The 57,275-nt window shown below is 57.4% G+C and carries 54 protein-coding genes and 1 pseudogene (2 of these 55 running past the window's edge); 20 read left to right on the top strand and 35 right to left on the bottom strand.

All coding sequences use genetic code 11. The features are described from left to right. The 6 genes from QE453_RS24190 to QE453_RS24165 all read right to left on the bottom strand — a co-directional run. Window positions 1–329, bottom strand: partial view of an anti-sigma factor gene (locus tag QE453_RS24190; protein ID WP_020808343.1) — the 5' portion only. 19 nt of this gene lie to the left of the window's left edge; only the first 329 of its 348 coding nucleotides appear in the window; the start codon lies at window positions 327–329; its stop codon lies beyond the left edge, outside the window. Window position 330: 1 nt separating this feature from the next. Continuing rightward, entirely contained in the window at window positions 331–807 is a 477-nt protein-coding gene (locus QE453_RS24185) for a hypothetical protein (RefSeq protein ID WP_020808344.1), read from the bottom strand. 118 nt (window positions 808–925) lie between these two features. Beyond that, window positions 926–1,645: a hypothetical protein gene (locus QE453_RS24180; protein ID WP_309778471.1), complete on the bottom strand. Its 720-nt coding sequence runs from the start codon at window positions 1,643–1,645 to the stop codon at window positions 926–928. 23 nt (window positions 1,646–1,668) lie between these two features. Continuing rightward, window positions 1,669–2,499 carry an alpha/beta fold hydrolase gene (locus tag QE453_RS24175; RefSeq protein WP_020808346.1) on the bottom strand — a complete coding sequence of 277 codons (831 nt, stop codon included), beginning with the start codon at window positions 2,497–2,499 and terminating at the stop codon, window positions 1,669–1,671. Window positions 2,500–2,627: 128 nt separating this feature from the next. Then, a complete protein-coding gene (locus tag QE453_RS24170; protein WP_142187374.1) occupies window positions 2,628–5,408 on the bottom strand; it encodes a winged helix-turn-helix domain-containing protein in 2,781 nt (926 codons plus the stop codon). A 236-nt stretch (window positions 5,409–5,644) separates the two neighbouring features. Further along, window positions 5,645–6,421 (bottom strand): SDR family NAD(P)-dependent oxidoreductase, encoded by a 777-nt coding sequence (locus tag QE453_RS24165; RefSeq protein WP_111797271.1) that lies wholly within the window; start codon window positions 6,419–6,421, stop codon window positions 5,645–5,647. A 209-nt stretch (window positions 6,422–6,630) separates the two neighbouring features. On the opposite strand from QE453_RS24165, the gene QE453_RS24160 reads away from it, so the two are divergent. The 6 genes from QE453_RS24160 (at window position 6,631) to QE453_RS24135 (ending at window position 10,316) form a co-directional block, all read left to right on the top strand. Then, window positions 6,631–7,185 (top strand): AraC family transcriptional regulator, encoded by a 555-nt coding sequence (locus QE453_RS24160; RefSeq protein WP_309778469.1) that lies wholly within the window; start codon window positions 6,631–6,633, stop codon window positions 7,183–7,185. A 207-nt stretch (window positions 7,186–7,392) separates the two neighbouring features. After that, complete coding sequence (locus tag QE453_RS24155) at window positions 7,393–7,770, top strand: cytochrome c family protein (protein WP_020808353.1); 378 nt, start codon at window positions 7,393–7,395, stop codon at window positions 7,768–7,770. Window positions 7,771–7,793: 23 nt separating this feature from the next. Beyond that, window positions 7,794–8,243, top strand: coding sequence for a (2Fe-2S)-binding protein (locus QE453_RS24150; protein WP_113207750.1), 450 nt, complete (start codon window positions 7,794–7,796; stop codon window positions 8,241–8,243). Between the two features lie 41 nt (window positions 8,244–8,284). Continuing rightward, window positions 8,285–8,593, top strand: coding sequence for an XdhC family protein (locus QE453_RS24145; RefSeq protein ID WP_113207749.1), 309 nt, complete (start codon window positions 8,285–8,287; stop codon window positions 8,591–8,593). After that, window positions 8,593–9,315 carry an XdhC family protein gene (locus QE453_RS24140; protein WP_142187377.1) on the top strand — a complete coding sequence of 241 codons (723 nt, stop codon included), beginning with the start codon at window positions 8,593–8,595 and terminating at the stop codon, window positions 9,313–9,315. The genes QE453_RS24145 and QE453_RS24140 overlap by 1 nt, the downstream gene beginning before the upstream one ends. After that, entirely contained in the window at window positions 9,288–10,316 is a 1,029-nt protein-coding gene (locus QE453_RS24135; RefSeq protein ID WP_309778463.1) for a molybdopterin-binding protein, read from the top strand. The genes QE453_RS24140 and QE453_RS24135 overlap by 28 nt, the downstream gene beginning before the upstream one ends. Before the next feature lie 77 nt (window positions 10,317–10,393). Here the strand turns inward: QE453_RS24135 and QE453_RS24130 are convergent, their stop codons facing one another. Further along, entirely contained in the window at window positions 10,394–11,230 is an 837-nt protein-coding gene (locus QE453_RS24130; protein ID WP_309778461.1) for an alpha/beta hydrolase, read from the bottom strand. 178 nt (window positions 11,231–11,408) lie between these two features. Between QE453_RS24130 and QE453_RS24125 the strand changes: the two genes are divergently transcribed. The 5 genes from QE453_RS24125 to QE453_RS24105 all read left to right on the top strand — a co-directional run bounded on the left by QE453_RS24125 (window position 11,409) and on the right by QE453_RS24105 (window position 14,705). Next, window positions 11,409–12,800, top strand: a complete 1,392-nt coding sequence (locus tag QE453_RS24125; protein ID WP_113207746.1) for an NAD(P)/FAD-dependent oxidoreductase — start codon at window positions 11,409–11,411, stop codon at window positions 12,798–12,800. An 18-nt stretch (window positions 12,801–12,818) separates the two neighbouring features. Further along, complete coding sequence (locus tag QE453_RS24120) at window positions 12,819–13,694, top strand: alpha/beta hydrolase (protein ID WP_309778459.1); 876 nt, start codon at window positions 12,819–12,821, stop codon at window positions 13,692–13,694. A gap of 127 nt (window positions 13,695–13,821) precedes the next feature. Continuing rightward, window positions 13,822–14,106 carry a hypothetical protein gene (locus QE453_RS24115; RefSeq protein ID WP_309778725.1) on the top strand — a complete coding sequence of 95 codons (285 nt, stop codon included), beginning with the start codon at window positions 13,822–13,824 and terminating at the stop codon, window positions 14,104–14,106. Continuing rightward, on the top strand, window positions 14,072–14,263 hold the full coding sequence (locus QE453_RS24110) for a hypothetical protein (protein ID WP_309778457.1): 192 nt from the start codon (window positions 14,072–14,074) through the stop codon (window positions 14,261–14,263). Before QE453_RS24115 ends, QE453_RS24110 begins: the two co-directional genes overlap by 35 nt. Before the next feature lie 169 nt (window positions 14,264–14,432). After that, a complete protein-coding gene (locus QE453_RS24105; protein WP_309778455.1) occupies window positions 14,433–14,705 on the top strand; it encodes a hypothetical protein in 273 nt (90 codons plus the stop codon). Window positions 14,706–14,998: 293 nt separating this feature from the next. Here QE453_RS24105 and QE453_RS24100 read toward each other — a convergent pair whose 3' ends face one another. Together QE453_RS24100 and QE453_RS24095 are read right to left on the bottom strand one after the other, a co-directional pair. Then, window positions 14,999–17,722 carry a winged helix-turn-helix domain-containing protein gene (locus QE453_RS24100; RefSeq protein ID WP_309778453.1) on the bottom strand — a complete coding sequence of 908 codons (2,724 nt, stop codon included), beginning with the start codon at window positions 17,720–17,722 and terminating at the stop codon, window positions 14,999–15,001. A gap of 72 nt (window positions 17,723–17,794) precedes the next feature. Then, a pseudogene (locus QE453_RS24095) lies at window positions 17,795–18,186 on the bottom strand (DUF983 domain-containing protein). 262 nt (window positions 18,187–18,448) lie between these two features. On the opposite strand from QE453_RS24095, the gene QE453_RS24090 reads away from it, so the two are divergent. From QE453_RS24090 to QE453_RS24080, 3 genes are read left to right on the top strand one after another with little or no spacing between them, the layout of a single operon-like run. Then, complete coding sequence (locus QE453_RS24090) at window positions 18,449–19,066, top strand: NAD(P)H-dependent oxidoreductase (RefSeq protein ID WP_111797275.1); 618 nt, start codon at window positions 18,449–18,451, stop codon at window positions 19,064–19,066. Next, window positions 19,066–20,982: a cation:proton antiporter gene (locus QE453_RS24085; RefSeq protein ID WP_309778450.1), complete on the top strand. Its 1,917-nt coding sequence runs from the start codon at window positions 19,066–19,068 to the stop codon at window positions 20,980–20,982. The genes QE453_RS24090 and QE453_RS24085 overlap by 1 nt, the downstream gene beginning before the upstream one ends. An 8-nt stretch (window positions 20,983–20,990) precedes the next feature. Next, the gene (locus QE453_RS24080; RefSeq protein WP_309778448.1) at window positions 20,991–22,256 is read left to right on the top strand and encodes a cytochrome c; all 1,266 of its coding nucleotides are present in this window, start codon (window positions 20,991–20,993) and stop codon (window positions 22,254–22,256) included. A 423-nt stretch (window positions 22,257–22,679) separates the two neighbouring features. On the opposite strand, the gene QE453_RS24075 is transcribed toward QE453_RS24080, so the two are convergent. The 6 genes from QE453_RS24075 to QE453_RS24050 form a co-directional block, all read right to left on the bottom strand. Beyond that, entirely contained in the window at window positions 22,680–24,266 is a 1,587-nt protein-coding gene (locus tag QE453_RS24075; protein WP_309778446.1) for an MFS transporter, read from the bottom strand. 5 nt (window positions 24,267–24,271) lie between these two features. Beyond that, the gene (locus tag QE453_RS24070; RefSeq protein WP_309778444.1) at window positions 24,272–25,378 is read right to left on the bottom strand and encodes an HlyD family secretion protein; all 1,107 of its coding nucleotides are present in this window, start codon (window positions 25,376–25,378) and stop codon (window positions 24,272–24,274) included. A 158-nt stretch (window positions 25,379–25,536) separates the two neighbouring features. Continuing rightward, entirely contained in the window at window positions 25,537–26,397 is an 861-nt protein-coding gene (locus QE453_RS24065) for an aldo/keto reductase (RefSeq protein WP_031233291.1), read from the bottom strand. Window positions 26,398–26,627: 230 nt separating this feature from the next. Beyond that, window positions 26,628–26,810, bottom strand: a complete 183-nt coding sequence (locus QE453_RS24060; RefSeq protein ID WP_309778442.1) for a hypothetical protein — start codon at window positions 26,808–26,810, stop codon at window positions 26,628–26,630. Between the two features lie 140 nt (window positions 26,811–26,950). After that, window positions 26,951–27,793: an alpha/beta fold hydrolase gene (locus tag QE453_RS24055; RefSeq protein WP_404977912.1), complete on the bottom strand. Its 843-nt coding sequence runs from the start codon at window positions 27,791–27,793 to the stop codon at window positions 26,951–26,953. Between the two features lie 323 nt (window positions 27,794–28,116). After that, window positions 28,117–28,689 carry a TetR/AcrR family transcriptional regulator gene (locus tag QE453_RS24050; protein ID WP_113207739.1) on the bottom strand — a complete coding sequence of 191 codons (573 nt, stop codon included), beginning with the start codon at window positions 28,687–28,689 and terminating at the stop codon, window positions 28,117–28,119. Window positions 28,690–29,042: 353 nt separating this feature from the next. Here QE453_RS24050 and QE453_RS24045 point away from each other — a divergent pair, with 353 nt between their 5' ends. Beyond that, the gene (locus QE453_RS24045) at window positions 29,043–29,930 is read left to right on the top strand and encodes an MBL fold metallo-hydrolase (RefSeq protein WP_162144067.1); all 888 of its coding nucleotides are present in this window, start codon (window positions 29,043–29,045) and stop codon (window positions 29,928–29,930) included. Between the two features lie 37 nt (window positions 29,931–29,967). On the opposite strand, the gene QE453_RS24040 is transcribed toward QE453_RS24045, so the two are convergent. From QE453_RS24040 to QE453_RS24030, 3 genes are all read right to left on the bottom strand, one after another. Further along, window positions 29,968–32,700, bottom strand: a complete 2,733-nt coding sequence (locus QE453_RS24040) for a winged helix-turn-helix domain-containing protein (RefSeq protein ID WP_309778439.1) — start codon at window positions 32,698–32,700, stop codon at window positions 29,968–29,970. 1,343 nt (window positions 32,701–34,043) lie between these two features. Beyond that, window positions 34,044–34,721 (bottom strand): NTP transferase domain-containing protein, encoded by a 678-nt coding sequence (locus QE453_RS24035; protein ID WP_020808375.1) that lies wholly within the window; start codon window positions 34,719–34,721, stop codon window positions 34,044–34,046. Window positions 34,722–35,120: 399 nt separating this feature from the next. Then, window positions 35,121–36,650, bottom strand: a complete 1,530-nt coding sequence (locus tag QE453_RS24030) for an aldehyde dehydrogenase (NADP(+)) (RefSeq protein WP_142187389.1) — start codon at window positions 36,648–36,650, stop codon at window positions 35,121–35,123. A 251-nt stretch (window positions 36,651–36,901) separates the two neighbouring features. On the opposite strand from QE453_RS24030, the gene QE453_RS24025 reads away from it, so the two are divergent. Continuing rightward, complete coding sequence (locus tag QE453_RS24025; RefSeq protein WP_142187390.1) at window positions 36,902–37,420, top strand: Dps family protein; 519 nt, start codon at window positions 36,902–36,904, stop codon at window positions 37,418–37,420. A gap of 144 nt (window positions 37,421–37,564) precedes the next feature. Further along, window positions 37,565–38,290, top strand: coding sequence for a cysteine hydrolase (locus tag QE453_RS24020; RefSeq protein ID WP_020808377.1), 726 nt, complete (start codon window positions 37,565–37,567; stop codon window positions 38,288–38,290). 303 nt (window positions 38,291–38,593) lie between these two features. On the opposite strand, the gene QE453_RS24015 is transcribed toward QE453_RS24020, so the two are convergent. From QE453_RS24015 to QE453_RS23985, 7 genes are all read right to left on the bottom strand, one after another. Continuing rightward, entirely contained in the window at window positions 38,594–39,283 is a 690-nt protein-coding gene (locus QE453_RS24015) for a CbtA family protein (protein ID WP_309778436.1), read from the bottom strand. Between the two features lie 10 nt (window positions 39,284–39,293). After that, entirely contained in the window at window positions 39,294–39,473 is a 180-nt protein-coding gene (locus QE453_RS24010) for a CbtB domain-containing protein (RefSeq protein WP_020808383.1), read from the bottom strand. Window positions 39,474–39,490: 17 nt separating this feature from the next. Next, complete coding sequence (locus QE453_RS24005) at window positions 39,491–39,802, bottom strand: DUF302 domain-containing protein (protein ID WP_309778433.1); 312 nt, start codon at window positions 39,800–39,802, stop codon at window positions 39,491–39,493. Between the two features lie 79 nt (window positions 39,803–39,881). Then, window positions 39,882–40,649 carry an aquaporin gene (locus QE453_RS24000; protein ID WP_309778431.1) on the bottom strand — a complete coding sequence of 256 codons (768 nt, stop codon included), beginning with the start codon at window positions 40,647–40,649 and terminating at the stop codon, window positions 39,882–39,884. Next, window positions 40,642–40,986: a nitrile hydratase gene (locus QE453_RS23995; protein ID WP_404977906.1), complete on the bottom strand. Its 345-nt coding sequence runs from the start codon at window positions 40,984–40,986 to the stop codon at window positions 40,642–40,644. Before QE453_RS23995 ends, QE453_RS24000 begins: the two co-directional genes overlap by 8 nt. Then, window positions 40,983–41,657, bottom strand: a complete 675-nt coding sequence (locus QE453_RS23990) for a nitrile hydratase subunit alpha (protein ID WP_142187393.1) — start codon at window positions 41,655–41,657, stop codon at window positions 40,983–40,985. Before QE453_RS23990 ends, QE453_RS23995 begins: the two co-directional genes overlap by 4 nt. Continuing rightward, the gene (locus QE453_RS23985) at window positions 41,654–41,986 is read right to left on the bottom strand and encodes an SH3-like domain-containing protein (protein ID WP_142187394.1); all 333 of its coding nucleotides are present in this window, start codon (window positions 41,984–41,986) and stop codon (window positions 41,654–41,656) included. Before QE453_RS23985 ends, QE453_RS23990 begins: the two co-directional genes overlap by 4 nt. Before the next feature lie 611 nt (window positions 41,987–42,597). On the opposite strand from QE453_RS23985, the gene QE453_RS23980 reads away from it, so the two are divergent. After that, window positions 42,598–43,821: an ATP-binding protein gene (locus tag QE453_RS23980; protein ID WP_149148634.1), complete on the top strand. Its 1,224-nt coding sequence runs from the start codon at window positions 42,598–42,600 to the stop codon at window positions 43,819–43,821. A gap of 356 nt (window positions 43,822–44,177) precedes the next feature. On the opposite strand, the gene QE453_RS23975 is transcribed toward QE453_RS23980, so the two are convergent. The 10 genes from QE453_RS23975 to QE453_RS23930 all read right to left on the bottom strand — a co-directional run bounded on the left by QE453_RS23975 (window position 44,178) and on the right by QE453_RS23930 (window position 55,030). Further along, a complete protein-coding gene (locus QE453_RS23975; protein WP_309778429.1) occupies window positions 44,178–45,344 on the bottom strand; it encodes an alpha-hydroxy acid oxidase in 1,167 nt (388 codons plus the stop codon). 1 nt (window position 45,345) lies between these two features. After that, complete coding sequence (locus QE453_RS23970; protein ID WP_309778427.1) at window positions 45,346–46,638, bottom strand: hypothetical protein; 1,293 nt, start codon at window positions 46,636–46,638, stop codon at window positions 45,346–45,348. Window positions 46,639–46,660: 22 nt separating this feature from the next. After that, a complete protein-coding gene (hutC, locus tag QE453_RS23965; RefSeq protein WP_107327326.1) occupies window positions 46,661–47,392 on the bottom strand; it encodes a histidine utilization repressor in 732 nt (243 codons plus the stop codon). Window positions 47,393–47,450: 58 nt separating this feature from the next. Then, on the bottom strand, window positions 47,451–48,464 hold the full coding sequence (locus QE453_RS23960) for an alcohol dehydrogenase catalytic domain-containing protein (RefSeq protein ID WP_309778426.1): 1,014 nt from the start codon (window positions 48,462–48,464) through the stop codon (window positions 47,451–47,453). Between the two features lie 3 nt (window positions 48,465–48,467). Continuing rightward, window positions 48,468–49,796 carry a histidinol dehydrogenase gene (hisD, locus tag QE453_RS23955; protein WP_280171567.1) on the bottom strand — a complete coding sequence of 443 codons (1,329 nt, stop codon included), beginning with the start codon at window positions 49,794–49,796 and terminating at the stop codon, window positions 48,468–48,470. A 37-nt stretch (window positions 49,797–49,833) separates the two neighbouring features. Further along, complete coding sequence (locus tag QE453_RS23950) at window positions 49,834–50,634, bottom strand: ABC transporter permease (protein ID WP_309778425.1); 801 nt, start codon at window positions 50,632–50,634, stop codon at window positions 49,834–49,836. Then, window positions 50,631–51,575 carry an ABC transporter permease gene (locus tag QE453_RS23945; RefSeq protein ID WP_309778423.1) on the bottom strand — a complete coding sequence of 315 codons (945 nt, stop codon included), beginning with the start codon at window positions 51,573–51,575 and terminating at the stop codon, window positions 50,631–50,633. Before QE453_RS23945 ends, QE453_RS23950 begins: the two co-directional genes overlap by 4 nt. Before the next feature lie 125 nt (window positions 51,576–51,700). Next, entirely contained in the window at window positions 51,701–52,816 is a 1,116-nt protein-coding gene (locus QE453_RS23940; protein WP_063947077.1) for a PotD/PotF family extracellular solute-binding protein, read from the bottom strand. 33 nt (window positions 52,817–52,849) lie between these two features. Then, window positions 52,850–53,980, bottom strand: a complete 1,131-nt coding sequence (locus QE453_RS23935) for an ABC transporter ATP-binding protein (protein WP_309778422.1) — start codon at window positions 53,978–53,980, stop codon at window positions 52,850–52,852. Window positions 53,981–54,262: 282 nt separating this feature from the next. Further along, complete coding sequence (locus QE453_RS23930) at window positions 54,263–55,030, bottom strand: glucose 1-dehydrogenase (protein ID WP_309778420.1); 768 nt, start codon at window positions 55,028–55,030, stop codon at window positions 54,263–54,265. A 125-nt stretch (window positions 55,031–55,155) separates the two neighbouring features. Between QE453_RS23930 and QE453_RS23925 the strand changes: the two genes are divergently transcribed. Together QE453_RS23925 and QE453_RS23920 are read left to right on the top strand one after the other, a co-directional pair. Further along, entirely contained in the window at window positions 55,156–56,265 is a 1,110-nt protein-coding gene (locus QE453_RS23925; protein WP_309778418.1) for a histidinol-phosphate transaminase, read from the top strand. Window positions 56,266–56,771: 506 nt separating this feature from the next. Beyond that, window positions 56,772–57,275 carry the 5' portion of an AbiEi antitoxin N-terminal domain-containing protein gene (locus QE453_RS23920; protein WP_309778417.1) on the top strand. The gene runs 117 nt beyond the window's last position, so only the first 504 of its 621 coding nucleotides appear in the window; it begins with the start codon at window positions 56,772–56,774; the stop codon falls past the right edge of the window.

Here is a 57,275-nt window from a genome sequence, read left to right as displayed (position 1 = left end):
GCTATCTGCTCTTCGAGCACTCGCCACCATCCCCATTCAACGTACGCGATGAGGGCGGCGAGGATTGCGCCGGCGATCGAGTTGACATGCCTCAAAGGCGACAGCGACAATTCCGTCTCAAGCGCGCCTGGCTCGAAGATCGAAGGAAGTGGCATTTCGGCGACAGGAAAGAGTGCTCTCCTGAGCGCATCGGCGTGACGCTCGTATGCCCCGACCCGTTGTGCGGCCGTCAGGTCATCATACAGATATTCTTTGACGGCGCGCTTGCGCTCCTCGGGAAGGCAGTGGTCGATGTAGAGCTGGATCTCGATTTCGGTGATGGCCGGCATATTACTTGATGCTCCTAAGATGCGCGCCTCTGCGCGCGCTCGTCCGCAGCGGAATCTCGACAACCTCCCTCAATCGCTCTCTCGCGAGAGGGAGTTCGTTGATTACGAAGCTGTCAGGTATGCCCAAGGCGCTCCCGACTTCCTGGAAAGTCAACTGTTCGACTGACGTGAGCAGGATCATGCTCCGGTCGAGTGTCGTCAATCTTCTCAGGGCGCATGCGATCCCGGTGTCATACTCCGGGATCGGTTCGCTGTCAGCGTCGTCGAAGATCGCGGCCTTGTCGTCTGCAAGACTATGGATCAGGCCGTAGCCTTCGATCTTGAGGCCAACGAAACCGAGGAACATCCAACGTGCTTTCAGCGTTTTCAAGGCGATCATCACAAGTGCATCGGCCGACCCAATGTCTGCTGCGTGCCCGCTTGCGAACCTTCGAAAGGCTGGAACGTACGGCAACACGTTTCTCGTAAACTCTTTCATGAGCGCAACCAGTCTACATTTCTATTCAGTAGGATTCCAGGCAATTTGGCTTGGAAAGCGGGGCAACGAGCCTTGCAAGCGGCATAGGGCGCGGGTGGTTGCCCGCGCGCCCGCTACCTCACGAAAGATGGATGTCGGAAAGATCGATCGATACGACGAGCGGTTCCGGCATTGAACTGCCGTCCGGCTGTCTGGGGAAAATGCGCCGCTCGGTCGGGAACATCAGTCCCTGAACTTCCTTGTAGCCGCCGATGTAGTGAGCACCGGGCGTGTTTCCAGCAATCTCGACGTCGTAGTCATGCCGCTTGAGAAGGCCGGCGTCGTCGACGTAGAGGGTCTGAACGGTGCTGTGTGTAGCAATGTTGGCGGGGAAAGTGACCTTCAAACGCTGCCACGTCTCCCCATTTTCAGTCCACTCGCCGATCTCCTCCGCTTGGACGCCCGGCGCGGTTAGAAGGAAGGGCATGTTAAGGTACGTCCACATGGCGATGCCCGCGAAATAGGCGAGCTGCGGGTCGGACCAGGGAGTTTCCAGCGTGTGGCCGGCGAACGACGAGCGAGGCTCCTTGAGTTCTTCGAGGACCCTACCACGTGCATCCTTGATCTGGACCAGACCCGGCTCAAACAGCGTCACTTTTCCTTCGGCGCTGAAGGGATCGTGGGAAGCCCACTCCTCGCCGAGGCCGACCGAGACGTTGGTTACATCAAGCTGGCCGGAATGCCCCTTCAACGGCCACAAGACGCCGCCTTGTTTGAGATGCGCCGTAAGGCGTGTGTATTTTCTCCAGTTTTCCAGGCCGCCATGGGCGGCAATGATTTTCTCGACGAGGGAAGGCATTTTCGTCTCCGTGGTTGCGTTGTTTAGCTGTTCAGGAAGTGCTGGACGTGGGCGACGAACGTATCGGGATATTGGAAAAGTGCGCCGTGACCAGAGTCCGGATATAAAACGAGTGTGGCGTTCGGCATGTTCTTGAACATCTCGTACGCGTTGATGGAGGGGAACATCGTGTCGTCGCTGCCGTGTACGATGAGTGTCGGCTGTGTGATCGCCTTCAACGACTTATGGGCGGGGTCTTTGTCCGCGCACCATCCGATGATGGAGGCTGCCTGCGGATTGCTGACAGAATCCGGGCTTTCCGGATCGCGCTGATATGTGCGAACAGCGGCGCGATTGACGAATGCCTGTCCAGCAGCCTGACTTGGTACCGATGGAGTGAAGAAAAGGGGAAGGCGGACGTCCTCGGCATTTCGCGCGAACGCTTCCTCGACGACCTGCATCAGGTGCTCTTCGCCACCCTTGGGCGCGGTGCCCGCGAGTACGATCTTGCGGACCTTGACGGCGGGGCGAGCAGCCATAAGCTGTGCGATGAATCCACCGAGGGAGAAGCCGAGAAGATCAACCTTGTCATAACCGAGGGCGGCTATAAAGCTCTCAGCATCCGTCGTCATCTGGTCAACGGTATCGGGCGTTTTGCCTCCGGATGTTCCGACCCCTGCGTTGTTGAAAACGACTACGGGTCGATCCCCCGCAAGGGCGTTCACTACAGCCGGATCCCATGAGTCCATCGTTCCGGTGAAATGCTGCAAGAGAACCAGCGGGGTTCCGGTCTCCCGGCCTAGCCGACGGTACGCATAGCGAACTCCGTGGGCCTCGACATATTTTGTTTCGGCTTCCTCGAGTTTGACGGACATCAGGCATCCTTTCCTTGTCATCACGCCCATGTTGGTGTGGAGGAAAGTGCTGATTAATGTCCTGTTACGCGAGTTAATCAGTGTTAAGTTGGGTTATGGATAGCGCCCCGGACGCAGTCGGGATCGAACTAGGAGGCGGAATCGCTCTCCAACGTCAGACCATTGCGGCAAGGAGCCAAACGTATCAGGTCCGTTGCCGCTTCGAGATCGATGGTCTTGCTTCCTGGTTCGAATTTGCCGATTACCGCCTCGATGTCATCGATGATACCGGGTTTATCGGAGCGCGACGAGAGCTCGTACGCGGCCATCAGGCAACGTAATTCCCAGAACGTCGCCACCATCTTGCGCGAGAGCGCTACCGCGTCCGCGGCAATCTTCCTCGCGAGCTCTGGATTTGTCGGAAACTCCGCGATTGCCAACAAGCGAAGCAGCTCCGGACGGCACCACCCCGCATCACCCTGGAGGGCGCGCTCGATGTGGGTTTTATGAGCACGCTCGCCGGCAATGACCACGAAGTATTCCAGCCTCAGTGCCGCCGCGCCTGAGAGCTCGTTTTCGAGGCCACTGTGATTGTCATCGCCGAACAGCCCATGCCGGTAGGACGAAATCCACTGTTGCCAACGGATCAGTCTTTGTTGTTTCGCCAGGCCTTCTGCTTTGTCGAGGTATTCACTTGCCTCGCTATGTCGTCCCACAAGCGAAGCCATCGGAAACGCGCTCAGCATCAGAAGAAGGCACGAAGCGATCGAGTAACCCAGATCCTCCGCTTCCCGTACCGACTCCTTGAGGAGATCCATGGCGGTGACCATGTTGCCTTCGAGGAATTCTACGAACACCAGGACCGCCAGACCCGAGATTCGCTGGTCGAAACCAAGTCCGGCATTCGAGGTCCTCCTGATTGACCCGCTGCCATCGTCCAGCGAACCCTCGATTTCCTTGCGCGCGCGAGAGAGTTCCCCGTTGAAGAAGTAATTGTGCCCAAGCATCGCGCTAAACACATGCGATGACACCTGTGGGTTCTTGTCCCGTAGCGCAAGCGCGGCATCGATTGCGTCCTGGTATCTGCCATGCGAGCACAGGATGGCCGTTCTTGCTGCATTTGCCTGGATGCACTTGCCTAGATTGCCGGTTGCTTCCGCTATTTCGATTCCGCGGTCAATTTCGTATAGGGCATCGCCGTCTTTCGAGTATCCCTGAACGTGGTACAGCGCGCTTCCTTTGGAAATCCGGAGGTCGAGCTCCGTTTCCGTTCCCTCGTGCGCAGATCCGGGGACGCGTTTCAAGGCTTCGTCGAGGACCTGTATTTGCTCGTTCATCAATCCAAGTTGAACCCAGACAATCTTGGAATTGGCAGCAAGGCGCATTCCCGACTCGGCCGTTTCAATTGACTCGAATGACCAATGGATCGCACTTCGGATATCGTGGATCAGATCTGAATACAGCCGCATCCAGTCAGCGGTCGCGAGCGTCGGCCAGTCACGAGCGGCGTTAGCAAGCGCCTTTTCGCAATAGTCCGCATGGGCCGCATGAAGCAGCCTTGCTTGATCTCCTCTCCTGACCTTGTCCAGAGCGTAGCTTCTTGTTGTTTGGAGAAGTCGATATTTCCCGTCGCCACCGCTCACCGAAAACAGCGACTTCAGGAACAGGCCATCAAAAGCCTCGTAGAAATCCTCCTCCGGCATTACGCCCGCACAGAGCGTCTGGGCGGCTTCGGTCGAAAACGCGCCGGCGAACATCGCGCAATATTCGAACAGAAGGCGTTCCTTGTCCGTCAGGCCATCAAAGCTCCAATCGAGCGTCGCTCTCAGCGTTTGCTGCCTTGGAGGCGCTGTTCGCCGTCCCCGTCGCAGAACCGCGAGCGGGTCGCTCAACGAGCTGACGAGATGGGCAAGTCCGAGGTTGGCGACGCCGGACGCGGCAAGTTCGATAGCCAGAGGGATGCCGTCGAGACGCCGGACGATAGATGCAGCCGCCGCAAGCGTTTCGGGATTGTTGAAGTCCTCCAGTTCGGAGGACAACATAACCCGGTCAACGAAAAGCTCGACTGCAGGATATTTCATTAGCGAGGATTGCGGGCTGTCTTCCGGGGGTACAGGAAGGGAAGGTAGCTGTCGTATCCTTTCCCCGGCAATGCGCAAGGGCTCGCGGCTTGTGGCAAGCACGGTCACCTGCTTCGCGGCCGCCAAAATGTCCTCGACGATGAAAGCCGCTTTGGAAATAATATGCTCGCAATTGTCGAGCAAAAGAAGGAGGTTTCGTTCGGCCAATGCTTCGAGGACGGCATGCTCCGCGTTGTCGATGACAACACTTAGTCCGAGCAGGCTCGCCACGGTCGGAGCGATTTGCTTTTCGTCACTTAACGAGGCGAGATCGACAAACAAGACCTTGCGACCAGCACTTATGATTTCGGCAGCGGCCAGCGCGACGGACGTCTTGCCAACACCGCCTGCGCCCGAAATCGTTATCAGACGATTGGTCGAGAGCATTTGCGCGGTCTCCGCCACGAAGTCGTCTCGACCAATGAGGCGTTCGGTCAGTCGCGGAAAGCTCTGCTGCAGAACCTGCGGTTTGGCCGGAGCCTGATTGACGGACCCGACACCGGAACCCTCCACGGGCATGACGAAAACGTAACCTCTACCCGGTACGTTTTCGATGTATCTTCCGCTAGTCCGATCACCCAGAAGCTTTCGAAGTGTGACCAGGTGCACGCGCAGCGCGCCCTCTTCAACGGTCGTATCCGGCCATACCGCTGCGAGCAAGGTTTCCTTGCTGACCACTTCCCCCGCCGATGTTGCAAGTACGGCTAATATGTCGAATGCCTTACCGCCAAGCTGAAGCACGTTGCCGGATTCGGTCAGCTTCCGTTGGGCGGTATCCAGCTCAAATCGTCCAAACCTCAGTACGGTCATTGACGATATCCGGCCAAGTTGGAGCTGTGCTGACGCGCAAACAATGAGGCTCGATTGCTAGGACAGCCGAACAAAGGCGCAGTCGCCCGTGTAGGCACGGCGCACACAGCTCCGGGAGAAAAAATTCGTAAGCGGTCTTGTCCCACGTTAGGCTCGCCTTTGGTCTTATTGCGGAGATAGACCAACCGGTCAGTTTATGCAACGAACCATTGAGCGAATGAACTGTCGGATTCTCTTTATGCGTTGTATCCACCATCAACGTTCAGAACGCTTCCGGTGATAAAAGAGGAATTTGGACCTGCGAGGAAAAGGATTGCTTGCGCGACCTCTTCAGGCGTTCCCAAGCGCTTGAGGACGTTAGACTGTTTCTCCGCCTCGAGCATTTCGCTCGATGCCTCGGAGAGCTCGGCCTGGATCGACCCGATCTGGACCACGTTGACATTGATCCCCCGCGGCCCAAGATCGTGGGCCGCGCCGCGACAGAAAGCGGTGATGGCTGCTCGGGTTGCCGCGTAGTCTGCCAAACCGGGAGCGCCTACCCTGTCGGCGAGGCTGGCACTGAGTGCGATTATTCGTCCCCCGTGTCCCATGAACCTGACTGAGGCTCGAACCAGAGCTGCGATAGCCATCACGGTTCCCGAATACTGCGCTTCAAGCGCGTCCTCATCCATGTCCACGTCATCGATCTGCCAGTGGGCGCGATGATGTGCGTTAGCAATCAGGACGTCTATCCGACCCATCGCAGAGATCACACCCCGCGCGAGTCGAGCGCACTCGACTCCCGATCCATCGTTGGGCCAATCGAAGGTGATGACGCGGTTGCCGAACCGCTGAAGTTCGGTGATGAAATCCGAGGAGAATTCGCTAGCATCGACCGTTAGGGCCAAGTCGGCTCCGGCTATAGCGAGCAGCCTCGCCGTAGCCCGGCCTACGCCCTTATCGGCGTTTGTTAGCAGCGCCACTCGACCTGCGAGCGGACGTAGGATGTCGTCGGGCAATTCTGGCACTGACATTTCCTTCAGAACAACGGCAACGAAGCGTACTGCGAACTTCGCCCGTCGAGCCCGGATACGCGAAGAGTCAATACCCGTATTGTAAGATTGGGCAGCACCCAAAAACATACAGTCCGTAACACTGCTAATCAGACTTAACATCGCTTAACTCGCTTAGCGCCGAATGCCCAGACTAGATTCAAGGGCATCCGAAGCAACGAGTTACGCCAATGCCAAACCAAGTTTCATCCGCTCAACTGCGTCCAGCAAATAACCAGATCGTGGTGTGGAGTTTGAACCCGCATGGCCTCACAGCGCATTTCCCGACACCAGCACTAGCTCCGACGAGGACGCCGACGTTTCCTCGCGGCAGGACGGTTGCAGGTCTGGCCGAATGGCAGAAAAACAAGATTATGCGCTACATCGACGACAATGTCGAAAGCTGCATAAGGGTGCAGGAGCTCGGGGCTCAGGTTCGGCTTAGCGCAAGCCGTTTTTCCAAGGGCTTCAAAGTTTCGTTCGGCAAGTCGCCCTACGACTACGTCCTCGCGCGGCGGATCGAAGCGGCCAAATACCTTATCACCTGTACTGACGAGCCGCTCAGTCAGATTGCACAGGCCTGCGGGCTTAGCGACCAGGCTCATCTTTCGAAGGTATTCAAACGACTGGTCGGGGTGACCCCCCTCAATTGGCGGCGCCGCCATGCCAGCGGATCGGCTGTCCCGGTTGCGTCGCAGTCATGGTCAAGGCTCGCACAGTCGTCTGAACGCGTGATGGCAATGTAAGGCCATGGCACCTGGTCGAAACATGATTTCGGGCGGCCTTTTCCTCGCGGTGACGAGGTTGATCGGGAAGAGGTGGCGTTCACCGGCGCGATCTCATGCAGCATTGAATCTCCAGGTTCATGCACGCAGCATGATGGCGCGTGTTCGTAAAAGCCCGGTGGACCAATCCAGCTCCGCCGGGTCACTGCATTTTCAACGGAGGATACTGTGAGGAAACATCTCTGTCTTTTGACCCTCGGCTGGGTAGCGATCGCGCTCCCAGATTCGACTGCTCGGGCCGATGGCGACCCGGAAAAAGGCCTGAAACTTTTCGCACGTTGCAGTGCCTGCCACACCGCGAGCGAACAGAACAGGGTGGGGCCGGGGCTCCTTGGTGTGGTCGGGCGGACCGCCGGAACAGCTGAAGGTTATAGCTATTCGGCAGCAATGAAGTCTTCGGGCGTGACATGGGACGAGCGAGCACTGGACGCATTCCTCAAGTCGCCTTCGGGCGTCGTTAAGGGCACCCGAATGACCATCTCGATCCCCAAGGACCAGGATCGCGCCGATGTTATCGCCTACCTGAAAACACTCACTGTCCAATAATCCGGCACTAGAGGAGCAGAAACATGAAAAGCCTCGTTATCAATGGCGTAACCCACCAGGTCGATGCCCCGGACGATATGCCACTTCTTTGGGTGCTTCGTGACATCCTCGGAATGACAGGCACCAAATACGGATGCGGCATTGCCCAGTGCGGCGCCTGTACTGTCCACGTTGACGGTATGGCTGTCCGAGCGTGTCAGACGACGATGGACATGATTGATGGCCAGAAAATCACGACGATCGAAGGCGTCGGCGAAACGGAAATCGGGGCGAAAGTCCAGGCCGCCTGGCTCGAGAAGGAAGTCGTTCAGTGCGGCTACTGTCAGTCTGGACAGATAATGTCGGCGACGTCCCTGCTTACTGTCAATCCGAAGCCGACCGACGCTGAGATAGATGAGGCCATGGCGGGCAACATCTGCAGATGCGGCACATACGTCAGGATCCGTGAAGCAATCCACTCAGCGTCCGCCTGAAGACCTTCCATGATCAAGATTCTGGAATGAGGAATAGTCAAATGGATCCACTGGAAACCGCCGAAATATGGCACCGTTCGGGGAAAGGGGTGGCTATCGCAACCGTTGTAAGCACATGGGGTTCATCGCCCCGACCGGCGGGCAGCAGATTGGTCGTCGACGACCAAGGTAATTTCGAAGGATCGGTTTCAGGTGGATGCGTCGAGGGCGCGGTGGTCACTGAAGCACTGGATGTTATCAACAGCGGCGAAGCCAGGCTCATCGAATTCGGCGTTGCGAACGAAACAGCTTGGCGTGTTGGCCTCTCGTGCGGCGGCATCATCTCCGTTTTCGTATCGAGGCTGAGCTAATGGACGTCAGTCTCGTTACCGCCCTCAACTCGGTGAAAGCCCGTCGAATCCCGGTGGTCGAGATCATCAATCTCGCCACTGGAAGCCAGGAACTCTTAACGACTATCGATGGCATCGACAGCGCGGTCGCCGATGCAGCACGCCAAGCCCTGGCTGGCGGCCTTTCATATCGTACGGAGATTGACGGTGTTCCATATTTCCTGAATGTGCATCTTCCCGCGATCCGGCTCATGATCATCGGTGCAGTCCATATCGCGCAGGCGCTGGCCCCTATGGCCAGCCAGGCCGGGATGGAGACCATCGTTGTCGATCCGAGGGAAGCTTTCGCAACCGAAGATCGCTTTCCCGGCGTCGCCGTGCTTCCGGCGTGGCCCGATGAGGCTTTCAAGGAGATATCTGTCGACGCGAACACCGCGATGGTCGCTCTTACCCACGACCCGAAAATCGACGATCCAGCGGTCAAGCAAGCTCTAAGGGCCGGAACCTTCTATATCGGGGCTCTCGGTAGCTCGAGAACTCATCTTGCAAGGTTGGAGCGCCTGCGAGCAGCTGGTTTCGAACAGTCTGTCCTAGAGCGCATTCGGGGCCCGATCGGTCTTGATATCGGCGCAAGGGAGCCGGGTGAAATCGCCGTCGCCATCCTGGCTGAGATTATCGCCCATCGACGGTCCAGGTATGAGGCGGGAAAGACGATATGTTCGGCAAGTTTGAGACAGAAATAGCTACCGGGATGATGCTCGGACATCGTCTTGCGGTCGGAGGCAGGGCCTTCTCCAAAGGACACACCTTGTCCCTCGAAGATGTGGCATTCTTCCTTTCGCACGGGATTTCGAGCGTACTTGCCCATCGGTTCGAAGAACACGAGATTGATGAGATCACAGCCGCCGATATCCTGGGCGTTCCTTTCGCCAAAGAGGGGGTTTTTTCGAAGTCAGCCGTGGGGGGAAGGGTAAATTTCTACGCCAAAGCCGATGGCCTGTTTATCGCCGAGCGAGACTTGATCAACTCGTTCAATAACATCAATCAAGCGGTCACCTTCGCCTGTCTGGCTGACCGCAGCCGGGTAGCCGAGGGGGAGCTCGTCGGCACCCTTAAGATCATTCCGCTTGCGGTCGGATATAGGACGGTCGAGACAGCGAGGTTGGTGGCTTCTGCGCGGCCACCAATATCCGTACGGCCGTTTGAATCCCGAACCGTTACGCTCATCTCAACCACTCTACCGGCACTTAGCGCGAAGACAGTGGAGAAGACCACGCGAATAACTGCAGCCAGGCTGATGGAGCGAGGCTCGGCGCTCGTGTCGGAGCTATATTCGGAACACGATGTAAACGCACTGGCCAACGTCCTGAGGGAGGAAGCCGATCGAAGGGCAGGATCCAATCATCTGGTCATCGTTTTCGGGGCGTCGGCCGTTGCGGACGCAGACGATGTCATTCCTGCTGCGATCCGTGAGGCAGGTGGAAAGGTGGAGCGAGTGGGGATGCCTGTAGATCCGGGTAACCTGATCGTCATCGGTGCGATTGCGGACATTCCCGTAATCGGAGCGCCGGGCTGCGCACGCAGCCCGTCCTTGAACGGTCTTGATTGGGTGCTGGACAGGATGCTCGCGGGCGACCGCATTGACAGCGGGACGATTGCCAAGATGGGAGTCGGGGGGCTGCTCAAGGAGATTTCGTCGAGGCCGCAGTTAAGGGAAGCCTCAGTCAGTCACGAAGCTCCGTGATACCGCATTATCGGCGCTATGGGCGCAGGCCGGCGAGTACACGTTCGCAAAGGCCTGCGCATGTTTCCACAACAGCATCAAGCTCTTTTGTAAGCGCCGGAAATCCACTCTGAAATCAAATCGGCGTATGTCTCTGCCGCGTCTTCCCAGACGAAGTGGCCGGCATAGACGACTTCGGCGCGGCAATGCGGAAGGCGGTCTGCAAGGAACTGTCCGTTGGCGGGAGGGACGATCGGATCATCTTTGCCGGAGATGACGAGCATAGGTGTTTTGAGCGACGGCAGCAGGCCGGCGAGGATCGGAAGGTCTTGCTTATAGGCTCGGACGAAGTCGGCCGCTTCGTTCCATCGTTGGCCGTCGGAAGAGTTTCTGTAGTCCTCCAGGATAGCTTCTGGAATAGAAACGCGCGCGGTGCTCTTCACCAGCTCATAGACACGTTTACCACCATCGAAATCAGCGAAGTCACTCTTTGACGACGCCACGATCTGACGCAGGGACTCTCCAAAAAGCAGTTCGCTTGTTCCGCCACTGCCGCCCACAATGCTCTCAAAGCGCTCCGCATGCCGACTGGCGGCGAAAAGCACGGCGAGCGTGCCGACGTCAGGCGCCACCACGTGCGCCCGTTCGATATCGAGGGCGTCCATGATGCGGATGAGGAAATCCCCCATGGCGTGGGGCGACATCAGGTCCGACCGTCCCTCAGACATGCCAAAGCCCGGGAGATCAACTGCTATCAATGGTCCGAGTTCGCTAATACGCGCCCACACGAGATTGAATGCGAAGATGCTTTCGGGCCAAGGGGCCGTAAGCAATACGGGAATGCCTTGAGCATCTTTAGTGCTGACAGTTCGCACCTTGATGCCGTCGATAGATATGAAGGAGGTTTTCTCAGGCATGTTTAAGCCGTTGGTCATCGAAATAGCCTCCTGTTCGGTTGCCGCTGCGGCAAAATCTATAGTCAGGGTAGGCTTGGAAGAGCCCGCAGATCTTTGACGATCCGGCTCCCCTGCAGGTTTTCGAGCGGCCGCATCTTACAATATCGAGATGCCCAGGCGTGGTTCCATGCTGCGAAATCGAAACCGAGAGGCAGCAATGAACGTAATTGAAAAATTCGACTTCCTTATCTTTGGTGGCGGTAAGGCGGGCAAGACGCTGGCGATGGAGCAGGCCAAGGCAGGGAAGAAAGTTGCCGTTGTAGAAGCTGGCATGATTGGCGGCTCTTGCATCAACGTCGCTTGCATCCCCAGCAAGACCCTCATTCGCAGCGCCGAGGTCGCACACACGATCAAGAATACGGCCGAGTTCGGAGTTACTGTCGACAGCGTTCGCCACAGCATCGATTTGGTGAGAGACCGCACGGCGAGGGTGGTCGCGGAGATGGTCGCGACGAACAAAGCGGGCTTCAATGCAAGCGGATTCGATCTGATTCTGGGCTGGGGTCGCTTTGTCGCGCCCAAGACCATCCAGGTTGAAACCGAAAACGGCGTGCGGATGCTCACAGGCGATCAGGTATTCATCAATCTCGGAACCGTTGCAGACATTCCGGATGTCCCAGGGCTTGCCGAGGCGGACCCGATTACGCACGTGGATGCTTTGAAACTGGGAGAGTTACCCACGCGCCTCATCGTGATTGGCGGTGGCTATATCGGAATGGAATTGGGGCAGGCATTTCGGCGTCTCGGCGCCGAGGTTACTATCGTTGAACGCGGGCCGCGGCTTGCTCCGCGCGAAGATGTCGATGTCAGCGAAGCAATCCTCAAAATCCTCAATTCTGAAGGCGTGGACGTGGCTCTCAGCGCTTACGACCTGACCGTTTCGGGTCGTTCAGGCGATCGCGTCACGGTGCATTGCGCCGACGGCCGATCATTCGAAGGTTCGCATATTCTGGTTGCGTCGGGTCGAAAGCCAAGAACGGCCAACATCGGGCTGGAGCTTGCCGGTGTTGAGGTCGATGAGCGCGGTTTCGTCAAGGTCGACGATCGACTGCGTACGACCGCTCCCGATGTCTGGGCGATGGGTGAAGTCGCCGGCACACCGATGTTTACCCATGCCTCGCTCGATGACTACCGGATCGTCAAAAGCGCGATGAGCGGCGGAGACCGTACCACCAAAGATCGTACTATTCCGTACTGCGTGTTTATCGATCCTGAGTTCGCAAGGATCGGCAAGAACGAAACCGATATGGCGAAGGACGGGGCTGATTACCGCGTTGCCAACCTCCCCGTGGATGTCATTCCGCGTGCGCGAACGCTGTCGCTACGCAAAGGATTCATGAAGGCCATCGTCGCACGCGACAGCGACATCATCCTTGGTTTCAGCATGCTCGGAGTGAACGCAGGTGAAGTGATGAGCGTCGTCCAGATGGCCATGCAAGGCGGACTGCCCTTCACCGCATTGCGCGACGGGATTTTCGCCCATCCTACGATTACCGAAGGCCTCAACATGCTCTTTGCAAACCTCGGCGCTCCGATCACGCGCAACTAAGAACAATTCGGAGATTTAATGATGACCCCAGCCAAGGCTTCGACAACCATAACGAAACACGCAGACCTTGAAGGTCGCACGCTTGCCTATCGGCAATTCGGAGAGGGGCCGCCCCTCGTCCTTGCCGTCCGGTTCAGGGGAACGATGGACTCCTGGGATCCGCTCTTCCTTGACGAGCTTGCGAAGAATTTCATGGTAGTGATTTTCGACTATACCGGACTCGGTGGATCGACCGGGACGCCGACATACGATCGCGCGTCGCTTGCGAAGGACGCAAGGGACCTGATCGATTTCCTCGGCTTTGACAAAGTTGTCATGGGGGGATGGTCGTTGGGTGGGGTTGTTGCGCAGGTTTTCGCGACAACCTATCCGGACAAGGTTTCGCAGGCGGTCCTAATCGGAACGGCTCCTCCGGGACATCCGAAAGTCAGCGGCGAGCCGATTTTCATCAAGACCGCCATGAATCCCGTGAATACCCTGGATGACGAGTTTATCCTGTTCTTCGAACCGGCATCCGAAAGCAGCAAGGCGGCCGCAAAGCGTTCTCATGATCGCATCGCCGAACGCAAGGCAGGCCGCTCCCCTGCGATCCCGGAGGCGACCTTCATGAAACTCCTCAGCGAGGCGAGGGACAGGTCGACCATCTACCCGGATCCTGAAGGCGCTCACATGAGAAAGCTGGCGGCCGGCGTGGTGCCGCTATTGGTGATTTCCGGAGACCACGACATCGCTTGCCCGGTCGAAAACTGGTTGGAACTGGTGCGCGACTGGAAGTCGCTTCACCTGGTGACGCTGCCGCAGGCCGGGCACGGACCGCACCACCAGGAACCGCACTTCTGCGCCGACGTGATTGCGTCGTTTGTCCGGAACCATCGGTCCGGCGAACATCCGTAGTCAACGCCTCACGCACTCGATTTCCGGAATTTTGAGACCAGGAATAATGCACGCTTCTCGCTTTTCCCATCGCGGCTTCTGCTTTTGCTGCGTGGCCCCCGAGACTTCCGGCGCCAGCGGCGGACCGATGCTGACACCCGCACAGGCCTACGCGAAAGCGCGCGGGATTGTGAATGCGATGAGGGATTATGCGGCCTCGTCTCCTGTTTCGCTTCACACCGTCCGCGGCGGGCTTACGGTTCTTGAGGGCTCAGGCGGCAATATGCTTGCCAGCTTCGGCGACGACGGAATGTTCCTCGTTGATGCGGGTATCGCCGTATCGGAAGCCAAGATCAAGGAAAGCTTGACTAACTTGGGAAGCCCCCGAGGTTGCTGCCGTGGTAAATACACATTGGCACTTCGACCACGCTGACGGCAACGATTGGCTAGGCCGAGAGGGTGCGAAGATCATCCCTCATGAAATGACGCTCAAGCATTTGAGTACGGCACAGCGTGCCGAGGACTGGAATTTCGACTTTCCTCCTTCCTCGATCCCGGCTCTGCCTTCGGTCGTCGTGGCAGACACATGAGTTGGATATCAACGGGGACCGGGTAAGTCTCAGGTTTTACGGAAATGCGCACACGGATGGTGATCTCTCGGTATTTTTCCAGAATTCGAATGTGCTTCACACGGGCGACACTTTCCGGAACGGGATCTATCCGTTCATCGACAGGTCTACCGGAGGCAGCATTGACGGCATGATCGAGGCTGCACGGTGGAACGTCGATATCTGCGATGCCGACACGCTCGTCGTATCGGGACATGCCAAGCCCGTCGGCAACCGCTATGAACCCAAGGTTTACATGAAAATGCTCGTCGCCATCAGGGCGTCGATCTCGGCGAGTAAAAGCAAGGGCATGAGTTTGGGTGAGGTGCAGGCTCAACGGCCGACCTCGGCGTTTGACGCCGTATGGGGAAGGTTTGAGGTCACGCCGGACTTTTTCACGAAACTTGTCTACGAAAGCTTGTAATTGCGGCTAAACTGACCGGGGCTGTCACGCAGAGCTGCGGTTGGAACACGGACCAAGTCTTTCTGTTGATATCAGTCGCATTGGACCCGACTTCGCGAACGATGCCGGCAACCGCTTGACGGAGCAGACTGGAAGCGGCGTTCCGTAGTTCGCTTCGAGGGGACTTTGCGACTGATCGGCGAGCCGATTTCCGCATTTGTTCCATGATGTTCAACTAGGCGCGACGTGCGTCGATCGCTGTTTCCCGTGATAAAGGTGCCGTGCAGAAATATGGCAGGTCCGGGTGGCAAAGCTTAGAGGAGCGCTCTTGCCTCCACTACGTCCACAGTGGCAAGCTCTCCATCGAATCCTGCCAGCGTTCGCGCAAGGCGGCTTTTTGCGGCGCTGAGACCCTCCATTGGGGTACACTTCACTATACTGGCTGCGCAGCGAAGCTCCCAGAACCTTGCGCCTTGTTGAGAGGAAATCAGATATCCTTCCATGAGAAGCTTCCGGGCGGCATCGACGTCTTCGTCGAGGAGCAGCAGGCCCTTGAGGCGGTAGAGTTCTGCTCGACACCATCCGGCATTTTTCGATAGCGCCCGGTCTAGGGCCGTACGGTCTGCGAGGTGGCCGCCTACGATCAGGCAGTTCTCAAACCGCGCCCCCCCGACGTTTGCTAGCGCCTTGTTGAAGCGCTCCTTGTCATCAGATGCGAGGGCCATGGAAACCTGCTCGAACGTGAAAGCCCATTCCTGCCAACGGAGTAGGGAATTATCGCCGGATTTTTCGATGAGGAGCCCGAGCAGGCTCCGACCAGGTCCGACCTCCCTCATACCAAAAGCGGTGGGGCAGGCCGAGACCGCAAGATAGAGGCAGGTCGAGATCGCGTGGTCCAGGTTAATTGCTTCGGCCAAAACGGTGTCGAGTTGCCGCATTGCCGCTCGTAGTTCACCCTGGACCCATAGGGTCTTCACAACAGTTGAAAGAGCGCTGATCCTTTGGTCGTAACTTGCTCCATTATTCAAAGTTCCCCGAACGCCGACTTTCGCCATGTCGAGGGCTATGTTGGCATGTCGCATAGCACCTTCGAAATCACCTATGTAATGAAGGTTGTGAGCGAGCATGCGGCTAACGGCGTTTGGCAGTCTTTCACCGCAAAGGTCATCGAACTGTCGCGCAACGTTGATCGCATCAATGTAGTCCCCATTCATTGTGTGGATCGCGGTTATGCCGCCGCTCGCGCGAAGTATGCCCATATGATCGTCGAGGTCTTTAGCGATCCGGATTGCTCTGTGGTATTCGGCAAGGGCTTGTGGATCTCGCTCGGAGCTTTTGATGTGATAGATGGTGCCTGCGTGCGATAGCCGCAGATACATCTCGTGACGTGGATCACGTACCTCCGTGGCAGACGCTCGGGCAAGCGCGGTCTCGATCACGACCAACTGTTCGATCATAAATCCCAGTTGCGTCCAGATAATGTTCGAGGTGGCGGTGAGCTCTATTCCGAGGGCATCGTCGCCATCGGCGGAAAATGCCCAGGCGAGGGCGATGCGCAAATCGTGGATGAGGGCACCATGCAGCCGCAACCACTCGTCTGTTTCGAGTTTAGTCCAATCCGCCTCTGCCTTTTTCAACCTCGCGGAGCAATGGCGGGCATGTGCATGTTGGGCCTCCCGTTTGAGGGGCGATGATGCGAGTTTCGCGGAGGCGTAGTGGCGTGTAGTTACGAGAAGCCTGTAGCTTCCGCCCTCAGAAGTGACGTTTAGGAGGGATTTGAGAAAGAGGTCGTCAAATGCTTCGTAGAATTCGTCATCGGAAAGATGGTCGCCCGCGACGGCGCGGGCGTCCTCGGCGCTGAAAAGTCCGGCAAAGGTTGATAAACGGAGCAGGAGCTCCTTTTCCACCGGAGATAACGTTTGGAAGCTCCAGTCGAGCGCCGACTGCAAGGTTTGTTGTCTTGCCGGGGCATTTCGCCTTCCGCGACGAAGAACTGCAAGCGGTCTTGCCACGGAGCGATGCAACTCCCTGATGTCTAGGTCGAGGGTTCTCGAAGCCGCAAGTTCAATGGCAAGCGGGATACCCTCCAATTTTCGTACAATGTCGGCAGACAATTCGATTATCTCGGGTTGTTTCAGGTCCCGCTCGTCTTTAAAGAGACCAGCCATTCTGTAAAACAAGTCCAAAGCCGCATAGCCTAGCGCGTCCTCCGCGATTGTGCCCTCTGGCGGGACGGCTAGGGGGGGCAAGCGACGGACGCGCTCGAGCTGTATCCTGAGTGGCTCTCTGCTTGTCGCGAGAATCGTGGACGTCGGAACTTCGAGAAGGATCGATTCTGCTGCTTCGGCTGCAGCATCAATGACGTGCTCACAGTTATCGAAAACAAGAAGTGTCGGAATTTTTCGCAGTTCTGTCGCCACAGCCTGGAGCAATTCCGAACCGTAGACGCTCAGGCCGAGTTGACTGGCAAGCGACGGCATCAGGCTGGCGTTTTCGGACAAGGAGGCGAGGTCGATGAACAACACTCTTCTTCGGCCTAAGAAGCGTTCTGCGATGGCGATGGCAGCGGACGTCTTCCCGATGCCTCCTGTGCCCGTGATGGTAATAATGCGCGATTGCTGTAAAAGGTCAGTTGTTGTTTCGACGAACTCATCACGGCCGATGACCTTGTTCGCGAGGCGCGGAAGGTCTGCTGAGGACATGCTGGACTTCGTCGTGACGGACGCAGCGCCGTCGATCCGAACCGGTGGCACGAAAACGTACCCCTTGCCGGGCACGTTATCTATGAAGCCACGAGCGCGCTCTCCCAAAGATTTGCGCAGCGAAACCAGCGAGACACGCAGCGTACCTTCTTCGACCCCGTTGGTCGGCCAAACCGCACTCAGGAGCTCATCCTTGCTGACCACCTGACCCGCACGTTGGGTAAGCACGGCAAGAAGATCGAATGCTCGGCCACCAAGTCTAAGTGGTTGGCCGCCCGCCGTCAGCTTACGATTTTGAACGTCCAGTTCGAAACCTTCGAAATGCAGAACGGTCATTGGATCCCCAATTGTTAAGTGCCCTTCCAGAAATTCCGATGCAGTCTTATCTCAAAAACACCGAGACCTGGATTAGTCCCATGCCTCCAGCTCATCGAGCCCGGCAAGCTTTCCTTCTTGAGCCTTATAGAAATACGGGCTGCAGATCAGCCATCTCTTCAACGGCCTCGATGGCGGCATGCATATCAATAGAATGAATGGCCCGTAACGGACACTTGGGTCCATACCGAAACTTCGCACGAAACCTGAGGCCACACCGCGAGAAGTGGACTTGGGACACACGCAAGACAAATGACAAAGAAGGCCGGGGCGCCCGCCGGTTCTGCAAACGAGTAATCAAGGCCACACACTTCGCACGAACTCCCCGTCAGGAAGCCTTGAAGAGGTGGCGCCTTGCCAACATCGCGGGCATCGTTGGCGTCGACCCGTGCTCACTGGCGGCAAAGTGGATAGTAGTTTGTAATCACGATTTCCCGTCGCAAGATGTCTCTAAAGGTCACAATTGCCAGAGTCTAAGGGACAGTCATTCACTCCTTCGCTGCGTCCCCGCGTAGCACGCACATCTCCGCGAAGATTGTCAAAATCGATCCTCCGATCACACCACTCCGCTTATCGAAACCGGATCATCCAATATTTGATGTTGCGAGCCACTATCATTGTGCCCGGATAATTCGCGCCTCCAAATCGTGAACCGCGCGAGCAGCTTCGAAAAAAGAGGAAAAACCTTTGGCGCGAGTTCTCGTCCTGTTTGCGCATCCAGCGCAACGGTCGACCAGTATCAATCTATCTATGGCGAGGCGCGCCCAGCAGGTTGCGGGGGTCACCTTTGTCGATATCTACGCCGAATACCCTCGGTTCGACATAGACGTCGAACGTGAGCAGAAGCGGTTAATCGATCACGACGTGATCGTGTTCCAGTTCCCGCTCTTTTGGTACTCGACGCCCGCTCTTCTGAAGCAATGGCAGGATCTGGTTCTCGAGTACGGCTTTGCTCACGGGCCACACGGGAAAAAACTTGCCGGAAAGCTGGCGATCGCTTGCATAACCACGGGAGGCAGCGTTCGAGACTATTCGTATGAGGGCGGAAACAAGCATCCGTTTTCTATGTTTATCCTGCCGCTACGACAGACGATTGAACTGTGCGGAATGACCTTTCTTCCGCCATTCGTGCTGCATGCGGCCAACCATGTCGATTCCCCCTCCGCGAAAATTCATGTCGAGTTCTATCCAATGCTCCTGGAGGGTCTGCGTGACTCGTCGTTGGACATCGGCGCGCTTGGGCGACGGGACGAGGTTACGGCCGGCGATCTTGCAGAGTTCGTTGACCGTCGGGAGATAAGCTGATGTCCGGCTTGCTTTTGCCTGCTTTTGCCTATCTGGCCTCCTCGGTCTTTGCCGTCATCGTCTCCCGCAGGCTCGGTCTCGGTTCCGTTGTTGGATACATTGTTGCCGGCGCTTTGATGAGTCCGGTTTTGCAGCTTTCGGAAGCCAACGCCGGCTATCTTGAAGAGCTCTCGGAATTGGGCATCGTGATGATGCTCTTCTTGATTGGCCTCGAAATCGATCCCAAGATGGTCTGGCGCTTGCGTGCAAAGCTCGTTGGATTGGGTGGTTTGCAGGTCGTCTTGACGGTCGCGGTGGTCACCGTCCTCGGCATCTCCCTTCATATCGAATGGCAGCAGGCGGTTCTGTTTGGCTTTGTAGCGGCTCTTTCATCGACGGCGATCGTATTGCAGACCCTTGAGGAAAGAGGGATGCTGGATTCGGACGGAGGCCAGGCGAGTTTTGCCGTTCTCCTATTCCAGGACCTGGCGGTCATCCCGATGCTCGCGTGCCTTCCACTGATGGCCTCCCGCGATCATGTGTCTGGGGCCGGTCACGGAGCTGGCTGGCTTTCCGCTCTTCCAGGGTGGGCGGCGGCACTTCTTACGCTGGGTGCGGTGGCGGCGGTAGTTGTCGGCGGTCACTATCTCTCACGTCCAATCATGCGCGCGATCGCTAGAGACCGACTTCGCGATATCTTCACGGCGTTCGCACTTTTGGTGGTCGTAGCGATTGCCCTGCTGATGTCATTAGTTGGATTGTCTCCGGCGCTCGGCGCTTTTCTCGGCGGGCTTGTTCTTGCGAATAGCGAATTCAAGCACGAACTTCAAAACGATATCGAGCCTTTCAAAGGTCTGCTTCTCGGCCTGTTTTTTATGACGATAGGCGCGAAGATCGACCTTTCCGTAATGGTGGCCAACTGGGACGCCGTGTTTGAAGCAACTGCGGTGCTCGTGATCATCAAATTCGCGATCCTTTTTCCGCTCGGTCGTCTCTTCAGATTGCGGGATGCTGCCGGATGGCTCTTCGCACTGGGGTTGGCACAGGCGGGCGAATTCGGGTTTGTACTACTCTCGCTCGGCGAAAGCACGGGGCTGATAACCGAAACCTCGGCATCCGTCGGGGTGCTTGTCATAGCATTGGGAATGATAATCACGCCTGGGCTTTTCATGCTCTTTGACCATATCGCCGAAAGGATTGAGAGAAGAAAAACACCGTCAAAAGAGCCCGAGAGGCCAGGCAGCGGAAAGGTCATCATCGCGGGCCTAGGCCGTTTTGGCCAGATCGTGAATCGCATGTTGCTGGCCAACGGTTTCGTGCCCGTTGTCCTGGATTACCGTGCGGACGTTGTCGATGACCTTCGCAAATTCGGAGTGAAATCATATTTTGGCGATGCGGGGCGTCCTGATCTACTTCATTCGGCTGGCGTCGCCAAGGCGGACCTGCTTGTGGTTGCGATCGACGACCCCGACCGCACGATACATATTATCGAGGCGGCCCGCCGAGCGAACCCTGGGATCACAATTATCGCTCGGGCGTATGATCGGTTACATCATTACCAGGTTGTTGACGCGGGCGCGGATCACGTTGTCCGCGAGCTTTTCGGAAGCTCGGTGGAGGCAGGGGGCCTCGCGCTCAGGACAATGGGCATGCATCCCCACGAGGTTGAGAAGAGAAAGAGCGTGTTCGTCCATCAGGATCTCGCGGGCCTTGCCCAAATGGGGACGCTGCTCGACGAAACGACGCGAGTGTCCGACAACGAGCTGTTTGTCGCGGGCTTCAATGATATCGGGCGCGTTATCCAGGAGGCGATGCTCGGACGGCGCGAAAAATACGATGAACTTGTCCAGCGTGGTTGGAGCCCGCCGGAATTGGAAAGCAGCTTCGCCGCGCAACAGACTGAAATAGACGAACGAGCCTTAGGAGCCGGACAATGAGATATTCCATGAAAATTCTGTTGGGTCTGGTCTCCCTGGCAGTGGTGGGGGCAGTTGGGGCCGGGCTGTTCTTTTTCTATCCCCATTCACTTCCCGAGGTGGCTGCGAGCGCAAAACAGCCATCTGGGCAGGAACTTATCGCACGCGGCGAATATCTAACGATCGCTGGCGACTGTGCCGCTTGTCACAGCACGAAAGGTGGCAAACCATTCGCTGGAGGGCTGCCGTTCACACTTCCATTCGGAACTATCTATTCGTCCAACATCACTCCGGACAAGGAACACGGTATCGGCGCGTGGAACGATGCGGAATTCGTCCGTGCGGTGAGATCGGGCGTTGGCAAGCATGGCGAGAACCTGTATCCGGCGTTTCCCTATGCATCCTACGCCCTGCTTTCGACCGACGATATCCTCGCCATTCGCGCCTATCTAAACACCGTCACGGCGGTCTCGGAGCCTGCGCCTGAGAACACGCTCGAATTTCCGTTCAACCAGCGCTGGCTGATGCGCGGTTGGAACCTCCTGTTCATGCCCTCGCATCCCTTCGAAAAGGATCCTACGAGGGATGAACGGTGGAACCGCGGCGCCTACCTCGTCGAGGGCCTGGCGCACTGCGGAGAGTGTCACACTCCTCGCGGTCTCATGTTCCAGAGAAAGCAAGGGCAAGCCCTGTCGGGTGGCGAGGTAGACGGATGGAAGGCGTGGAACATTACAAGCGATCCCGAGACCGGCGTCGGTAACTGGAGCGAGGAGGATCTGAAGACGTTCCTCGCAACTGGGCATGCGAAAGGCCACGGCCCTGCCGGCGGCGCGATGCGGGAAGCGATTGACCTTTCATTCAGCAAACTCCCGTCGTCGGATATCGACGCAATTGTTTCCTATCTCCGAACGGTTCCGGCCGTAAAAACCGATTCCGAAACGAGAGTAGTTCCATCCGGGCAAGATGCGTCTGCAGTGCCGCCCGGAGAACTCGGCGCTCGGATCTTCGCAGGCGCTTGTTCGAGCTGCCATGGAAAGGACGGCGGCGGGCTCGTAAACGACCGAGCATCAATTCAGGGTTCGCACGCTGTGAACGATCCCGAGGGCAGCAACTTGGTGAGGGTGATCCTTCAGGGCTCTTCAAATGAGGCGCGCCTACCAGGCCAGACGATGCCAGCCTTCCATGCGATCTATTCCGACGAGGAAGTCGCTGCCCTCGCCAACTACGTGATCGGGCGGCTAAGCGGAAAGAGCGGCAACGTAACGGCGAAGGATGTGGCAGCGGCGAGGGAGTGAAATCTTTCGCCGCACCAGGCCTGTGACATGGCGCGTAATGTTACGCCCGGGTTCGGCCGCTCAAAACCGGGAGCAAGAGCGGCCGTACAGTCGGCAGCAGCCGGTCTCATTTATCGAAGACGGCTTGCACGCGATCAGGCCGTACCTTTTACAATATTATTGTAAGTGGAAAAACCTTATCCACCGGCTTGCCCTTGGTGCCACAGTGCAGAGCAGTTTTCCAGCATCAGCCAATCCTTACGCTTTGGTAGGTGGCGGCCGGATTTGCGGAAGGGAGCTTTTCCGCACCTTTTCCGTGGCGGTTTGAACTCAGGTAGCAAAAGATTGCGGTTCAACAGAGCCGTTGTTCGATAGGCGACAGCAACTCAGTTGCTAAATCTGGCAATCAAGGACAGCCCACCGCCTGAACTCGTTTGGCGGAATTCAATTGGTAGGCATTGTCCGGAAGAGCCTTGGACTCAAGGGGCTTTTCGGTGCGGCTGTCATCAGGGCGACCACGACCAATCCGGCAACTGCAAACCAGAATGCTGCGAAGAAGCTGTCGCTGTACGCGAGGACGGTGGCTTGAGTTCGAGCCGAAGCCGAAACCGTTGAGAGCGCTTTGGCGGTTCCGTTGCCCGTGCGATCGAGCAGATGGCTCAGTCCCGACAACTGGTAACGCAGAAGAGGAGAGCCATCTGTCAGGTGTATTCCGAGGGCGTTGGAATGAAATTGCTCTCGGAATCGTAGAAGCGTCGCGATGAAGCTCGAGGCGAGTTCCGCGCTACCCAATCGACAGACCTGAATGTACGCGGACGTAGCCGTTGAAGTCTTCGGGTCCGAATTGCCGACGAGGAAGACGAACGAGGCAAAATACGTCATCGCTTGTCCTGCCGTGCTGAGCAACAAGATCGGTCTAAAGCTCTCCGGAAACCATTGCGACGTTACCTCCGTGCCCATCATTGCAGCGACTCCCGTGATGGACATACCGATGATGAGTACGATGCGAGCATCAATGAAGTAGAGAGCAACTCCAGCGATCGCAACAAGGAAAAACGACGGGATCACGGCGTACCAAATGAACAGATCTCCGATCTGGTATGGTCGGAGGGCGGTGACTGTTTGCATCATCCCAGGGATCAGACTGCTAGCCGTAGCGCTTGCAAATGTAAAAATGGTGACCGCGGCAAGCCCCAGTGACACGTTGCGTATGCGCTGGACACTGACGTGCGCCCAAGGTTGGGCGACAACAGCCTCGTTGACCAGGAAGACGAAGAACAGAAAGCCACCTGCGATCATAGCGCTGACAATTGTTCCGGATTCCAGCCAGTCCAACCTGTTTCCCTGGTCCAGCCCGACGTAGAGAAACGCCATGGAAGCACCAAGCAAGAGCATCCCACCCCAATCGGCTTTCCGGAGTCGTTTCCGATCGATTGGTTCCTTCGGCGCGCCCAATACAAGGAAAACGCCGATAAGTGGCGCGAGCAGGACATCTTGCCAGTAGAGCCACTGCCATCCGAAATCCTCGCCGTAGTAACCGACCAGAACGAATCCGAGGCCCTGAGAGAGCGGAATTCGCAGAGTATAGATCGCGAGGCCGATCAGCCAGTGCTTGGGCTGGAGGTTTCGAAAGACGATCATCAGTGTCGCTGGAATAAAAACACCGAGAAGAAGCGCCCTCACCATGTGCGCGATTATGAGCAGCGTATGATCGTGAATCACAGGAATGCCCAAAGAAAGAAGGGAATACACGACGCTGGAGGGGACCATGATCCTGCGCACGCCGTATACCGTGATCAGCCAGGCCACAGCCGGCGCGATCAATATCTGGGGTGCGTTTGCCGCCGTGTAAAACCAGGAACCTTCATCGAAGCCCATGCCGAAGGCTCCGCGTAGGTCGGGAAGCCCCACCGTAAAAACGCGGGTATCGAAACCCACAACGAAAGAAGCGAGTAGTAGTGCAGCGACTATGAAGACAGGACGTTTCGTCGCGGCCGGCTGCGGGACGGACTTGTCCACTAGTTCCGTCACTGGTGTTATCCCCGCGTGTCGACGGTCACAGTCGCCGACAGACCTGGGCTCAGTCTGTCGCGTAAGGGCTGCCCGTCGTTGATCGCGATCCTGACCGGGATACGCTGCACCACCTTAGTGTAGTTTCCGGTCGCGTTGTCCGGCGGGAGCAATGCAAAGGTCGATCCGCTGGCTGGTGACATTCTCTCGACCCTGCCCCGTAACAGGGTGCCTGGATATGTGTCGAGTTTCACCTCGGCAGCCTGTCCGATGCGCATATTCGCCAGCTGTGTTTCCTTGAAGTTTGCGGTTACGTACACTTCGTTCGGAACGATCGGGACTACGTTGCCGCCAACGCTCAAATAGTCGCCGACATGCACGGACTTTTTGCCTACGGTTCCGTCAAAGGGTGCATAGATACGCGTGAATTCGCGATGAAGCTCGGCTGTGGCAAGGGAGGCCGATTGTGCTGCGATCTGTGCGTCCAGAAGGCTTTCCTGCCCCCGCAGAACTTCCAGCTGAGCTCTCTGCTGCTCGATAGCAGCAGTCGTCGACTCCGCGGATGCATGCGCCTGAAGGTAGGCTGCGTGGGACTGTTGAAGCCGTTGTTCCGTACTCGCCTGACCAAGGTTCTGTTGCCGCTCGTATTCGAGCCTCGTCTGTTCGACGGACGCAAGTGCGGAATCATGTTGGGCCGTTGCAGCGATGATTGCCGCTCGCTGCAACGCTTCCTGGTTCGTGAGGTTCGCACGCGATGATTTGGCGGCGGAAACATTCGCCGAGGCGAGCGACGCAGTCGCGTCATACTCCCTTGGATCGATCTCGGCGATGAGATCGCCTTTTCGGACGCGTTGATAGTCGGCTACATGAGCCGAGACGAGGTTGCCGGATACCCTGGCACTGAGAAAGCTGACGTCTGCGCCGATCGCGGCGTCGTTTGTGGTCTGGTATGCGGCGCTGGAAGTCCACTCGTTCCAACTTCCCCCAGCGTAAAACACTCCGGCCAATGCAATCCCGACGGCGATGACGGGGAGCAGCACTCTCCCCATCACGCTCGGCCATTCTGGCCTTCCGCTTTCGATGGGCGATGCGCTGCGAACATCAGACGTTATCGTTGCGATTTGATCGGTCATGGAGGTTGCGTTCATCGGAGTGATCGGAGCTTCGTTTTATTGACGGCAACCTACCCGCCGCCTTGATGGCAATTACAGCCATCGCTGGACGGCTGCTGCACTTCGTGAAACCCTCTGCTGGCACTGCGCGCGCCCGGCCCGCGCGATAGTCCCATATTTTACGCAGCAGCTATGCCGTTCAGCGTTTCGTAGTCTGGATCCGAGAGCCTGATGTCACGCGAGGCGACGTTTTCCTCAAGGTGATGCACATTGGATGTTCCGGGGATGGGAAGAATGACAGGACTCCGCCTGAGCATCCAGGCAAGCGCAATTTGCGTGGGAGACGCGTTATACGCATGCGCGATTTCATCAAGGACGGACCCCCTGCGCGTCAACTCACCCGATCCGAGCGGATACCAAGGGATGAAGCCGATGCCGTTCTGCTCGCAGTATTCGAGCACATCCTCGCTTTCGCGATCGATAAGGTTGTAGCGGTTCTGCACCGTCGCAACCTTGAAATACTTCGAAGCTTGCTTGATCTGATCAACCGAGACTTCGCTCAGGCCCGCGTTCTCGATGGTGCCGGCGTCAATCAGCTTTTTGATGGTATCGAACTGTTCCGATGCGGGAACGCGCGCATCGATCCGATGCAATTGCCAGAGACCGATGCGCTCCACTCCGAGCCTCTTCAAGCTTCCGTGCGCTTGCGCTACCAGGTATTCCGGGCGTCCGTTTTGACCCCACTGGCCGGGGCCGCTGCGAGTAAGGCCCGCCTTCGTGGCGACCAACATTCCCGGATACGGATGCAACGCTTCCTTCACAAGTTCTTCGGAAACGTTGGGACCGTAGGAGTCGGCGGTATCCACGAAATTGACACCGAGCTCCGGAAGCCGCCGCAGCGTGTCCAGGACGCCGACGCGATCCATGGGAGGTCCCCACACGCCTGGGCCCGCGATCCGCATAGCACCGTAGCCAAGCCGGTTAATTTCGTAGTTCCCGATCTTGAATATCCCGTGATCGGCAGTTGGAATCGTGGACACGCTGGCCTCCTTGATGTTCGGCAATCTGTGGCCGCCATGACACGGCGACAACGAACTCTATGATCAGATTATTGCGCCTGCAGATTTGTGAATTGTACGATCGCGCTCATTCGTGACTGGCGGCGTGGACGCGTTTTTACGGCCGCATTCTGTCTGCTGTGGAAATGCCTCTGCCCGTGATTGCCTCAACGGGGCTGGGGCGTTTCTAATTCAGTCTCGAGCAAATGGCCCTATTGGCGGTGGCCGATCAGAGCATCGCTGGGTGTTGCTGCGCGAGCGGCATATGTGTCCGCCTTAACCTGATGACGGGCGATATCGATGGCGACGTACATGACGACCGACACGATGCTCAAGCCGTACAGACCGGCGACGATAAAGAATTCGAAGTTCTCTCGGGATTTTTTAAATCGCATGGAGCACCTTCGGGCGACTGGGCGCGATGCGAGACGCTGGGCACGGGAGCGGTCAAGTGAAAACGCCCATACATGGGCACACTTTGGTGTTTGGGCGGCGGACGCATCTCGTCCGCCGGGGATGACAGTAGGCTGAAACATCAACCCTTGATGAAGGCCAAGAGGTCGGGGTTGATAACGTTGGCATGCGTCGTCAGCATTCCGTGCGGATAACCGGGGTAGACCTTGAGGGTGCCATTCTTGAGGAGCTTAACCGAGAGCTTGGCGGAGTCGTCGATCGGAACGATCTGGTCGTCGTCGCCATGCATGACAAGCGTCGGCACGGTGATCTTTTTCAGGTCCTCGGTCTGATTCGTCTCGGAGAAGGCCTTGATGCCGTCATAGTGAGCCTTGGCTCCGCCCATCATTCCCTGACGCCACCAGTTCTGGATCGCTCCCTGCAATACGGTCGCGCCGTCACGGTTGAAGCCGTAGAACGGGCCGGTCGGCAGATCGAGGAAGAACTGGGCGCGGTTCGCTGCCAGCGCGTTGCGCAATCCATCGAAGACTTCGATCGGCAAACCACCGGGATTAGAAGCGGTCTTGAGCATTAATGGCGGGATGGCGCTCACCAGAACGGCTTTGGCGACACGGCCCTGAGGCTCGCCGTATTTCGCGACATATCGTGCCACCTCGCCACCGCCCGTCGAGTGGCCGATATGGACGGCGTTCTTGAGATCGAGGTGCTGGTATACCGCGTCGGCGTCAGCCGCGTAGTGGTCGATGTCATGGCCATCGGCGACCTGGCTCGAGCGACCGTGACCACGACGGTCGTGGGCAATCACACGATAGCCATGCGCCAGGAAGAACAGCATCTGGGCATCCCAGTCGTCGGACGAGAGCGGCCAGCCGTGGTGGAAAGCGATCGGTTGGGCGTCCTTGGGACCCCAGTCCTTATAGTAGATATTCACGCCGTCTTTGGTTTTTACGAAACCATCGGTCATCGAAACTTCTCCGTTGTGGGTGGTTTGGGATTGCTTCTGTGCTGCAAGGCCGGGTGCCGCCATTACAAGCGACGCGGCCACGCCCGCCATGAGGGTCTGTCTACGGGAAAGGGCCAGGTTAAAATCGTTTGTCACCGGAGACTCCATCTCGGTCAGAGTTGATGGAGTGAAAATAGGGGCACCGGACACGGCGATATTGTCATATCCCGTCGCATAGAGCTTTCATTGCGCATGGCTGATTTCAGAGAAACCGTTGCGAACGAGAAGTTCGAACTCCCAACGAAGAAACACGTACTAAAGAGCAACGCGAACGGTACGTCCCCTTAGCTCGCCGCCAGCAAGGACATCGCAATCGAGTAAAAGTTTTCAAGCGGGTTATTGGCGTTGCTAACCTTCATCCTCAATACCGCTCCCTCGTAGGCATCTATCAAGAATCGGGCGAATTTAGCCGGTTCAAGGTCGCTCTTAATTTCTCCGCCGGTTTGGCCTTCCCGAATGGTTTCGGAAAGCAAATCAATCCAATCCGTCAGCGATGCGTTCAGGGTTTCGCGAAGCAATGGAATGCTATCGGACGTTTCCGCGGTAAGATTGACGATCAGGCAACCCCGATTGTACTGCGCCTTTTCGTGGCTTTCCAACAGGTGACGGAAGTGGTGCGCGATCCGGTTCAAGGGAGTGGTGCCAGAATCCTTCAGAATGTCACGACGTGTCGAGGCGACGTAGTTCGCGACAACCTCGACTGCAAAAGCTTCCTTTGTCTTAAAGTGATTGTAGAAACTGCCTTTGGGGACACCCGCCTGATCAACGATTTCCTGTACGCTGCAAGCTGAGTAGCCCAGTTCACGGAAACGATCTGCCCCAGCGTTGACGAGCCTCTCCTTCGTCGTTGGACGCATTTGTGTCTCCTTTCCCTGATCAATAGGGATCATTGGCATAAACTGCAGCGTTTGGGGGGGTGAAATGTCGGCGCTGATGGCTGGTACGATCCGCTGCCTTCTTAAGATTCAAAAATCTTACGACCTCAATGACTGCATTCAAGCTGCCGGCCTCTCGTCAATGTCGCCAGCACATTGGAGGCCGCCTGCCAATTTGACGAAGCCCTCGAGCCAGCAGGAACAGACGCTACACAGGCGGCATCGGATACGCAAACACAGAAAATACGCGCGGATTGTTTAAAAGTGCTCGATTGTACAATATCACCTAGCGGTGGCCTGTTCGCTTGATGTCTGGTTCACGACGAGGCCTCGAAATGAAAATTGGTTCAGTTAAAATCACACGGATAGAGGAATATCGCGGGCCGGCTTTCATGCCACGGGACTTGCTCCCGGATTGGTCTGCAGAAGCGGTGGCTCCGCACCTCGATTGGCTCGAGCCGCGTTATCTTGACCGGGGAACCGGAAGGTTGGTGATGTCATGCCACAGCTGGCTCGTAGAGACGGAGCATCACAAAATTCTCATCGACACCTGCACGGGCAACCATAAGCAGCGGCCAGGTGGAGCTCCCTTGTTCGACATGCTGGACACCCCTTACATGGAACGGTTTGCGTCGACCGGGGTCCGCCCGGAAGAAATCGACTACGTCCTCTGTACTCACCTACATGCCGACCACGTCGGATGGAACACCCGCCTTTCAAGCGGGCGCTGGGTCCCGACGTTCCCGAACGCAAAATACGTGATGTCGAAGACCGACTACGCTGCCCTCTCAACGGAGGGCAGCGGTTCGTTCGCAGCCTGGGGTTCTCTACTGTATGAAGACAGCATCCTTCCGATCGTAGAAAGTCGCCAGGAGCTGCTTGTCGACGGCGGTTTTCAGATCGGGGACAACCTTTTTGCCGAAGATTCGCCCGGTCATTCCCCTGGCCATCTTCTTTTCGCCCTCCGCGATGATGATCAGGAAGGGCTCTTCAGCGGTGACATTTTTCATCATCCGATTCAGGTCTATTACCCTGAATGGAGCAGCGCGTTCTGCTTCGATGCCGACCAGGCCACGAATACACGTAAATGTGTCCTTGAGCGTGCCTCTGACAGGGGGAGTGTTTTGTTGCCCGCGCACTTTGCAGGACGCGGCGCATGTTGCGTTTCCCGCGGCGCCAAGGATTTTGTATGCATCGGTCTTGACGAGGGTACCTATGCATAACTCGCTCGCTTAGATCCTCATTCGGAAATGCCAGCTGTTATAAGGCGAGCAAGCGCTCTGCGGTTTGAAGCTCTATTCTGGGCGGTGCCTCCGGGAACGCTTTCAGCGCTGCCTCTATCATCCGCTTCGAAGTCGACCGTTCGTCATCCTGCAACCATTCAGCGTTGCTGTTGGCGGCTCTAAGTTGCCAGAGCGGTGACTTCTGTATGATCGCGCCAGCGAACGCTTGGGAATATAGGTCGCGTGCCATTGCGGGATCGCTGTGACGGACGATATCGCCCTTTATCCTGAGGAGTTCCGGACGGCACCAGCCGGCCTCCCCGGCGAGCGCCCAATCCACCAGATACGCTCCGCAGCGCTCTCCTGCAAGCGTTATCACCGTCTCGAGCCGGGACCCGTTGGTGTCTCCAACGAATGCGGTTTCGAACTGCCTTGTCGTGGCGTTTGATTCCGGGAGCAGCAGCTCGAAGGCATCTGCCCAAAGCTGCGACCTGAACATCGAGTGTTTCGTCGACAGTTCTCGAAGAAGTGCGAGATGGTGTCGCGCAACCTGAAATTCACCCAGACCGAAATACACAGGAAACGCAGAAACATATATCGCAAGGCAGATTGATATGGCATCGTCCAGGTTCAGAGCCTCGGCGATGGCTTCGTCCGCGAGAGCAATCGCGCGCTGCGAGAATCCCTGGATCCAGGAAGTTTTGGCCATCAACATCAGTGCGACCGTTTTTTGATCGAATCCCGCACCGCTCGTAAGCGTGCGGCCGATCGGCCCGCGGGTGGCTTCGACGGCAAGAGTGCAAAGCTGGTGGGTCTTCTCATGCTGCCCGAGGAAGTGGGTGTTCATGGCAAGAATTCTGCTGCTGGCGCCATGCGCGAGCTTGCCGAACTTGGACTCCAGCTGAAGCGCGATCTCAGCCGCCTCCGCATATCTTCCCTGGGTTGTTATGATTGCGCATCTCCCACTGTGAGCCCTGACGATCTCGACGTGGTCGCCGATCGTCTCCGCGATCTCAGCCGCCTTTTCGAATTCTCGCAGCGCTTGTTGGTCTGCACGTAACCCTCTCACATGGAAGAGCACGAGGCCCAGCGTCGAACGAAGCTGAGTCTCGATCAGAGGGTCAACGTTGGCGGTCGTTTCCATCAGTGCCATAGCCCGCTCGACGACCTTCAGTTGCTCGTTCATCAAGCCCAGTTGTGTCCAGAGGATATGAGACGCGGCCGTGATCTCGAAGCACAACTTCCGCTGACCTGTGTCGAAACACCAGTCAAGCGCGGCGCGAATATCGTTAATGAGGTCGCCGTGCGCTTGGAGCCACTCGAACTTATCGAGATTTCGCCATCCAGCTTTCGCGTGTTCCAATTCCGCGCCGACCCAACGAGCATGTGACAGGCCGCACGCTTCCGCGAATTCGCCGCTGTTAAGCTGCCTACGAGCGAAGGCGCGGGTCATTTCCAATAGACGAAGGCGCCCGTCGCCGCGGGATGTCGATACGAGCGACTTCGACCGTAGGGCGGAAAGCGCGTCCGAGAACGTCTCTCTATCGAGAAAATCCCTGGCTATCGACCAAGCCGCATCGCCTGTAAACGGTCCTGCGAAGACCGAAAGGCAGTTGAGTAGAAGTCGCTCCTCAGTTGTGAGTAGATTGTAGCTCCACTCAATTGTCGCCCTCAGAGTCTGCTGTCGGGGAGGGGCCGTCCTGCGGCCGCGCCAGAGGGTGTTGATCGGATCACTGAGGGAAGAGGCTGTGTTTTGAAGGCCAAGCCCTGCCACACGTGATGCCGCTAGTTCAATCGCCAGCGGGATTCCGTCTAGTCTGCGGACAATATCGGCGGCAATCGAAATGTCTTTCATTTCGGTAAGCCCGTTCTGGCCTGTGGCGAAAATCAAACGTTCGTTGAAGAGTTCCAGTGCGGAAAAGTCGTGACAGGCCGAGGGCAGATCGTCTTTCTTCGGAACCTCCAGGCTAGGCAGGAGCCGGACCTTCTCCGAAGCGATCCTCAAGGGCTCCCGGCTTGTAGCGATTACAGAGGTGGAGGGTGTCAGTTGAAGAAGCCTGTCGATGACGTCGGCGCAGCTGTCGATCAGGTGTTCGCAATTGTCAAACACCAGGACCGTACGCGAATTCCCCAACGCTTGAACGATGCCAGGCATGGGGTCCGACGAAAAGACGCTTAGGCCAAGCGACGACGCCAGGTGCGAGACTATCAATTCCCCGTTGGAGAGGGCCGCGAGGTCGAGAAAGACGACGCTCTTGTTCTCAGTGGCGAGGGAGCGGGCAATTTCGATTGCTGCCGAGGTCTTTCCGATGCCTCCTGGCCCCGTGATCGTCATCAGCCGCATCGAGCGCATCAATTCCACACTGTGTGCGATGAACTCATCCCGTCCGATCAAACGCACGACCGTTGCCGGCAGGCCATAGCGTGTCGTAGGCGCTGTGCTGGCAGAGGAATCATCGGTGATCGTGGAAACTGGCTTGGCAAACTTGTATCCAAGTCCCGGTATGCTTTCGATACAGAGCGTTTGCTCACCATCGTAGATGGCCTTGCGAAGTGCCACCATATGGACGCGCAACGAAGCCTCGTCGACATAGGTGCTCGGCCATACGGTCCTGATGATCTCTTCTTTCGTGACGACTGTTCCGGCCTTCTCGAGCAGACACGTCAGCACATCGAAAGCTCTCGCGCCGATGCGTATAGCTGCCTCGCCCTTGCTCAACCGGCGCTGGCCAGGATCCAGTTCGAATTCGCCAAACCGATAGATAGTCACATTCACCTCGGGATGGAACGTCGGGGCAGGTACCAACGTTCGCACGATATCAATTAGTAAAGTACCTCAGCAAGACTGCTGGAACCTAAACAGTTCCGACAGCACCGAAAATAAGGCTGCATCATTCGCCTACGCAACTATCCATGGGTATAGTTCAACGCACTTTGACTCGTGGTGTTGTCAGTGTGGAAGTCGGACGCATCGGGTTTGTCGAAGGATTCAAATATGACCGGTCACGTTTTGAGGTGCAAGGCAAGTGCTTGGCCGCATATGTTGAGCAACTGAATCTGGACCGGGCTGCGCACTTCACCTCACGGCTGTTGCTTATCCCATATGGCGTAAATTGAGATCCCTCAATTTCGCAAACCTGATTTCCACTCCAATCCGCGCTTGGCTTGGGACGCTACGGACATAGCCACAACCGGCGGTGACCATATGTCGTCATTTTGCGGAGGCCCGATCATCCAATTTTCGAACGCTCGAGCCAGTCAATTGTCTGACATTCGATAATCGAGGTCGAGATGACTGCCCCACGTGAATTCGGCATGCCGGTCCAGCAACAGGTTTGTAGTCTCATTGAGGCTATCGGCTATCTGTCGACAGCCACGACGCCGGAAGAGGTTTTGACCAAGATGCACTCCGCGGCAAATAAATTGATGTCTGCAGAGGGTGTCGTCATAATACGAAGAAGCGGATGACTATCATTGCGTTGCGGAAGACGCGTCTGTACTGCATTGGGTTGGCAATAAAATCGATATCTCTGAACACGGATACGTGACCCTGCACGGGGGCATAGGAGGAAGGTCGATTTCAGGGGAGGCGCTCCGAATATCGGGTACAGAAATGCGTTACAAGCTGACAATGCGTCTGGCTCCATCGGAAACGGGTTTCGCAATAGCGGCATATTCGCATCCGCGTCGCACGCCGACCGAGTTCGAGTTGAAGGTCGCATCTGCGCTCGATATGGCTGGGCGCGCAGTGAGGATCGGCTCGGCGGGCGCATCGAACGGGAGTTCAATGACAATGGCATTGCGATCCGGGTTGAATTCCCAGCGATAGGGTAGGGCCGAGAAGGCCTACCTTCGCCGTTATTGGCTTCATAATGCCGAGGCGCTCTAAAAAACCGCTGGTTCCGGTGCTTGCCTCTGAACTTAATCAACGGTCCAACCCACGAGGGTCGGAAATCCGGGTATATTCCGAGTGGTCAGATTGCGAAGGGGAACACCTTGGAGCGCTCCGTGACCCTCAACGTTATATCACATCAGTTTCCAGAGATTCTTTACGAATTCCTGAAGCGCTTTATTCTTTGTTCTGGTTCAACGAGGTGAGCGGGCCGCGTTCCTCTAAAGTCTGAAGGTCTCGGAGAACAAGGGCATATTCGGTCTCGATTGAAACGGTAAGACGGTCCCGCCTGCCGCGATGACCGCCTCAGTCGTGTCAACATCGTGCAGGGCGGCCGCTCCGATTTCAACTTCGACAATCGGAATGCCTGAATGTCGAATGATATTTCGCGCCCCCACGTCGCCCTCGAGGAACATCAGGTCGCCAAACAACGACTTTGGAATGATCACCGGGTTCCCGCGAACGCCTCCGTGTGCCGCGACGACAATCGATCGTCCGTCGTCAGCGGCAAATGCGTCAATAACCGAATTCAGATTCAATGTTGAAATCGTAGGCATGTCGGCCAGCATGACCAACACGCCGTCCGCGGAGCGAGCTTCCGGCATCGTCAATCCAGCCATCAACGAACTGGAAATCCCAAGTGGGAAATCGCGGTTAGTGGCAATGTTGATTGGAAGGCCGGCAAGAACCGAAATGATGTCTGCGGCCTGAAAGCCAACGACTACGATAACGGAATTGGCATTGCTTTTGCTTGCGCGCAAGGCAGTCCGTCTCACGAGTGGAACGCCCTCGAACTCTGCGAGGAGTTTATTATCCTCGTCGCTTCCATAGCGACTGGCCTTTCCTGCTGCCAGCAAGATGATAGTGACTTTTGGGTGCTGCTCGAGAATATCCGTCAACTCCTTCTAAGCGAGGATTTTCGTCCGCGCATAACGCCGAGGCTGGCGACCTGATTGAACGTTCCAGTCGCGTGTCGACTAAAAATGGTGATCAACAGTACATGTTTCTGCAGAAGGAGAGTTCTAACGTAGCTGAAGTTCCCGAAGTACCATATTCACGATTGACTGCGGGGCGGTAGCCAGAGGTCGAATCCCGTCCCGTAGCGGCCTTTTCCCTCGCCAGGACCTGCCTTTCGCGTCGCCACCCGGCAGCCGCTCAACGCCTACAATATGTGCCTCAATCATGGACTTCAGCGCCACGGCACACGGGCCGCCTCGATCGGCCATCGGTGACGAGGCGAGGTCATTCCTTTTTGGGGCAAAGGACCTTGCGCACAAGTTTTTGCCGTTGTTGGTATCTTATCGTTTGTTGAACGCGGAGGGCGTCAGCGACTCAGGGAAATCCTGGTAGGAAACGGGCCGCAGGAACCGATAGATCGCCATCGTGCCGACCGAGGTGGACCTGCCGTCGGACGTCGCCGGATAAGGGCCCCCATGGACCATGGCCGGCGAGACCTCCACGCCCGTTCCGAAACCGTTCACGAGCAGGCGTCCCGCTAGCAGTTCAAGGGCTGGAATGAGCGATTTTGCGATCTCAAAGTCATCTTGGTCAATGTGAAGGGCAACCGTCAATTGACCTTCCAGCGCGGTGAGAACGCGTTGAAGTTCGTCATGATTCGCGCAACGGACCACAAGGCTGGCCGCACCGAAGATTTCCTCCTGGAGCTGGGCATCTTCAATAAATGCCAATCCTGTGGTCGCAAAAAGCACCGCTTGGCCCTCGAGCATGGTTCCAGGTTTTCCTCGACCTACTACCTGAACGCTCGACTTGGACTCCAGCGTTGCAGTTCCACGTCGGAAAGCATCACAGATCCCGGCGGTCAGCATCGTTTGGGCTGCCGTTTCCGCGATGCGGGTCGCTGCCTTGCTCAGAAACTCATCGAGACCCATTCCCTCGACTAGAAGAACCAGGCCTGGATTTGTGCAGAATTGGCCAGCGCCAAGCGTTAGTGAGCTGATGAACCCCTTCGCAATCTCGTTTCCTCGGTTGGCAAGAGCAGCCGGGAAAATAATCACCGGGTTTATGCTGCTCATCTCCGCGTAAACAGGGATCGGCTGCTTTCGGCGCGATGCAATATCGAGCAAAGCCAGACCTCCGCGGCGGGAACCCGTGAATCCGACTGCACGGACGCGACTGTCTGCGACCAACGCCTGGCCTACCTCGAACCCGGCGTCGAACAGCAAGCTGAATACGCCCGGGGCTAACATGGAATCGGCGACGGCTTTCTGAACGGCCCTTCCGACCAGTTCGGAAGTGCCCGGGTGGGCCGAATGAGCCTTGACGATCACCGGGCATCCCGCAGCAAGGGCAGAAGCCGTGTCACCACCTGCGACGGAAAAAGCCAGCGGGAAATTCGAGGACCCAAACACGGCTACCGGACCCAGCGGGATGTTGCGAAGCTTGAGGTCAGGCTTTGCGTTGGGCTTCCGCTCGGGGTCAGCAGGATCGATCCGAAGTTCCTGAAAACGACCGTCCCGCACCTCCTTTGCAAAAAGCTTCAATTGCCCGATGGTGCGCGTACGTTCGCCTTCAATCCGGGCTTTAGGAAGCCCTGTCTCCGCGCTAGCCCTTTCCACCAGTTCGTCTTCGAGATCGAGGATGTTCTCGGCGATGCGTTCAAGAAATAGAGCGCGTTCCTCGAGCGTTGTTTCGCGATAGGTCCCAAATGCTTCCCAAGATAACGCCAACGCCTTCTCCACCTGATCTGGTGTCGCTCCATGAAAGGCCCCGCCCAGCCGGTTGCCAATCGTCTGCTCGATGGCAAAGAACGCCGTTCCTTTGCCCGAGAAGCACTCGCCGCCGATTAGAAGTTCGCCCTTGATAGCCATTTGTCATTCTCCGATTTCGATTACGCCGACATCGTCTGCGCCACCGTCGCTTCAGTTAATTGTCTAAACTATCAGAGTTGATATGAACGTGATTGGCGGATCCGCTCGGCTCGTACGCAAGACGATCGGTTTTTGGAGATGATATTTGCAAGATCTCCGCGCTCAACGCTCGCATAGTCCGTGCGTACTCAGATCGGCCCGACGGAACGCATATTGTGGTTCAGGACCGTGGCAAACGCAAGGAACCTCACATGGACCAACAGTTACACTTACGCCGTATGGCAAGCCTCAGGACGCCGACAGGCTTGTCCGAGGATGCCGTTAAGGACATCTCTGCCGCTGCTACGACGCTGCTCGCCGATGTGTTTGCGCTCTATCTCAAGACCAAAAACTTTCACTGGCATATGAGCGGCGCGAGTTTCCGCGACCACCATCTCATGCTTGACGAGCACGGCGAGCAGTTGCTGGCGATGACTGACCCGCTTGCAGAAAGGGTTCGCAAGCTCGGTGGACCCACCCTCAGGTCTATCGGTGATATAGCAACGCGCCAGCGTATTTCCGACAACAACGCCGATTTTGTTCATCCTCATGAAATGCTGGCCGAACTCCGTGAAGACAATGCCGGCCTTATCGCAAACTTGCGCACCCTCCATGGCGTCTGCGATGAGCACGCTGACATAGCAACGGCAAGCCTTCTGGAGAACTGGATTGATGAAGGCGAGCAACGAGTCTGGTTTCTCTTTGAGATCCTGCGTGACACCAACCGCTGAGTCGACGCCAACTTTCCGTACGGCTACAGCCTCGCCAACATCGCAAGCCTGGTTAGCGCGGGTTTGACTTTCAAGCCGGCTGTCCCACTAAGCACATCAAAACGCCGGCGGGCAGAGTCTCGGTGGCAACATTAGGAGATTCCAATGACCAGCGTAATTCCCACCGCGTATAAGGATCCGGAAAACCCCGCGCTTCCCAGGGTTGAGTTCGATATCGATCTGTCGACCACGGCTCTTGTGATCACTGATCCTCAGATCGATTTTCTCAGCCCCAAGGGGGCAGCTTGGGGTGCATTTGGTGAGAGCATCACCGAGCACAATACCGTTGAGAATATCGGCCGCCTCTTCGAAAACTCGAAGCGAGCCGGCATCAGTGTCGTCATCTCACCGCATTATTACTACCCGGTCGATCATCGCTGGGACTTCGCCGCGACAGGTGAGACCCTCATGCACAAGCTGCGTATGTTCGACCGTCGCGATCCGCTCTCACTTGAAGGTTTCGACGGATCAGGCGCCGATTGGATGCCTGAATACAAGCAATACATCGAGGACGGAAAGACCATCGTCTGCTCGCCCCACAAGATTGCCGGGCCACAAACGAATGACGTGATCTTCCAACTGCGAAAGAAGCGCATCGACAAGGTTATCCTTGCGGGAATGGCAGCCAATTTCTGCGTCGAGTCACACCTTCGCGACTTCGTGGAACACGGGTTCGAAGTTGCCGTGGTACGCGATGCCACTGCTGGCAGCAAACTGCCAGAGGGAGACGCCTACATGGCGGCCCTCGTAAACTTCCGGTGGTTTGCGAACGCGCTATGGACGACCGACGAGGCTTCAAATCACCTTGAATTAGCTGCACGCAAAGCTTAAGGGCTTCTCCGCCCTTCGGGGCGGGAATGCCTGTCTGACATCAGGCAGCGAGGGCGAACGCTTCTAGTCTATAGACTAGATTGCGCTGCGAGCGCAGCACCGGCTGCCTGCTCGGAGCGGGCCGTTCGAGTCCGGAGAATGCTGATGGTGGCGGGTGTATGGGCTTGCCGCGGGATCGCCGCTGAGCCATTACTTGGCGGCGATCGCCAAGGTCATCGCCGTATGTCGGGGTTCAACAAGGCGGCGTATCACGGAAAGCCCCTCGGTATATACGCTAGGGGCTTTGTCACCTGTGAAGATTGGCTAGCTGCTGAGCGTCGCCAACCGCGGACGTGCAGGAGACCTTATCATCCCGAGGGACAGCCCCATTACGAGCCAAGTCACGAGGTTCGCCGCAAGGGTCCCGATCACGAACTCATGGTGCAGAGTCGCGGGCACCAATGTCTCCATTTCGGGGGCAACTGGAGCGCCAATTAGGAATGGCATTGCCACAAGAACCGCCGCAGCAATGAGGGCCAGAGGACTACGATAGTTGACGGCGGACACGATCGCGCCGGCAGTGCAGGCCGTGCAAGTAATCCACCAAACCTGACGTTGAACGAGGTCCGGGGCAGGCATCCCGGGAAGCTCCGGCGGAAGGCCGAGTGCGGGAACGAGGCTGAAGATAAGGTATCCGGCAGCTCCCCAGGCAAGACCGGATTTCCAAGAGGCCAAGCTTCCTTTTAGTTCGGCGAGCACAGTCATCATAAGCGCGAAGCCGACATGCGCCAGCATCATGCCGACGACGGTCAACGTGTTTCTCGCGAATGCGGACATCTCAGGGTGCTCGTGCCCCCCCTGTTCGCCAGCATGAACGTGTTCAGCCGCATGCTCGGATATCTCTGCTTGGAGGATCATCGGCACAGTAATCGAGATATTGAGCGCCGACGCGAGAATGCCGCCGATCGATCCCGCGATTATTGCCGCGAAGAAGAGTTTTTGAAGATAGGCCATTGCATCAACCTCAATGGCACGGAAAACTTAGGGTGTGACGGACATCATGGGCGGCATTGTGGACTGCCGGGATTCCGGCGAAGCCCACACCGCCAACTAGCAGTACGCCCAGAAAGCCGAGCATGAGTAATGCGAGCGCTTTTGCTGGCGCTCGTACGTGGGCGATTTTTTGTTCAGTAATTGTCGTCATAACGGTTCCTCTGTATTTTAGGATGCTTCGTTGCTGGTGGCCGCAATTGCAGCGGATTTGAGTGCCTCGGACATCTTCTGAACTGGCCCGTCGATCGAGAGGCCATGTCGTCGCGCGATGTAGGCAGGCTCGTTGTACGACAGCCACTGTTTACCTTGATGGGTCCACGCAAGTGCCTTGAGCGGCAGATCGATACCTGAATGCGGCGCGTCGATGAGCAGAAGAGTGCCGACTTTCGGATTGCCGAAGATGAGTAGCACTGCGTCCTCCATAACCAACCCGGCATCCCTTGCATCCGCTGCGAAGTCGATGAGAGCAAATACTTTCATTCCGGCCCTTTCCACCGCGGAACGAAACCGCTCGATCACAATGCTCGGCGGTAGCCGGGTCTCCAGGAAAGTCATACCCTCAGGTCTGATCATTGGGCTGACTCGAAATTGGACGACGTTGGCGAGGTATGTCCCGCGTATTCTCGAACGCGACTTTGGTGATACCAAGCGCCACAAGCAAACCGACAACCTGAGCCACGGCAAACGTAGCCGCGGACGCCACGCTCAGCGCGACCGGGCCAGCGGCGAACGCTGCAGCAAGAGTGACCGCGGGATTGGCAAAAGACGTTGAAGGAGTGGCTAAAATGGCTGCAACAAGCCAGGCGCCAACGGCGAACGGACCCGTATCTGGCTTGCCACTGCGTCCGCAACCGATGACGATCGTAAGCAGGCCCGTTGAAGCTACAATCTCGCTGATGACTAGGCCAAGTGAGGGCGTGTGGCCCATGATCGGACTGGAGGATGCTCCGAACATCGTTGTGGCAATGATCGCGCCAAGGGCCGCGCCCAACATCTGGGCGATTACATACGTGATCGTGCATGTAGTCGGACGTTCACCTCGGAGCCACTGCCCGACAGTGATCAAGGGGTTATAGTGGCCCCCGGAAACTTTTCCGAGAGCGATGATCAATCCCACTAGCGAACCGGCGATCGAGATCGCGATAACGAGCGATGTGGCGATCGGTTCCCCCGCGAGCTTGTGCTCGACGGTGAGACTGGAGCCCACCATCGCAACCGCCAGCAAGCAAGTCCCGACTGCCTCGACAAACGAACGCCTGAGTACCGATATCGTCCCATCTGCCTCGAAGAAGCAAGCCGCTTCGCGCGTCACTGTGGGGTCAGCCATTAGCTTGGCCTTGTAACTTCGAGCGAGCCTCGACTTCAGCCATTTTGGTGGCGATATCGCTCGGGGTCAGAATACCTTTCTGGAACAGGATGTTCGCGAAGGCGATGATCCAGCGCTCATAATAGGACAGCTTCCCGATCATCTCCGAGCCGAGCGCTTCGACGCCGCGGCGCTTCTCCTCGGTATTGATGATCTTGTGAAAATCAAGGACGTCCGCAAGCGCGTGGCAGCGCTTTTCCCACGGCAGAAGTTCGTGTTCGACACGTTCAATTTTTCCGCCGACGTCCCCGCCGATATCATTGGGGAGTTTCTTTACGAGACCTTCACTGGACATCATGCAACCCTCTTTTGATATTCGACAGGGACGACGCCGATCATCGCGTCGCGCGTCACCAGTGTAGCAAGTTCCTCTTCAGACAGACCTTCCGTACCCGCCGGCCGCATCGGCAGCACTAGGTAACGAACCATGGCCGTGGAATCGCTGACGACGATTTCGACATCATCGGGAATGTGCGTCCCGAACTCCTCGAGAACAGCACGGGGTTCGTAAACGGCTCGGGCCCGATACGGCTTGAGCTTGTACCAGTCCGGCGGCAAGCCCAATACGGGTCGCGGATAGCACGAGCAAAGCGTGCAGACGATGAGGTTGTGGAGTTCAGGCGTGTTTTCCAGCACGATCAACTGCGTGTCATCGTAAAACGTGATGCCCAGTTCCTCGCAACCCTTTCGCCCGTCATCGAGCAGACGTTTGCGGAATTCGTCATCGACCCAAGCTCGCGCAACGACCTTCGCACCGAGTGCCGGCGTGCGGGAATCCAGGACTTCGATCTGTCGCCGGATTTCGTCTGCGCCGAACAATTTTCGTTCGACGAGAAGCTCGCGAACCGCTGTTTCCATCATGTCGTAATAGCTGGGAGGCTCTGTGACGGAGATCTCTTCATGTGGATGCGCGTGGTCGTGATGATTATCGTGCTCATCGTGATCGTGATTGTCGTCGTGCAAGGTCAAATCCTTTCGAGCCAGGTTTCAAAGACTTCGATCCTCAGGCCATCTGTTGCTCGGCCCTTGTACTCGGCCCAGATTTCGGTCATCGGAATCGCAATGCGGTAATAGTGTCCTTTCGACCCGGCATTCCGGCCATAACCTTCCTCCTCGTTGTCGACACCCATCGTCGGGATGACTCGTTCAACGATGCCAGCCTTTCCGCGGAGGTAAGTGGGAAGTCGGTAGTGGCCGACTGGAAAGCGCACTGCCGTTTTCACACGATCGCCAACTTGGAAGTCAGGAACTTCTCCAAGGGCGGGTGTGACGGTTTGCGCTATCGACTGTGCAGTCATTTCAACGCTCCTTCATTTGGAGCCCTAAACTGAAGTCGTTGCTGGGAACAATATTGTAAAATTCAGCAGTCGCGGTTCGGGCGCTGACACGTTTGCGTTTGTAGTAGCGCGGGAAAGGGGCTTGGGATCACACCGAGGATATGTCGTATGTACAAGCCCGCATGCGGTGTTAACGCGCTGAACAATCCGGCGCCCGTTTGCCAATGGAGTGATCCACCGTCCGGTTGGCCGCATTTTTTTCAAATAAATCATCCGCGCCACTTGAACGGCAGATTTATTGTGAGTTAGTGCCAGTTCAGCCAACAAGGGTCGTTGGTTCGAATCCTTTCAAGGCGTTGGATTCTTCCATTGTAAAGCTCAGCATCGTGTTCAGCGTAAACACAAATTGTCTTCCTCATCATTCTTGACCATCCTCTTGGCGCGTTTCAGCTAAATCAGTTCGGGTAATTGATTAGCGAGAGGCGGTGCCTGCGTGCCTCTCGCCTACCTCGTGCCACCGAGTTCGGACCTCGATTTTTCAATCAGCCGCCACATGAATTTCAAATGGTCAAACCTTTACTTTCAATTAGTCATTAATGTATTTTCAAACGGCCATTGAGAGGAATAAGGCCGTGATGCTCTATCCAAGACTCGTCGAGCAACGTGTTGCCGATGCCATGTTAGACACAAGGGTGATTATGATCGTCGGTCCCCGACAATCAGGAAAAACGACACTGGCAAAGAAGATAGCCAAAGAGGCCATGGAGTATTACACTCTAGACAATGCGACAACCTTGGATGCAGCGCGACAGGATCCCGTTGGCTTCGTAAGGCGTATAGATCGCGCCGTCATCGATGAAATTCAACGCGCCCCCGAGCTGTTGCTCGCAATCAAAGAAAGTGTGGATATCGACCAGCGCCCGGGACGTTTCCTCCTGACCGGTTCAGCTAATATTATGACGCTGCCACGCGTGGCGGACTCGCTCGCAGGACGCATGGAGGTCGTTCGATTGCTGCCGCTTGCGCAGAGCGAGATCAGAACCGCGGGCAGCAGCTTCCTGAGCGACGCCTTTCAAAATGAACCAAAGTCCGGAGAACCCGTCATCGGTGACGACTTGATGGCTGCGGTCCTCGCCGGTGGATATCCCGAGGCATTGAGCCGCAAAACGTTGAGCCGCAAACACGACTGGTATGCGGACTATATCCAGGCGATCGTTCAACGCGACGTTCGTGATGTTGCCCAAATCGAGCAGATTGCGCAAATGCCGCGCTTGCTGCGGATTCTAGCTGAGCATTCGGGACAACTCGTGAACTACTCCGGAATTGGCGCCCCCATCGGGATGAACCACGTCACAACCCAGAAATACGTCGGTATATTCGAGAGCCTGTTCCTCGCCCGAACCGTTCAACCTTGGTTTTCCAACAAACTAAAGCGCTTGACCAAAACACCTAAAATACATTTCCTCGATTCTGGTCTGCTCGCATCTCTTCGTGACCTGTCTCTCGAGAGAATGCGGGACGACAGAGGGCAGTTCGGGGCGTTGCTTGAGACTTTCGTTTTTGGGGAGATACTCAAACTCGCCAGTGCCGCACATACACGATTTGAGTTTTCGCATTTCCGCGACAAGCAGCAGAATGAAGTCGACATTGTCGTTGAAGACAGGCGAGGGCGGATTGTCGGCATCGAGATAAAAGCCGCAGCATCCGTCACAAATTCCGATTTCTCTGGTTTACGAATTTTGGCCGAAGAATGCGGAGAGCGCTTCGTATCAGGCATGGTCCTTTACGACCACCACAAGGTAATCCCATTTGGAGAACGATTATCGGCGGTTCCAATTTCGGCGTTGTGGCATTAGCGCCTGGGAATTCTCTCTATGCTCCAGACGCGCGAGCTGTCCTGGAAGTGCGGCGGAAAAATGGGACTTAGGTTCGATTCCCTTCAAGAGCAAAACGACTTTGAAACAGCGGGGTAGCACGTTCCGTCCCCGTAGCGCCTTTGGGCCTGGAAACTGCTGGGTGACGGGTCGTTTCACCGAGGCTCGGAGAATGTTGCCTATCTCCGACGGCGACCGAAAGATCACAGCCGAATGCTGGCCTGAGATGAGTATTTCTTGGCAAGCAGCCGGTTGGTGCGGCGAGCGTTGCGATATCGGGTGATACGAGCCATGACAGCCATATTTAGTATCACCCAGTCTGCGCCAGATGAATTCTGCTAACTGAGGGCCATAGAGTTGCCTCGCGCAATAACAACGTCATGGCCGCGTGCCTTCAATTCATCCATAGAAGCAATCCCCATGAGCGCCAGGCTGACGGAGACTTCCTTTTCGAGAATGGCGATCACGCCCGCGACGCCGTGCTCTCCCGCAGCGGACAGCCCGTAGGCATAGGCGCGGCCAAGCATTACGCCATCGGCTCCGAGACCGATCGCCTTGATGATGTCTGTGCCGCGGCGAATGCCGCCATCCAGCATCAGGCAGAAGTCTGGACCGACGGATGCGCGAATGCCGGTCAGGGAGCGGATCGTGCTGGAGGCACCGTCCAGCTGACGCCCGCCGTGGTTTGAAATCACGACGCCGTCGCAGCCGATGCCGTGCGCCTTCACGGCATCGTCGGCCGAAAGTACGCCCTTGACGACCAGCTTGCCCGTCCAGCGTTCGCGCAGCCAAGCGAGGTCTTTCCAGGAGAGCGTCTTATCGATGCCGCGTGACAGATTTGTCGCCTGCTCCAGTGCGCCACGGCCGAACTCCGGACGATGTTCAATCGCGCGTACCGAAGGCATCCCACCGAGTGCCATTTCCGCCAACCAGCGCGGGCGAAGGGACAGACGGGCGAAGAGGCCCGGGGTCATTCGCGTCAGCGAACGGAAGCCGTTGCGCACGTCGCGTTCACGGATGCCGGTAATCGCTGTGTCGACAGTGACGAACAGCGTATCAACGCCTGCCTGTTCCGCAGCGACGAGGAGCTCCTCGCAGAGCGTGCGGTCCTCGAGCACATAGAGCTGGAAGTGCAACGGTCCTTTGGTCTGGGCCCGGAGGTCGGTGAGCGACGCAATGGAGAAGGTCGAGAGGCAGAAGGGTATATTGGCGGCATGGGCGGCGCGAACCGCTTTTATCTCGCCATTGCCCGTATAAAGACCAAGAAATCCGACCGGGCCCAGCATGAAGGGTAGAGGGTGGCGCATGCCTAGATAGGAGGCTGAAAGGTCCTGCTGCTTTGGTTCCACCAGTACATGCTGCTTGAGCTCAAAATCGCCGAAGTCTGCGCGGTTGGCTTGCATCGTAACTTCGTCGAACGATCCGCCGTCAATGTAGTCGAAGAAGATCTTCGGCAATCGACGGCGTGCGAGTTCGCGATAATCAGAGACATTTACCGGCTTCATCTCAGCCTCGCTCCGGATCAATCGCATCAAAGAAGCGAGACAAGGCATCCTCGCCCTCAACCGGTTCGCTTCCAGCCATGACTGCACTCGACAGGCCAATCAGGGATGATGCCGGGTTATGGCTCGTCGCACCCGCACGAAGATTCATCACCAGTGTTGGACACAGGAAGAGGCCGAGGCGGACCACCCGGCGCCAGTCAGCGGGAAGCATGCCGCGCGCCTTCAGCTCGGCAAGAAGCGGCCTCCACATGACCTCGCCCTTTACGGCAAGAAGTTCGCGCCGGACCTTACTCGGCTCATAATTGGTGGTGATCAGAAGCATATCGTCATCGAGCGTGACGCTTGCCGAATAGCGCTCTCCAGCAAGAGCCGGGTCATATAGCCAGAGCGGATGGGCGAGGATGTTGTGAAACGTCGTCTTCACTTCCGCGAGGAGCGTCGGGATATTCTCACCGGCGAAAGCGGGGTCGAAGAAGGAGAGGCAGGCGTCGCTGCCGTCGTCCTCATACCAGACATTGGCATTATGGGCGTCGCCATGGGCGGTAACGCCGCCTGCATCGGCGAGCATGGGTGGGTTCAGCCGTTCATGCGCCTCGTCGAAAAGCGCTGCGAGACCGTCGCGATACGCGATGCCGTTAACGCAGAAGCGAAGCCCGGAGAGGGTTTGCCAATCCAGGGTCATGCCCGGCAGTTCGAACGTCTTGCCAACATAGAAATTTGCCAGTCTCCCACCGGGATAGATGCCAGTGAAGGGATCGATGAGGCGTTCATAGAACAATCGATGAACCGGCTCGGCTGACACTTCTGTGGGCGTGACAACGTGCAGCGTTTCCAGATACACTTTCAGAACCGCCTCATTCAGCCTGCGCTCGGCCTCCACCGCCTTTGCGCGGGCTGCCGGATCGTCCTTGAGGTCCAGCGCGCGCAACACGTCGGAAAAACGCGGGTCGCTGCGGCGGCGATAAACAAGGATCTGTTCACCCGGCAGCACGGACATAAGCAACGGCTGGTCGACCGGCAGACCTGCGCGGGCGAGAATATCGGCGCGGTAATATTCGCCGCTCATGGCCTCTTCGCCCTCCTCCTGATGGAACTTGAAGAAGAACTGACCCTCGTCAGTTTCGAAGAAGCCATTGAGGGAATTGAGACTGTACTGATCCTGATTGATCGCCACATTCCTTGCTTCGATGCTGAAAAGGTCACGCAGCAAGTCGGCAAGCATTTTTTCTGCTCTGCCATCGGCGGCCTTGGCGATTTTTCGGATTTCCGCGGTGCGGCTGGCGGGCTGGGTCATGGCAATTGTTCCGGATGTTGTCTTATTTGCTGCCGTGCAGATAGCGGCTTCCAAGTGAGTAGCGGCTGCCGACATAGGTAAGCGTATTGACGGTCGCGACGATCGGGCCCGTCCAGGTTTTGCGGTGCAGGACGAGGCAGCTGTCGCCAACGCGGATCTGCAACAGGCGTGCATGGGCCTCGCTGGCTGGCAGAGCGCTGATCAGGTGCTCGACTTCGGTGAGCGGCGTTGCATTCTGGAGATAGTCGTAGGTTGCCGCCGTGGTGAAGTCCTGCTCGACATAGCCTGAAACGAGGCTGGGGTTGACGTAGCGTTCCTCGAGCTGCACCGGCAGATCGTTTTCAAAATGAATGACGACCGAATGGTCCACCGGTCGGCTGGTATCGAACTCGAAGGCAAGCAGGAGTTCGGGTTCCGGCCGGACGATGCGTTCCAGCACGACAACCTCGGCGCGGTGGCGACCGCCACGGGCCCTGATTTCGGTCATGATGTTGCTGATCTCGATCAGCGTCGATTGCGGTTTTGGCGGCGCGACAAATGTGCCCACGCCCTGGATGCGGCGCAGATGCCCTTCCGAGGTGAGCTCCCGAAGCGCGCGGTTGACGGTCATGCGCGAAACGCCGAGCGTCGAAACCAGCTCGTGCTCCGAAGGCAACCGGCTGTTGCGCGCCCATTTGCCGCTGCCGATGTTGCCGAGAACGAAGTCCTTCACCTTCTCGTAGAGTGGCGAGGCGGAATCTGAAAGTGCAGTCATGGTCACTGTCTCCGCCTCCGCGTTGCTGCGCCGGCATTGTTGAAGTGACGTGTCAGACCTATTTCGACACGTCTATTATCGTCTTCAAAGCGCTGCTTTCACCCCGCAGCAACCGGTCATAGGCGGTGGGGACATCGTCGAGTGAGGGCAGCACCTCGATAAAGCGGTGAAGAGCCGGCGCGAGCTCTGTCAGCAGCGCCGTTGCCTCCGGCAGTTCGTTGCAAAAGGCGTGGCAACCGATCAGCGAAATTTCGCGCTCGACAAGAATATTGGGATCGAAATCAAGCTTGCCGTGGCTGATGCCGACAAGCGCAAGGCCACCGCCACCGGAAAGCAGGTCTACGGCCCGGCCTATCGCCTGAATGCTGCCGGTGGCGTCAAGCGCATAACGAAGGCGGCCACCCGAAAGCGCGGCGTCTAACACAGCCTTGTCGAGTGTCACGATCTTGCCGCCAGTCACGTCACTGACGCGTCGGGCTCGCTCCGCATTCTGGTCGGCGAGCAGAACCGCGCCGTCGTGCAGGCGGGAGAGGATGAGAGCGCTCAGCCCGCCGATCGTGCCGCAGCCGATGACGAGCACAGGCTCCCCCCTGGGAACAGCAAGGCGGCGCACCGCGTGTAGCGCCACGGCGAGCGGTTCTGCCATGGCAGCGATATGTGGCGAGAGTTGCGGATCATGGCCGACCAGCAGCTTGGCCGGTACCTGAACCTCATCGGCAAAACCGCCGTCGCATACTTCGCCGACAAAACCCAGGTTTTCACACACATTGGTGCGGCCACTCGAACAGGCCGGGCAGAGGCCGCACCACATGCGCGAGTCTGATGAAACGACATCGCCGATGGCAAAATCAGTCACACCGTCGCCGATCGCCGTGATGCGCCCGCAGAATTCGTGACCGGCGGTGGACGGACGACGGGAAATCCATTGTCCGGTGCGGTAATTGTGCAGATCGGAACCACAAATCCCCGCTGCCCTGACTTGCAGATTGACGAAGCCTGCCGGCGGCGAAGATGGGGAGGCCATCTCCTCCACACGCAGGTCGTTCGCATCGTAAAGCCGCACCGCCTTCATGGATCAGGCACCCTTTTTCAGATAGGCGTCGCGCACCGGAGAAACCGCGAGCGCATGCGAGGAAAAGCCTTCGTAAAGAGCGAGGTTATGGGAATGTCTGGCGAATTCCGGATAGGCTGGCGGCGTGACATAGCCGATCGAGCTGCGCTTGACGAAGTCGGTCACCGAAAGCGGCCCGAAGGTGCGTGCCCAGCGGCTGGTCGGTAGCACGGCGTTCGGGCCGAGCGAGAAGTTGGCAATGCTGACCGGCGTGTGGGTGCCCATCAGAATTTCGGAGGCTTCGGTGATATGTCCGAGATGGATGAACGGTTCTTCCGACAGTAACTCAAGATGTTCCGGTGCATAGGCATTGACGAAAGCGTAGCTCTCCTCAATCGAGGACGTCAGGACGATGCCGCCGGTCTTGCCGGTGAGAACTGTCTTGGAGAAAGCGACCCGCTGCTCCGACATTTTGGCCCAGTGTTCGGGCAGGGCCGCGATCGCCTCTTCAACGACGCGCCGGCTATGGGTGACGAGATAGGCCGAGGAATCGGGGCCGTGTTCCGCTTCGATCAGCAGGTCAAGGGCGGCGAGGCCGCCATGGACCGTATCGTCAGCGAGGATCATGACTTCCGAAGGACCGGCCGGAAGGCCGGTATCGATGACGCCGGACAGCGAACGCTTGGCGGCGACGACCCATGGGCTTCCCGGACCAACGATCTTGAGCGCCGGCTTCACGGTCTGCGTACCGTAGGCGACGGCGGCCACCGCCTGGGCGCCGCCTACCTTGTAGACGGTATCCACGCCGGCGAGGCGCGCGGCAACCAGGGTCGCCGCATCGACCGAGCCATCGGGCGCCGGCGGTGTGACGATGGCAAGGTTCGGAACGCCGGCAACGACCGCGGGCACGGAGGTCATCATGGTGACCGACGGAAAGGAGCCCTTGCCGCGTGGAACATAGAGCGCCACGGACTGGATCGGCGTGAAGCGGTCACCCGCGAAGGCACCGGGGCGAATTTCCTTCAGCCACATGGCTTCCGGCTTCTGTTCCTCATGGAAATGGCGGATATTGTCGATGCCGAACTGGATCGATTCGATGACGCTTGCATCAACCAGCTTGAAGGCCGCGTCGAATTCGGCTTCGGTGACTTTGAGATTGGCTTCGGTCACGTCGGCCTTGTCGAGTTCGCGGCCGAAGCGAGCTAGTGCACTGTCGCCCTCGGTGCGAACGGCTTCGAGGATCGGGGCAACCTTTTCGATGAAGCTCGAGATGTCGCTTTCCGAACGACGCAGCAGGGCGGCCTTCTCATTGGCATCGAGCTTGGAATAGTCATAGAAAGACACTGATGTCATCGTCTTGTCCTTGATAGCTGGCCAAACGGCCGATTGGTCACTTCGATTTCAGGAAGATGTCGAGGCCGACGAGGCGGTCGAGCAGCGCGATCGCGATCCCGGCGCAGGCGATGAACACCACGGAAATGGCGGCAAGGTCCGGTGTGATGATCGAGCGGATGGAGTTGTAGATCTGGACCGGCAGTGTGACGCTTCGCGCGTCTACCAGAAGCAGGCTTACGAGGAACTCGTTCAACGCCAGAATGAACATCAATAGAGAGCCGGTGATCACGCCCGGCAGGACGGCGGGAAGCGTGATGTAAAGGAAACGCTGCAAGGGTGGCGCACCGCAATTTGCGGCCGCAAGTTCCAGATCCGGCGACAGGTTGCTGGCGCTTGCCGTCACCGCCCAGATCATGAAGGGCAGATTGATCACCGAGCAGGCGATGCCGACGGGCCATAGCTTGCCAAGCACACCCATCTGTCCAAAGGCGAGCATCATGCCGATACCGGAACCGATCAGCGGAATTGTGAAGGGAAGCAGCAGATAGATCTGGATGGAGCGGGCAAACCGCACCCGATATTTGGCGAGCGCAATACCAGCGAGCGTGCCGACGGGAATGGACACGAGGGTGCAGATCGCCGCGACGATCAGTGAACGGAAGAAGGCCTGGCGCAGATCGGTGGCGTGGGCGATCTTGCTATACCATTGCAATGAAAACCCGTCCGGCGGGAAGGTGATGATGTTGCCGGAAGTAAACGAGGCACCGAGAACCACGATGGTGGGTGCCGACAACATGACGAGCGCGGTCGAGACGAAGGTCCAGATGACGATGGATTTGCTGCGGCTGCCGGTCATTTGCGGTCGCCTCCCATGGCAAGCGTGCCTGCACCGAAGACCATGAAGACGACACCGACGAGAATGGAGCCAACCGCGACGAGCAGCAGCGAAAGTGTCGCGCCAAGGCCTTGGTCGGAGGTGCGGAAGAACTGGTCGTAGATCGCGTTAGCGATGAAATCCTGCGTCCCCCCGCCAAGGATCGCGGGAATGGCAAAGTCCGTAAGGGAGAGCGTAACCACGACGAGACCCGCTCCGACGAGGCCGGGGCGGGAAAGCGGCAGGACGACATGACGGAAGGTGCGAAGCCAGCTGGCGCCGAGGGAGGCGGCGGCGGCCTCGAGTTCCGCCGGAATGGCGGTCAGCGCAGGTGCCAGCATCAAAACAGCGAAGGGCAGCATGTATTGAACAAGGCCGAACAGGACAGCCGGGTAATTATAGAGAAGGCGTATCGGTGGGACACCGACCAGGCCGAGAGCCTCGTTGACCATGCCCTGGTTGCCGAGAATAATCAGCCAGCCATAGGCGCGTACTACCTGACCGATGAAGAAAGGCAGGAACAGCGCAACCAGCAGGAATTTGCGCAGTGCCGAGGAGGACGTGCGAACCATGAGATAGGCGTAAGGAAAGGCGAATACCAGCGTGATGACGGTAACGATGAGCGAGCCTATAAGGCTGCGGCCCGCGACGGTGGCAAAGAATTTTTCCGTCAGCGCCCGCTGGTAATTGGCGAGCGTATAGGTCTCAGACACCAGAAACGTATTCGTGTCCAATGTCCGAAGACTCGTATCGCCGATCTGGATGAGACCGAGGACCAGAAGGCCAACCAGCACGATGGCCGGCAGCAGCATAAGATAGGGCAGACCCTTCTTGAAGCTGGAAGGCCAGAAAATGGCCGCAAATCGTTCGAGCATATCCATGACGCGCCACGTCATGGGATATGCGACACGGGAAGCGCGCATGAATACCGATCCTCGAGCGGTCCCGGCAAAGGCTATGGTGCATTTGCCAAAGAGACCGCGTTACCTCTTAACCTCAAGTGGAATGCCCGCCGTCACCTGAACGACGCGACGGGCGGGACAGGGCTTCAGCCCTGCATGATTTCCTTGAACTTGGCGAACCACTGGCTCTCGTTTTCGACCTGGATCTTGGACGAAACCCGGATCAGGTGTTTGAACTCTTCTTCCGTCGTAGGATAGGAAGGGTCGCCCACGAGGTCGGCCGGCGGTTTGACGCCCGGAATGACGCCGGGAAGTCCGAGGCCATCAAGCCAGACCTGCTGGGCTTCCTGGGTCAGGGCATGGTTGATGTACTGCTTCGCCCAGTAGAGTTCGTTCTCCGGCAAGCCCTTCGGAATCCACAGGCCGTCGGTATCGAATTTGGCACCTTCTTCCGGAACCACCCATGCGATCTCGATGCCGTTCTTCTTGGCTTCGCGGGCATTGGTCGAAATGGTGCAGGCAGCGTCGATTTCGCCTTTCTGGAACCAGGTGGTGAAATCTGGGTCTTCCCCCAGCAGCGGCTGCTGCGCCTTGATCTTCGAAATGAAGTCCCAGGCGGGTTGCATGTTGCCGGGAATGTCTTCGAGCTTGCCCCCACCTGCGACCTGCGCCGGGAAATGGAAGCCAATGCCGTCATTATAGAGCGCGATACGGCCCTTCAGCTTCGGGTCGAGAAGGTCCTTCCAGGACTTCGGCGCTCCGTTCGGAAACGCCGAAGGGCGGTAAGCCAGCACATAGACGTAGCCATAAGTATTGACGATCGGATAGCCATCGAGACCGACCGGCTTGGCAAGATCCGTGGCGTTCTTGAGATTGGGCAGGTCCGAGAGGTCTTCGGTGACGCCACGCAGCGCCGACTTCGTGGCATTCGTCGTGGTGTCCCAGTTAATATGGATCGGCGGAACGCGCTTCTGGGCGACGGCGGCCCAGACCTTCGGCTGGATCTCGTTATCCTCGGTCAGATCGTGGCGCACCGCGATGCCGGTTGCCTTGGTGAAGCTGTCGGAGACACCTGCCTTCAGCGCATCTACCCAACTGCCGCCCCACGCGCGAACGATGATTTCGGCTGGTTTTTCCGGCTCCTGCGCAAAAGCGCGGCTGACGCCGAGCGTCGATAGTCCGGCATAAGCGCCGGCTGCGGAGAACGACGCCAGCAACGTGCGACGGCGGAGCTGGGCGGTCAGAAATTTATCATGCGACATTGAACATTCTCCTCTGGTCCGACCTTCTGGGGGTCATTTTTGAAAGATATGCATATCCCGTGCATTCCAGCCCAGTCGAACGTCGTCGCCCGGAGCGAATTGCAGATGTGATTCCGGATCGTGATCGAACACGCGCATTACGGCGCCGCCGAGAGCCTGGACCCGAATTTCATAAACCACGCGCTCGCCTTCGAAAATGCAGTCTTCGACCTTGCCCTCGACCACAGTCGAAAGGCCTTCCAGGCGGCCATTGGGCGAGGCGATGCGAATTTGCTCTGCCCGAACGGCCCCGGCACAGGCCGCGCCGACGGCGAGATTTTCGTCCGAAGCGACGCCGACAAGATTTATGCCTGCCGCCGTGATCGTGACATTGGTTGGTGTGACTTCGGCAACCTTGCCTTCGATGAAGTTGGTGACGCCGATGAAGTTTGCGACGAAGGCATTCGAGGGCGCGCGATAGGTTTCCACCGGCCGTGCCTTTTGCTGGATTTCGCCGCCGTTCATCACGATGACCTCGTCTGACACCACCAGTGCCTCGCGCTGGTCGTGAGTAACGTTGATGGTGGTGACGCCGAGTTCCTTCTGAATACGGCGGAACTCCAACTGCATTTCCTCGCGCAGCTTGCGGTCAAGTGCCGCGAGCGGCTCGTCGAGCAAAAGCAGATCCGGTTCGAACACCAGGGCCCGGGCAATGGCGACACGCTGTTGCTGGCCGCCCGAGAGTTCGTTGATGCGGCGGTCACCGTAACCGCCGAGGCGTACGAGGTCGAGATAACGCTCGACCTTCTCGGGAATGGTGCGGGCATCATGTCGGCGCATCTTCAGGGGAAAGGCGACGTTTTCGGCGGCGGTCATGTGCGGAAAAAGCGCGAGCTTCTGGAACACCATACCGATCGCTCGCTGGTGTGGCGGCACGGCACTGACCGGCTGCCCGTTGATGAATATTTCGCCGCTGGTCGGGCGATCAAAGCCGGCAATCATCCGCAGCAGCGTCGTCTTGCCCGAACCGGAAGGGCCGAGGATGGTCAGGAAGCGGCCCTTGGGAAGATCAAACGAGGCCTGCCTGACGGCGTGAACATTGCCGAAGGACATTCCCACGTCCTTGACGGACACTGCGATGAGGTCAGCGGAAGGATCGACCGGACGAAGTGCTGCTGCCGCCATGATATTTCTCCTGTCGCGCTTTGATGGCGGGAAATCCCCTCAAAGCTACCTCTGCGCCTTCAGCGTTATGTGGCCGAGTTATATGTACTTGTATATACATATACGTACAACTAACGTCAACCAGATTTGCGTAATTTTTCGCCTGAAATTTGGTTGCGCAATATTTGTGCAGGTGCGAAAATGTTTAGCGGTCAACTCTGCGACTTTGTTTCTCATTGCGTCGAATGACAAGCGCCGAAGACCTCTATTCGGTACTATTTCTCATTCGTTTGTTTATCGACGTCAGATCGAGGCCAGATAGCCGCCGTCCACCGGAATGCAGTGGCCTGTAATATAGGCGGCTGCGTCGCTGCAGAGGAAAACGGCAACGCCGCCAATGTCGCTCTCCTTGCCGAAGCGCCGTTGCGGGATCTTCTCCAGCATCCGCGACTGCCAATCGTCATTTTCATAGAAAACCTCCGTCATGGCTGTGCGAAAATATCCCGGGGCAATGGCGTTTACCCGGATGTCATGCGCCGCCCATTCACTCGCAAGGGCATGGGTTATGCCGAGCAGGCCGGACTTCGAGGCGCCGTAAGGGGCGGCCGTTGGGATCCCGACATAAGATGTCAGCGAGCAGAGGTTGACGATCACGCCCCCGCCTGTTTCGGCCATGATGCGGCCGGCTGCCTGCGCGCAGAAGAATGCGCCCTTCAGGTTTGTCGACAGGATCGACTCCCAGAGTGCTTCGTCAACATCGAACGAAGCGCGGACGTTTTCGAAGCCTGCGTTGTTGATGAGGATGTCGAGACCACCAAGTTTGTCGGCAGCTTCCTTCGTCACGCGAGTGCATGCCTCGACGTCGCGAACGTCCTGGGTGAGCGCCACGCAGCGTCGGCCCAGCTTACCGATGCGTGAATGCGTTTCCGAGAGCGCCTCGATCGTGCGCGCCGTGATGGCAATATCGGCGCCCGCCTGCGCGAGGGCGACCGCAATGGCCTGGCCGATGCCGCGACTTGCGCCGGTCACGAGGGCGCGGCGGCCGGAGAGGTCGAAATTCGGCTGTGTCATGGCGGCACCCTTTGTTTATTCAGCCTGTCGATGACATCATTTTCGTCGTAAAATGTCTATACATATTTACGGATAAGATTTGCCGGTTTATCACTGGCCCATCCGCATCTCATGGAGACTGCAAAATGGAAAAGCCTTCAAGCCCCATCCGCGACGAAATCCGCGCGATTGCCCCTTACAATGCAGGTCTGACGATTGAAGAAGTGCGGGCAAAATACGACGTCGCCGCCATCGCGAAGCTGGGCTCCAACGAGAACCCGCTCGGGCCATCACCTGCGCTGCGTCACCTTTTTCCCGATATCGGCGAACTGGCACGTCTCTATCCCGATCCGCAGGGGCGGGCCTTGTGCAGCCAGCTTGCCGCCCGGTTTGGCGTGGATGACAGTCAGGTAATCCTTGGCAATGGCTCGGAAGACCTCATTGCCGTAATCTGCCGCTCCGTTGTTCGTCAGGGCGATACGGTTGCTACGCTCTATCCTTCTTTCCCGCTGCATGAAGACTACACCACGCTGATGGGCGGTGTGATCGAACGTGTGACTGTGAAGTCAGATTTAACGATCGATATCGATGCGTTGGTGGTGGCAATTGCGCGCAAGCCGCGCATGCTGATTTTCTCGAACCCGATGAACCCCGTGGGTTCATGGCTGACGCCGGCTGAACTCGAAAAGGTAATCGCTGCGCTCGACAAGGATACAATGGTCGTCGTTGACGAGGCCTATGCAGAATATGCGGCTGGCGAGGACTATCCCTCGGCTGCCGATATGCTGCGGGATGCCAGGGTGAACTGGGTAGTCCTACGAACGTTCTCCAAAGCCTTCGGCCTTGCGGGTCTACGCATCGGTTATGGCGTCGTCAGTAGCGGCGAGCTCTGCAATTTTCTCAACCGCGCCCGAACGCCCTTTAACACCAACGCCATTGCACAGGCTTCGGCCGTTGCCGCTCTCAACGATGATGCGCATCTGCGGAAATCCGTCGAACTGGCTCTTGTGGAGCGTGCGCGTATCGCAGGCGAGCTCAAATCGTTGGGTTACCGGATGGCGCCGTCGAAATGCAATTTCCTCTTCATCGATGTCGGGGTCAGCGCTGTGCAGGTGGCGGAAGAGCTGTTGCGGCTGGGTGTCATCGTGAAACCATGGAAGCAGCCGGGCTTCGACACCTTCATTCGTGTCAGCATCGGCTCGCGCGAGGAGAATAATCACTTCCTCGGCGCCTTTAACCAAATCATGGTAGGTTAAGCTTGGTACTTCGGGCGACGGCTTCAACAACCAGCCTCTGACATTCAGCCGCAGAACTCAATGGTCGAAAAGGGTTTAGACTCGTCGCCCAGCGGAGGGGCGTTTCGCCACATGGTAGGCCCTACGTCGCCGCCTATCTGATTACCGAAACAACGGTTCGAATTCTTCGGGTACTCCATGGCGCGCGGGAATAGCCGGAAAAATTGGCGCTAAGGGACGATTGCATTCGCACAAGGGCGACATTCGATTCCAGTTAAGAGCAGTCTGTTTTTATTTTTCGTCGTCAGCGTCACACTTCGCGAAAGCCGAACATTGGTGCTCCAGTGCGTTTCCCCCATGCCGGGCCGCGGCAACTCTCGACTTTCGCTGCTGGCGCCGAATGGATCGAAAAGACAATCCGGCAGATAATATGAGCTCGCTGGAGGCTGGCCGCCTATTATTCGCTAATAGGGATAACTCGTGACAAAACCTCTGATAAGATCGCAAACAGTTAGAGGATTTGTAACATGCCATCGGCGCAAGACTCGCAAAAAGTGAAGCTCAGAAGCCTGCTCAATGCGCGCAGCATGATGCATGCACATGAACTGCGCGAGGCTGGTATCAGCGCGCAAACGATCGCGCGCGCCGTCGAGGGCGGTGAAATCGAGCGTATTTCGCGCGGAGTTTATCAGAAGCGTGACGCGGAAGTCGAAGAGAACCAGATCCTAGCTGAAGCCATCATGCGCGCGCCCAAAGGCGTGATCGCTCTGGTGTCGGCGCTCGCCTTCTACGGACTGACCGACCAAATGCCACGGCGCGTTTGGATAGCGATCGGAACGAGCGATTGGGCGCCCGTGCAGTCCTATCCCCCGCTGCGTATGGTCCGTTTCACGGATCCATATCTGCGACAGGGCATCGAACATCATGTGATCGCCGGCATTGACGTACCGGTCTATTCGATCCCGAAGACCCTTGCCGACCTGTTCCGAAAACCCAAACTGGTCGACCGATCGGTCGCTGTCGAAGGTCTG

Origin of the sequence: Agrobacterium sp. SORGH_AS_0440, from assembly GCF_031453135.1 — a bacterium.
Lineage (GTDB): Bacteria > Pseudomonadota > Alphaproteobacteria > Rhizobiales > Rhizobiaceae > Agrobacterium > Agrobacterium pusense.
The sequence above is the reverse complement of the archived record's forward strand: the minus strand, read 5'-3'. Positions and strand labels throughout refer to the sequence as shown.

What these genes read in the sequence shown, in the direction of transcription:
- QE453_RS23975 (WP_309778429.1), bottom strand. Translation starts at nt 45,344, where the DNA reads ATGAAGCCGGTAAATGTCTCTGATTATCGCGAACTCGCACGCCGTCGA.
- QE453_RS23970 (WP_309778427.1), bottom strand. Translation starts at nt 46,638, where the DNA reads ATGACCCAGCCCGCCAGCCGCACCGCGGAAATCCGAAAAATCGCCAAG.
- QE453_RS23985 (WP_142187394.1), bottom strand. Translation starts at nt 41,986, where the DNA reads ATGACTGCACAGTCGATAGCGCAAACCGTCACACCCGCCCTTGGAGAA.
- QE453_RS24070 (WP_309778444.1), bottom strand. Translation starts at nt 25,378, where the DNA reads ATGACCGATCAAATCGCAACGATAACGTCTGATGTTCGCAGCGCATCG.
- QE453_RS24100 (WP_309778453.1), bottom strand. Translation starts at nt 17,722, where the DNA reads ATGACCGTTCTGCATTTCGAAGGTTTCGAACTGGACGTTCAAAATCGT.
- QE453_RS24125 (WP_113207746.1), top strand. Translation starts at nt 11,409, where the DNA reads ATGAACGTAATTGAAAAATTCGACTTCCTTATCTTTGGTGGCGGTAAG.
- QE453_RS24085 (WP_309778450.1), top strand. Translation starts at nt 19,066, where the DNA reads ATGTCCGGCTTGCTTTTGCCTGCTTTTGCCTATCTGGCCTCCTCGGTC.
- QE453_RS24180 (WP_309778471.1), bottom strand. Translation starts at nt 1,645, where the DNA reads ATGCCTTCCCTCGTCGAGAAAATCATTGCCGCCCATGGCGGCCTGGAA.
- QE453_RS24050 (WP_113207739.1), bottom strand. Translation starts at nt 28,689, where the DNA reads ATGCGTCCAACGACGAAGGAGAGGCTCGTCAACGCTGGGGCAGATCGT.
- QE453_RS23950 (WP_309778425.1), bottom strand. Translation starts at nt 50,634, where the DNA reads ATGACCGGCAGCCGCAGCAAATCCATCGTCATCTGGACCTTCGTCTCG.
- QE453_RS24115 (WP_309778725.1), top strand. Translation starts at nt 13,822, where the DNA reads ATGCTGACACCCGCACAGGCCTACGCGAAAGCGCGCGGGATTGTGAAT.
- QE453_RS23925 (WP_309778418.1), top strand. Translation starts at nt 55,156, where the DNA reads ATGGAAAAGCCTTCAAGCCCCATCCGCGACGAAATCCGCGCGATTGCC.
- QE453_RS23930 (WP_309778420.1), bottom strand. Translation starts at nt 55,030, where the DNA reads ATGACACAGCCGAATTTCGACCTCTCCGGCCGCCGCGCCCTCGTGACC.
- QE453_RS24020 (WP_020808377.1), top strand. Translation starts at nt 37,565, where the DNA reads ATGACCAGCGTAATTCCCACCGCGTATAAGGATCCGGAAAACCCCGCG.
- QE453_RS24005 (WP_309778433.1), bottom strand. Translation starts at nt 39,802, where the DNA reads ATGAAAGTATTTGCTCTCATCGACTTCGCAGCGGATGCAAGGGATGCC.
- QE453_RS24045 (WP_162144067.1), top strand. Translation starts at nt 29,043, where the DNA reads ATGAAAATTGGTTCAGTTAAAATCACACGGATAGAGGAATATCGCGGG.
- QE453_RS24145 (WP_113207749.1), top strand. Translation starts at nt 8,285, where the DNA reads ATGGATCCACTGGAAACCGCCGAAATATGGCACCGTTCGGGGAAAGGG.
- QE453_RS24120 (WP_309778459.1), top strand. Translation starts at nt 12,819, where the DNA reads ATGATGACCCCAGCCAAGGCTTCGACAACCATAACGAAACACGCAGAC.
- QE453_RS24010 (WP_020808383.1), bottom strand. Translation starts at nt 39,473, where the DNA reads ATGACGACAATTACTGAACAAAAAATCGCCCACGTACGAGCGCCAGCA.
- QE453_RS24140 (WP_142187377.1), top strand. Translation starts at nt 8,593, where the DNA reads ATGGACGTCAGTCTCGTTACCGCCCTCAACTCGGTGAAAGCCCGTCGA.
- QE453_RS24150 (WP_113207750.1), top strand. Translation starts at nt 7,794, where the DNA reads ATGAAAAGCCTCGTTATCAATGGCGTAACCCACCAGGTCGATGCCCCG.
- QE453_RS24030 (WP_142187389.1), bottom strand. Translation starts at nt 36,650, where the DNA reads ATGGCTATCAAGGGCGAACTTCTAATCGGCGGCGAGTGCTTCTCGGGC.
- QE453_RS24185 (WP_020808344.1), bottom strand. Translation starts at nt 807, where the DNA reads ATGAAAGAGTTTACGAGAAACGTGTTGCCGTACGTTCCAGCCTTTCGA.
- QE453_RS24160 (WP_309778469.1), top strand. Translation starts at nt 6,631, where the DNA reads ATGCCAAACCAAGTTTCATCCGCTCAACTGCGTCCAGCAAATAACCAG.
- QE453_RS24135 (WP_309778463.1), top strand. Translation starts at nt 9,288, where the DNA reads ATGTTCGGCAAGTTTGAGACAGAAATAGCTACCGGGATGATGCTCGGA.
- QE453_RS24060 (WP_309778442.1), bottom strand. Translation starts at nt 26,810, where the DNA reads ATGCGATTTAAAAAATCCCGAGAGAACTTCGAATTCTTTATCGTCGCC.
- QE453_RS24080 (WP_309778448.1), top strand. Translation starts at nt 20,991, where the DNA reads ATGAAAATTCTGTTGGGTCTGGTCTCCCTGGCAGTGGTGGGGGCAGTT.
- hutC (WP_107327326.1), bottom strand. Translation starts at nt 47,392, where the DNA reads ATGACTGCACTTTCAGATTCCGCCTCGCCACTCTACGAGAAGGTGAAG.
- QE453_RS23960 (WP_309778426.1), bottom strand. Translation starts at nt 48,464, where the DNA reads ATGAAGGCGGTGCGGCTTTACGATGCGAACGACCTGCGTGTGGAGGAG.
- QE453_RS24170 (WP_142187374.1), bottom strand. Translation starts at nt 5,408, where the DNA reads ATGACCGTACTGAGGTTTGGACGATTTGAGCTGGATACCGCCCAACGG.
- QE453_RS24105 (WP_309778455.1), top strand. Translation starts at nt 14,433, where the DNA reads ATGATCGAGGCTGCACGGTGGAACGTCGATATCTGCGATGCCGACACG.
- QE453_RS23935 (WP_309778422.1), bottom strand. Translation starts at nt 53,980, where the DNA reads ATGGCGGCAGCAGCACTTCGTCCGGTCGATCCTTCCGCTGACCTCATC.
- QE453_RS23945 (WP_309778423.1), bottom strand. Translation starts at nt 51,575, where the DNA reads ATGCGCGCTTCCCGTGTCGCATATCCCATGACGTGGCGCGTCATGGAT.
- QE453_RS24055 (WP_404977912.1), bottom strand. Translation starts at nt 27,793, where the DNA reads ATGACCGATGGTTTCGTAAAAACCAAAGACGGCGTGAATATCTACTAT.
- hisD (WP_280171567.1), bottom strand. Translation starts at nt 49,796, where the DNA reads ATGACATCAGTGTCTTTCTATGACTATTCCAAGCTCGATGCCAATGAG.
- QE453_RS24025 (WP_142187390.1), top strand. Translation starts at nt 36,902, where the DNA reads ATGGACCAACAGTTACACTTACGCCGTATGGCAAGCCTCAGGACGCCG.
- QE453_RS24165 (WP_111797271.1), bottom strand. Translation starts at nt 6,421, where the DNA reads ATGTCAGTGCCAGAATTGCCCGACGACATCCTACGTCCGCTCGCAGGT.
- QE453_RS24130 (WP_309778461.1), bottom strand. Translation starts at nt 11,230, where the DNA reads ATGACCAACGGCTTAAACATGCCTGAGAAAACCTCCTTCATATCTATC.
- QE453_RS24015 (WP_309778436.1), bottom strand. Translation starts at nt 39,283, where the DNA reads ATGGCCTATCTTCAAAAACTCTTCTTCGCGGCAATAATCGCGGGATCG.
- QE453_RS23940 (WP_063947077.1), bottom strand. Translation starts at nt 52,816, where the DNA reads ATGTCGCATGATAAATTTCTGACCGCCCAGCTCCGCCGTCGCACGTTG.
- QE453_RS23995 (WP_404977906.1), bottom strand. Translation starts at nt 40,986, where the DNA reads ATGATGTCCAGTGAAGGTCTCGTAAAGAAACTCCCCAATGATATCGGC.
- QE453_RS24175 (WP_020808346.1), bottom strand. Translation starts at nt 2,499, where the DNA reads ATGTCCGTCAAACTCGAGGAAGCCGAAACAAAATATGTCGAGGCCCAC.
- QE453_RS24000 (WP_309778431.1), bottom strand. Translation starts at nt 40,649, where the DNA reads ATGGCTGACCCCACAGTGACGCGCGAAGCGGCTTGCTTCTTCGAGGCA.